We start from the raw sequence: 57234 nt of genomic DNA on the forward strand, positions 1-57234 counted from the left end.
CTGCGCGGCACGATCCTCGCTGCGGAATCGCTGGCGAAGGTCGGTGCGACCGGCGGCAAGAACGAGCGCAAGAAGGCCGAGGTCGCCGCCGTCCGCGCGACCGCCGAGGCGCTCGGCAACACCCCCGCCGTTGCACGGTCGAGCTACATCGACCCCCGCGTGTTCGCGCTGTACCGCAAGGGCCGCACGATGGAGCTCGGCGGATCGAAGGATGCCGCGATCAGGCGTCTGATCCTGGGGGAGTGACGGCGTCGACGACGTCGGGCAGCCGGGGGACGGGCACGATGACGATGTCCTGCACCTTCCAGTCCAGGGCCACGCACCCCTGACGTGCCCGCTCGATGTCGGCGAGTGCCACCTTCCGGCGACGCGGGACGACGAACGCCTCGATATGGAAGACGTGGCCCTCGTCGCGTACGCGGCTGCCGGCCCGGGCCACCCAGGGCAGTCCCGCGAGGTACTGGTCGACGCGGCCGGCGAGCGGGTGCGGACGGTTGTCGTCGAAGGTGGTGGCGCGGGCGTCCATCAGGTCGACGACGGCCGCCCGGAGGTTGCTGACGCCGTCGTGCAGGATGCTGCCCGAGATGAAGATGGCGGCCGCGGCATCCATCCACCACAGCCCCACGCCGATGCCGAGCACCCCGACGATGGTGCCGAGGGAGGTCTGCCAGTCGGCCTTGTTCATGTCGGCGTCGGCGTAGAGCACCTTGTTGTGCAGCTCGCGCGCGAGGCCGAGCTTGAGGCGGCCGAGGATCACCGGAGGGATGCCGGTGACCGCCATCACCGCGATCATCAGCCAGCCGAGCCAGATCGTGACGCCGAAGAGATCGACCGTGCCGATCGTGGGGTGCTCGCCGCGGAGGAGGTTGATGGAGGAGTCGACCAGGAGGAAGGTGCCCATACCGGTCAGGGCGACCGCGGCCACGAGGTGTCCGACAGCGACGGAGCGGTGGAAGCCGTACGGATGCCGTGTCGTCGGCGGACGCCGCGCGAGCCGCACGGCGATGAGGAACGCGATCGGCGGGATGAACGAGAGCAGGTCTTCCGACCAGGCCGCCTTCATCGCTTGCGAGCTGCCGAGCACGATGAACACGAGCGTTGCGGTGACGACGAGCACGCCGATCGTGACCCACTCCAGGCGCACGGCCCGGCGCAGGGCCTCGACCTGCTTCGGCGGCAGTTCGGTGCGGCCGAAGCGCACGGTCTCGCCGCTCATGGCGCGATCCCTTTCCGCTGCGCTTCCTCGGTGAGGAAGCTCTCGAGCCGCGACAGGAAGGCGTTCTCGCCCAGCGGCACCAGCATCACGAGCTTGACCTTCTCGCCGTCGTCGAGGGTTGTCTCGGCCCAGGGGCGCGTCGTCCCCGCCTTGGTCGTCCAGGGCGTCTTGTCGGTGAGGCCCCCGGCGACGACGTCGAGGTCGCCGTCTTCGAGGCCTCGCACGAGCGACTCCTCGGAGCCGATCGTCCACTCGACGTCGGCGCCGAGCGACTCCGCGAAGCCGGTGAGCGCCTCGGCCTCGGTGCCGGTGGGCTCGCCGTCGCCGAGCTCGATCCATCCGTCGTTCGGTGAGACCCCCGCGCGCAGCACCCCGCCCTCGACGTGCTCGAGCGTGCCGTCGGGGTCGGACGGAATGTGGATACCGCACCCGCTCAGCACCAGGATGCCGAGGGCGGCCGCGAGGGTCGCCGCGCGTCTCGATCTGGCCACGGCGCTCCTCCACATCGACTCGGACGTCGTCATTGTGGAGGGGACCGCCGCGGGCCGTCGCGGGGGTTGCGGAGGTGGTCGGCGGGTCGTATCGGTTTGCCGAGGAGGCGCCCAGAGGTTGACGCGGACGGCTCGCCCTCGCACGAACAGGTCTGGGATCGTGCCCATGATCGCGGTGACGACGGATGGGCTCTCTTCTGCCCCTTCGCCTTCGCTGAGACCGGACTCGACTTGACCTTCACGAAGCCCGGTGCGGGCCTTGATCGGAGCCGTCGACCACCACAAGCCTGCGCGTAGACCTTCCCGAGAGAGTCGCCGGTACCGACGCGTGGCACGACACATGCACCAACGGACGCGTGTGAACATCGTATTCGTCGTCGGCTCCCTTCTTCCATCGGAGGGACGCACCACCTCGGAGACGTCAGGCCTCGCTGGGCGGATCGCTTCCGACTGTCAGTCCCGAGGGAGTCGTCCCATCAGTGCTGCTCAAGGATCCATTCGAGAAGCTCTCGCGGCTTCATCGTCCCCATGCCTTCGCGGACGACGAGGTCAGCCTCTTCGAACCGCGTATCCCAGGGGTCCCGGGTGTAGGGGATTGCGATGCAACGCATCCCCGCTGATTTGGCGGCGAGGACTCCAGCGACGGCGTCCTCGATCACAACGCAGCTCTCGGGCGCATGCCCGATCCGTTGGGCAGCCTCGAGGAAGACGTCGGGAGCCGGTTTGCCCTGTGGGACATCAAAGGCCGAGACGCGGATCGCTAGAAGGTCGGCCACTCCTATGGCGGTCAGGGCGGTGAGGATCAAATCATTCGATGAACCGGAGGCGACAGCCATCGGGATTCCCTGCGCGGAGAGAAGTTCAACGAGCTGAACCGCCTGTGGGAACGGGCGTACGGTCGGAAGAAGTCTCACGATGTGTGCAAACTTCTGCAGCGTGAGTTCACGTGGGTCAGCGTTCACCCCGAACTGGTGCGCCATCAGTTCCATCACTTCGTGACCCCCCATTCCGATGAACGGCTTTTTGAGCTCGGGGGTGAGGTCGATGCCGTAGTCGGCGAAGGTGAGACGCTCGGCTTCGAAGAGCACGGGCTCTGAGTCGACGAGGACTCCATCCATGTCCCACAGGACCGCTATGTCAGATGTGGTTTCCATTGCGTGGCTCCTGGATTCGCGACTGATGTGGTGCAAGACCGCCGTCAGCTGGCTTTGGAAGAAGTGGCTCGGGGGAGGGCGAAGCTGAGGGCGAGCGCGATGAGCCCGGCGGCGGGAATCACGAGCAGCGCAGCTTGCAGGCCAGCGGTCTCGGAAAGGGCGCCAATGACGGGCGGCGAGGCGAGGAAACCCAACCTCATCAACCACGACACGATCGCGATACCGGTCCCGCGCCGCAAGCCCGGGAGTTCATCCGCCGCGGCCATCGCGGCTGGCACCAGCGTTGCGACTCCAAGCCCGGCAGCGGCGAAACCTGCGATGGTGCCAGGGACGGAGGGAAACAGCAATGCTGTGCCCATGCCAAGGGCGATGATGACACCGCCGACGCGAGCGACGGCCCGCTGGCCGAAGCGGTCTACAAGGGGGTCTCCGGCAAGGCGACCCACGAACTGCGCAGCAACCAGAGCCACAAGGCCGGTCGCGGCGATTGCCGGGGCGGCGCCCAGGTCGTCACCGAGATAGAGGGCAGCCCAGGAGAAGCCCGCATCCTCCACCAGCGTTCCAGCGATAGCCACGAAGACGAGAGCTACCAACATGAGCACGATCCGCGGGTTCGATCCCCGCCGGACCACACTGACCGCGCCGGAATCCGCCGGTGCGATGACGTCCGATTCCGGATCCCGACCGGGAAGCGTAAGACGGAGGGCGATCGCTGCGATGACCACAAAAACCAGCGCGGAGATGGACAGGTGAATCCCCAGCGGAATTCCCAGTGCGATGGCTGCGGCGGCCATGCCGCCACCGGTCACCGCCCCCACCGACCAGATGGCGTGAAACGAGTTCAAAATGGACTTGCCGTACTCACGCTGCACTCGCATCCCATGGGCATTCTGCGCAACGTCGGTGATGGAGTCCGCGGCGCCCCCCACAAGGAGCGCCACAACGAACAGCGGAACAGAGGGAGCCAGGCCGGCCGCCAGAAGTCCCAGGGCAGTGACGATCGTGCCCGCCACTGCCAGGCGCCCTGATCCGGCCCACCGTACGAGAGCCCCCGCAGCCAGGCCCGCCGCGATGGCCCCCGCGGGGAAGGCGATGATCGTCAACCCGTAGGTCCCATTGTCGAGACCGAGCACGTCTTTGATCTCGGGGTAGCGCGGAAGGATGTTGGCGAACAGGGCCCCGTTTGTGAAGAAGAGGGCGGACACCGCCAGGCGGGCGCGGCGGGCGACGCGTGTCGGAGCGGCGGTTGTGGTCGACGTCATGCGTACGATCGTACACATAGCGTATGGTCGCCTCATGACCACCGATTACTTCGCGGGCGATCCCCGCAGCAATCGCGAGCGCATGCTCGCCGGCGAGCTCTACATCGCAGACGATCCCGACAGTGCACGCATCGCGAAGCGAGCCCTCGAGCTCATGCACGCTTACGGGGTAGCGACCGCCACTGCGCCGGACACCGCGCGACCGCATTTGCAAGAACTGCTCGGTACGCTCGGCGAGGACGCCTACGTCAAGCCGCCTCTATTCGTCGATTACGGCGAGAACATTCACATCGGCGCCCGCACCTTCGTCAACTACAACCTGACAGCGCTCGACGTTGCCGAGATCCGCATCGGCGAAGACTGCCAGATCGGTCCCAACGTGCAACTACTCACGCCTACGCATCCGATCGAACCCGGGCCGCGGCATGACAAGCTCGAGGCGGCGAAGCCCATCTCAATTGGCGACAACGTGTGGCTTGGGGGCGGGGTCATCGTGTGTCCAGGTGTCTCCATCGGCGACGACTCCGTCATCGGCGCCGGCTCCGTCGTGACGCGTGACATCCCCGCCGGAGTTGTCGCTGTCGGAAGCCCCGCCCGCGTCGTGAAGGAGATCGGCGCGTGAGCGTCCCTCCGTCTCCTCGCTCGCGACGGCTCGACCCTCGGCGTCGCGAGCGGATCGTCGACGCTGCACTAGATGTCATCGCGTCAGAGGGGGTCGCGGGAATTTCGCACCGCAAAGTCGCCGCTGCCGCTGACGTCCCCCTCGGCTCGATGACCTACCACTTCACCGGGATCGATCAACTCATCCATGAAGCATTCACCCGCTTCGCGACCTCCGTTAGCGATCAGATCGGGCAGCGCATGCTCACCGCGCAGACGAGGGATGACGCAGTGGACGCTCTCGTCGCGCACATCGACGATGATCTCTTCGGCAGCCGACGTGATCTCGTTCTTACCCACGAGCTCTACACGCTTGCCGCTCACGACGACCGTTACCGCCTTCTCACGACCGACTGGATGAAACGCAGCCGCAGCGCCCTTGAAAGGCACTTCGACCCCACTGCGGCTCGCATCCTGGACGCGCTCGTCGAGGGTCTCACCGTCCATCGGGCCCTCGATCTGGAAGCGGTTCCCCCCGGACTCGCCCGCAGAGCAGTGTCGCTTGTGGTCGGAAACGAACGACGCTTCGACGAACCGACGCGCCAGTAGCGGTATCACCCACCGAACCGGTAATCGAGATCGGTGCAAGAACGATCGGCTCTGCACGCCCCGGGGGTCTGGAGACGGGCTCTCAGCCTGCGTATGGTCGACCCATGAGTCGGATCATCGTGGAGCAGCTCATCACCGCAGACGGGTTCGTGCAGGACTCGGACGGCGGCATGAAGTTCATGGACGTAGAGCCGATCGACGACGCGGACTCCGAACAGATGAAGATGTTGAGCCGGGTCGGCGGCATCGTCCTCGGTCGACGTACCTACGAGATGTTCTCCAGTTACTGGCCGGCCGTTGACCCCGCCGATGAGCCGGTCGCCGGATGGATCAACTCGCTCCCCAAACACATCATCAGCAACACCCTCGACTCTGCTCCGTGGGGGGACCTCGCCCCCGCCATCATTGAGAGGGGCGACCCCGCGGAGACAGTCGCGCGACTTCGCTCGAAGGTGGAAGGCGACCTCATCGTTTGGGGAAGCCTGCAGCTCACCGATGCCCTGTTCCGCGAAGGGCTGGTGGACGTGTTGCGCCTCCGCGTTGTTCCCAGCCTCATCGGTGAAGGTCGCGGACCGACGCCCGCCGACATCGGCCAAACAGTGATCAGCCAGGTCGCGAGCCACGCAGGTCCCGGCTGGGTGACGATCGAATACCAGGTCGCAAACCGCGATGACGGCGCAACCTCGGGCACATAAGGGCGTCGCCCCGCTGATGCGAAGACCGAATGCCCGAGGCGCGCTCTAAGCGGCATGGGTGGTAGTGCCCAACCGATGTGTTTCGCAGCGTCTTGCTACTCGCAGGGGTCAGTGTGTCCGTGCGGTTGGGCGGTAGGTCAACTCGACCGTGTGACCGTCGAACAAGCGACTCTCGAGGAGGTCGAGATCGTAATCGCCGAGACCGTCGAAGATGGGGCTGACTCCCGTGCGGCCGGAGATCACGGGAAATATCGTGACCTGGATCCGGTCGACTAAGCCCGCTGCCAGCAGCGACCAATTAAGGGAGAGGCTGGCCTGCGATCGCAGGGGAATGTCGGATTCCCGCTTCAAACGCCGAATGACGTCCTCGGCGGCATCACCGTCGATCGTCGCATCGGGCCACCCCAGGGTGTCGTTGAGCGTGGACGACAGGACGGTTGCCGGCATCCGGACAAGGCGCCTGTTCCACTCATCAAGGATGTTGGGGTCGAAGCCCTTATTGAAGATCTGGACCACCTTGCGGAAGGTCGTCGCGCCGTAGATCATCCTCTGCGGCGTACGGAACAGCTTCGCCCGGTGCGCGAGAAGCTCCGGCCCCTGCTTGCCCCAGTAACCGCCCCACTCGCTCTCGCCCGGCGACATCTCGTAGGAGCCGTAGCCGTCGAGAGTCGAGAAGACGTCCCACGTGTAATCCACGGCCATATCGCCCCCCAGAACGCACACCGCCGATGCGCTGAACCGACACCGGAGCCTCACGTGTCGTCGACCATACGCATCCCTGGTGCCGGTTGTCTATCGAACCAGAAGGTGCAAAACCGATCGGTTTTGCACCACGGGCTCTATGCCGGGGTCACTCTCAGCGTTGTCTGCTTGGAGAGCGCGTTGGTGATGGCGCGGGTGGGGGATCCGTTGCCGATTACGCGGGGAGGGTCTCGGCGCGCTCCCGATCCTGTTCGAGCGTGCTGTTGTCGATGACGTAGCGAAAGCGCACGGCATTCGCGACCATCTCGTCGAAGGCTTCGTTCACCTGCTGCACGGGGATAACTTTCACCTCCGGGCGGATGCCGTGTTCGGCGGCGAAGTCGAGCACTTGCTGCGTCTCGGCGATGCTGCCGATGAGTGAGCCCCCGATGGTGATGCGGCTCATCGATACGGCGCCGAAGTCGATGCCCGCTTCGTGGATGGGCTCGAGCATGCCGACCGTGACGAGTGCTCCGTCATGGCGTATCAGCGAGAGGTAGGGCCTCATGTCAAACGGCGTGGGGATGGTCGACAGGACGAAGTCGATGCTCGCGGCGTGCGCTTGTACGGCGTCGTCGTCGTTCATGTCGACGACGTCGTCGGCTCCGAGCTCGCGCAGATCGTCGGCTTTGTCGGGGGTGGTGGTGAGCGCGATGACGCGGTCGGCGCCGCGCGCCTTGGCCAGCTGCAGGGCAAGGTGGCCGAGTCCGCCGAGTCCGGCGATTGCGACGGTGCTGCCGGCGCCGACGTTCCAGTGTTCCAGCGGAGACCACGTCGTCACGCCCGCGCAGAGCAGCGGCGCTGCCTGTTCGAGGGGGATGGCATCCGGGATACGCAACACAAAGTGCTGGTTCACCACGATCTCGTCTGAGTAGCCGCCCAGGGTCACCTCGCCGGTGGCGGGGTCTTTGCCGTTGTAGGTGAAGATGGCCGGCGGGTTCTGGTACTGCTCCTCGCTCACGCCACGCTGCGACTCGTCGCCCCAATAGACAAGGCATCCCACCCCCACCCGGTCGCCAACCGCGAAGGCGGTGACGTCGGCGCCGACCTCGGCGACGGTGCCAGCGATCTCGTGCCCGGGCAGGCACGGCCATAGGGTCGCGAGCGCGCCGCCGAACTCGTCGCGGGCCTGATGCACGTCGGAGTGGCAGACGCCGCAGTACGCGATGTCGATCCGCACGTCCTCGGCCGCGACTTCGCGGCGATCAAAGGTGTACGGAGCGAGCGGAGTGTTCTTGTCGGGGGTGGCGTAGCCGATGTTGGAGGCCATGAGGGGTGTCCTTTCCGCCCGCGGGGAGGAGGGCGTGCGGGAACGGTACGGCTCACACCTGGACAGAAAGGACCTCTGGCACTTTCGCGTCAGCCCACTATTATTCGCAGCCCCGTGCGGCGAGGCGTCGCAAGCGCAGGGTTAGCTGGGCTGCCTATAGCCGAAACTGCCACCTTGGGTGAGTGCGCGGAAGCAGCCAGGCGCTTGAAGCTCAGTTGGTCACCGGTGCTCGTCTCCAGTGGTGCAAAACCGATCGGTTTCGCACCCGGCTCCGAGCTCTGGAGCAGGGTTCGGGCCCTCACTCCAGAGAGGCTGGCCAGATCATCCTCCCGTCCTTAAACGTCGCGTAGACCCGTGACAAATCCGCAGGTTGCACTGCCTCCGATGTGGTGTCGAGGACTGTCAGATCGCCGCGAAGGCCTATGTCAATCGCGCCGCGCTCGTCGTCGTCGAAGAAGTCCGCGGGTTCGGATGTCAGCGCTCGTAGGAGGTGATGGACGCCCATTCCGCTCTTCGCCATTGCCTCGAGTTCCGGGCGGGTGTCCCTCTCTGACATGTACCCCACATCGGTACCGAAGATAACTTTGCCCCCTTGCCTCATGAAGTCGCCCAGCGCTGTGTAAATCGGGTGCAGGTAGCCGGGATCTGCACTAACCGTGGAGGCGAACATGTGCAGTGTTGGCACCATCCGGACGCCGCGGTGAGCAGCCTGAGCGAGGAGGGGGGCGGTCCCCTCCGTGTCATCAGGAACGTGGGCGAGCGCATCGACTCCCGCGTCCAGTGCGACGGCTGTTCCCTCCCGGTTCGAGGGGTGCGCGAAGACCCGTGCACCCCGTCGGTGCGCTTCCTCAACGGCAGCGCGTGCAACAGAGGTTCGCATTGGTTTCACCCTCTCTGGGGTGACGTATGAGCCTGTGAATAGCTTGACGATTCTGGCGCCGCTTCGCAGTTGCGATGCAACGGCGCGCCCGGCCCCGAATCCGGTCACGGGCGCTGGCAGCATCCACCGGGTGAACCAGGGGACAAGTTCCCTCATGTAGAACGGGACGCCACGCCAGGGGCGTATTCCGGCGCCGGCCGTCATGATGTTGGGGCCGCGAAGCTCGCCCGCTTCGATTCTTCGGATGAGTGCGTTTGTCGTCCGCGGGTGCGATCCTAGGTCCAACACGGTCACGAAGCCCCGGGAGAGCATCATGTCATCGATCGCGGCTTGCACACGCGACACTCCAGCGCCCGACTGATCGGACCACACGGCCTCCGTGAGGTGCACGTGACAGTTCCAAAAGCCGGCTGTCACGACTCTGCCGGCCAGATCGACCTCTCGCGTGGAGGCATGCCGGTCAGCCTCGACCCCAATACCGGTTATACGACCCTCGCTGACAAGTAGGCTCTGCGGGCCGGATACTCGCTCTCCGGGCCTGCGCCAAACACGAGCATTGCGCATCAGCAGCGATCCAGGCTCGAGACCGTTACTCACGGTCACACCGTATGCGCGTGACACGTCAAAGTCGACGCCGCAGATGTCGTCATCGCACAGGTGGTGCGAAACCGATGGGGTTCGCACGACCTGAGGCCCGTCGACTCAATCCATCGACGGTCACGGCATCTATATAGGTTTCAGTTCCGCGCGCTATCCCTGACCGGGGTCATGTTGCGACAGGCCCTTGTTCGACTGGCAGCGAAGTTCGTGCAGGGATGTCGCCGCAATGCGGCACCCCCTGCATGACGGTCCGGTCACCGTAGAGCCCCGGAACCCATGGGGCCCCGCGCTATTCCGTGGTGGCGGCTTCGGGTTTGGAGCCCGGTTCACTTTCCGGTTCGTAATGGCCGAGGGATCGTTCCTGCATGTACGCACACAGCTCTGCCGCAATTTGCAGTTCGTGGGTAAGAGCGTTGAGCTCGAAGCTTGATAGGTCCAATGTCTCGTTGGACGGTTCGATGAGGATGTGCCAGGTGAGGTCGTCGCCGGTTTCGCGAGGTTCGATCCAGACGGTGTTGGGGGCGTTCTCGAGGGGCATCACGATGAGCCCGGTGTCTTGCCCGTCGTGACCGTCCTGTACGGCGACGCGTACCTCTTCCCCGGCTCCTCGGGCGTCAACAAATTCCGCCACCCAGTGCTCCAGGGTCTGCTTGCTGTGGAAGGGCATGGTCATCGTCCTCGGGTGATGCGGGTGGGAACGGAACGGCCCACCCCGGTTAGGGGGTGGGCCGTCTTGGGGGGAGTCTTAGGCCGCGGCGGCCAGGTGCGCGCGGTGCGCGTCTTCCTGCTGCTGCCAGGTCGCGGCGTTCAGCAGGAGGCCGGAGGACATCGCCGCCTGATCGGCGAGTTGGCGGAGGTAGCCGCCGGACAGGCGCTGCGGCTCGGCGCTGTCGTACTCGAAACGCATGGAGATCGCCGGCTGCACCCACAGGGTCGTGCGCGTGTGCTGAGCGTCGGTGTCCGTCCACGTGATCGTGAACGACTCGTTGCGGCGCAGCTTGGTCGACAGGACGACCTGCAGGTACTGCAGCAGGCGGTCATCGACGGCGATGGGCTGCGGGTCGGAGCTGTAGAAGAGCTTTCCCATGATGACTCCTAGCGGGTGAAGGTTTGGTCAGGTTCAGAAGATGAGAGAGGCGACGACGCTGACGGCGGCGGCCGAGACGACTGCGGCCGCGGCGGTCACGCCGATGTACCACCGCTGGGCAGCGGCAGCTGCGGGCGAGGGAACAAATGTTCGCCGACGCAGCCCAGAAGGCTGTGTCGCGCCGATCACGTTGCTGGTCATGGTGGCCTTCCCTCCCATCCGGATCTGGCTGTCAGCTCCGGTGAAGATCAAGCTAGCAGATATTCAGCAACGTTAGGTAACCTTGTTGAGTGTCACCGGCGTTGACCTCTATCAGACTTGATGGTCACGGCCGTAAGCTTAGGAGGTTAGGTAGAGTGCTCCGAGACATCACGAATGTGGGGAATGGGTCGATGACGGGTGAAGCAGGCAATACGTCGCCGCTGTTGGCGGCGTTGATGTTCTATAGCGAGAAACGTGATGCTGCGGCAGCGCGCGCACGTAAGCAGCTGGGCGTCAATGAGCTCGATGCCAAAGCCATGTCCTACATCGCGAAGAACCCTGGCGCCCGGCCGTCCGAGATGGCTGGTTTCCTCGGGGTCACCTCCGCTGGCGTGACCACGATGGTTGAGCGTCTCGTGCGTCGTGGCATTCTGCGCCGCGAATCCGATGAGACGGACCGCCGCGTCAACCACATCCATCTCGCGGTCGACCTCGAGAAGGAACCGTGGTCGCAACTGGCGTTGTTCGATGCCACCTGCCGGCAGATTATGGCCCAGCTGGACCCTCAGGTCGAAGCCGACTTCGCGGCCTTCCTGCGCCACACAGCGCTTGCAGCGAGCGAAGAATCGGCGCGCGTCGACCGTTCCGCCGCCTAACTGCTGACGCTACAGGTGCACGTCGGCCGCGAGTTGGGCCATGTGCGCAACGGATTTGCGTAGAAGGAACGCGCATAGGTCCGCCGCAGACGACAGCTCGCGGCACAGGTCGTAGACCGACTCGGGGGACAACTCCGTCACCTCGGGTTGTGCCTCGAACGTGACGCGCCAGTCCGGAACCCCCACCGCGATCGGCGCGAGGTAGACGGATGTCGTGGCGTTCGTGAGGGGGAAAATCACCAGACCGCTATCGATGCCGTCAACGGGTTCCTGGTCCGCAACGAACGCGACCCCGCCGCCGGCGGCTCCGCTCGCGGCAAACTCCTCGAGCCACGCCTCCAACAGGTCTTTACTGCGAAACGGCACCTGCTGATCCTCACATCTTTCTGGCGAACGGTTCTCGCCAGCTGAATCGTACGTCACCCTGGACTCAGGCCAGGAATGCTTTAACGCCGCCTGCGGCCGGCAGTTGCGTCCTACCGCGGTCTCGTTGGTACGGGCGAAACGCGCCCTTGTCATGTAGACGTCGCGACGCGGCTGATCGTCACGTGGTGGGACGATATTTCCGCGGTCTGTCGGCGTTCACCTCAGGTGCTGAGGCGCAGCGCGAACTGCACTGGACGGGGCCGGTTAGGTTGTGGAGCGGAGGGTGAGCCCGTCGGGTGAGCTGGCTTGGGTCATCAGTTCCTCCACCAGGTTGCGGTCGATGGACGGTTGCCGCCCGCCGAAGAACTGTATGACGAGGGGGCTGGCCGGATGCAGCCACACACTTCGCTGTCCTCTATCGCTCTGGGGGAGTTGAAGCATGAACGATTCGCCACGGCGGAACTTGTTCATGATGACCAGGCGCAGGTGCGATAACAGCCGGTCCTCGATGTCGAACGAGCTGGTCTCCGAGACAATTAACCGGCCCAAGAAGACTCCCGTCGGGCGCTGAGCTCACGCGTGAGCAGGGGGTGGATGCGGGGGAGGAGTCCGAATGGTCCCCCTCCCCACGCTGCATCGATGATGCGATGGGTGGATACCGGACCACAGCAGTCTTGACATCGCGTACTTGCACCCGGACAGGTCACGGAACCACAACACCTCGCGCTGCTGGTACCGCCTGAACTGCACCGTTATTGCGCTACAGGGGCACTCGGGCGGGAGCGTGGGGATCGTAGCTGCATAGCGGTGTCAAGGCGCGAAGCCGATCGAGTGTGCGTCGTTACGGTCACAGCAACCGGTGGGTGGTTGTAAGGGGCTACCCACCGGCCCCTCGCTCAATGAATCGAGTTGATTGTGGGGGTCGGATACTGATGCCCCCACCGCCAGAAAGGGGGGCTGTCAGGGCCTGACGGTGGGGGCTATCCGACGGTAGAGCACCCATTTCTGAAAAGGGTGACATCGGTAAACCCGTTGTGCAAGGAGCCGCCATGTGCAGTCACGCCCGCGGCTCTGGCAGCCCCAGACATGCGCCGACGCGGCTGCGGTTCATCACCATGGCCGCGTTCAACACGCCTGACCCCCTCTACAGGGACTACTCGAGTGATAGGGCCCCGGGCGTCGACCCTGAATGTTGCGTGCGCGGGTCGGGTTCCGGGCAGACGTAGAGGCCGCGGGAGGAGTTGGCGTTGTAGGTAAGAGCGTGTAGCCATGCAGGGTTGATTTGTGGCGTGCGTCCGCCGTGATACTTGAACACCAAGGAGGAGTGCGCGTGGATATACACGGTGGTGCGCCCGCCACCGGTGCTCAGGTCGTCTTTCCACGTGAAAGGGAAAGATTCGCCTCGTCGTGTCTTGGCGAGGATTACTGCTTGCAGGTGCGCGAGGAGTCGGTCCTCGAAGTCTGCTTTGATCTGTCCGTCATACGTGAATTTGCCCATGGGGGAACCGTCTTAAATGCCGACGGGACGAAGTGTCGCACTCTGTGAGCGAGAGCTGATGACGACGCCCCGCCCCTGCCGACGGATCGCTTTCACTATCCCGCGGCCTCCCCCCGGCATCACCTGCTTGCCATAAAGCGGTGTTCATGCAGGATGCGCTTCCCGGCCCACCCGCTGCGCGATGGGCTAATCCTCGGGGTGCCGTGTGTGTTGGGGCGCCGTGCCGACGTGCTTATGCGGTTGGCGCAGCTGCAGCATGAGGCGTGCTGGGCGGGTGGCTGTTGAGGAGCTTACCCCGGCAGCCACGGTTCGGTCCTTCGCTGCTTTCATCTTCACGATCGGTGACACCCGAGGCGTCGACGACACATGCATGCGAACAGCGCAACCCGGAGCCCGCTTCTGCGGAGCGGAAGCTACCTTCACCGGCATGTCTCACGCGATCCATCGGCTGTGTCTCTCGGTCGCCGATGCGACTTATCCGCTTGCCCCCACGGAACACGTCGACGAGCTGAAGGCCGCCATCAGGGGCGCCGTCCGCTCCGGAGGTGACTTTGTCGACGTCACTTTGGATTCCGGCTGCCACCTCAGCTTCTTCGCCACAATCACATCGGTCATCACGATCACGGTCGAGACGGTAGGTCTGGATACCGGCACCGCTGACGGCGAGGGAGCTGCCGATGACTGGGCGCCTGCTTCGTTCGGCACGTACGACAGCGACACACCCTGGGACGTGATCTGAACCTAGAAGATATGGGTTGGAAAGAGTGGGCCCGTCTTCCGGTGACGGTCCATCGATGAGTGAAGGTCGAGCGTTCCGAGTCGCTGGTGCGCACCCCGGCCGACGTCTCCCAGCGCCCGATCCAGCGGCGATGGGGCGAGCGGTTGTTGACGACCTCGACTGTTTCTGTGGTGGCGAGCCGTGAGCGCTTGGCTGGTCGCTTCAAGACAATCCATCGCGCTGACGTCTTCCTCTTCGGGAGCGATGTCGGTTCCGTGCAATGGGGTGGGGCACTTCTTTATCCGTGATTACCGTCGGTTCCATGGCTGACATGTACACCGCCCAGGACCCGACCACTCAGTACCCCCGGCCGCCGTTCCCGCCTCAGCAGCAGGACGGTCCGGGCGATATCCACAAGATGGACCCCGCACCCGATCACGGCGAGAAGACCTACATCGGCAAGGGGCGCCTTCCCGGTCGGAAAGCGTTGGTGACCGGCGGCGACTCCGGCATCGGACGTGCCGTGGCGATCGCGTACGCCCGCGAAGGTGCCGACGTCGCCATCAGTTATCTCGAGGAGGAGCAGGCGCAAGCTGAAGAGGTCGCCGAGCTCATTCGCGCGGAGGGACGTATGGCAGTTTTGCTGCCCGGGGATCTTCAGATCGAGCAGACCAACACGGCGGTGGTGGAAAAGGCCGTCGCCGAGCTCGGCGGACTGGACATCCTGGTCATCAACGCCGGCACGATGCCGACCGTCGACAGCATCGACGATTTCGAGACGAAGACCTTGGACCACGTGGTTCAGGCGAACATCTATCCGCTGTTCTGGTTGACCAAGGCGGCCTCCCCGCACCTTCAGCCGGGAGCGGCGATCATCACCACCTCCAGCGTGCAGGGTTTCCAGCCTTCGCCCTCTCTCGCGGAGTACGCCGTGTCGAAGGCGGGCATTGCGAACTGGACGCGCGCCCTGTCCCAGCAGCTCATCGAGAGGGGCATCCGCGTGAACGGTGTTGCGCCCGGCCCGATTTGGACTCCGTTGCAGCCCTCTTTCGTCCCTAACGAGAAGATCGAGGAGTTCGGCTCACAAACCCCGATGGGTCGCGCTGGGCAGCCGGTCGAACTGGCACCTGCTTATGTTTTCCTCGCCTCGCAGGAATCCAGCTACGTCGTCGGTGAGACCATCGCAGTCACCGGGGGGATGCCCGTCCACTAACGGATTCGTGACCGCACCACTTCTTTCGGGCTGACGCCGCAGGACGCGAGTCCGTCTGATTCACGCGGTCGATCAGAGCTACCGCGCTGTTGCCGCTGGGCGGCGACGGGCGACGCCGTTTGAGACGTCCCGCGTACTCGTGCACCTGTCCTGGGCCCGGTCGGGTCAGTGCGAGGCGTGGGCGTCTGGCGGGGCAGCGTTGGGTGATGTCCTGGGTACACGCGTGGCTGGCACGTACCCCCCGAACGCGTGAACAAGCCACGACTGAGCTTCGGGGCGCCATACCAAGGTGATCAGTGCCGCCACGCTCACCACATCATCCCCCCGGAGGCGGAATGCGCTCGAGAGGTCAGAGAGAATCTTCACGTACGCCACATCGCGGGTAGTTCCCTCCCCCACGGCCTGGGTCCCTAGCCCCCAGTTGCCTAGTTCTGCGAGCCTGCCGCGCACCGCGCCGAAGTCGCCCCATGCGGTGGCGGATTCAGGCGTGATCAGCCGCGATAAGTGATCTGCCGCCGCAGGTCCGCTCAGCACCAGGCTGAGAAACGTCGTCGCAACCGCGAGGGGATCAGTGGACGCTAAACCGTCTATCCCCCGCTCACCTCCGCCAGCCGCCGAAAATCCCACGTGGTCTTTCATAGGCCTCCATCCGTCATCAACGGCCTCCGTCAGCATCGACGTATCCATCAAACCTAACGATGCACAGATCCACGCCGACCCGCGAGCCGGCGATGACACAGCGGTCGTTGCGTCCAGCTGGGACGGAACCCGCAGGTGCACCGGTCGAATCGATGCCGCGGTTCCCGTGAAGGGCAACAACTGAGGCATCGGGCACAGTCGTCAGCGCAGTGCACCTTCGCGGTGGCAAGGGGGCGGCGGGGAGTGAAGCCTCGTCGTACCGTGGGCTCCCGCACCGCCGTCTAAGGAGATTCGACATGGTCACCGCTGTTGCCTTGAACTGCACCCTGAAAGCTGGCCCCGCGCCCTCCAGCACCGCCAAGATTCTCACCGAAGTGGCCGCCCAACTACAGAGCCACGGCGTCGCCACAGAGATCATTCGCGTAGTGGACTACGACGTTCGTCCCGGGGTGGAGAAAGACATGGGGGAGGGGGATCAGTGGCCCGTGTTGCGAGAGAAGCTGTTGGCGGCGGACATCCTCGTCTTCGGAACACCCACATGGATGGGGCACCTGTCGTCGGTTGCTGCGCGAGTGTTGGAACGCCTGGACGCTGAGCTCAGCGAAACAGACGACCAAAACCGCCCCATCCTGTTCGGCAAAGTGGCCGTCGCCGCGATCATCGGCAACGAAGATGGTGCCCACAAGATCAGCGCCGACCTCTTCCAAGCTCTGAACGATGTGGGCTACTCCATCCCCGCCCAAGGAGTGACCTACTGGAACGGAGAGGCCATGCACAGCACCGACTACAACGACCTCGACGACACTCCCGGACAGACAGCGGCGACGAACGCGACAGTCGCCGCGAACGCTGCGCACCTTGCGCGACTCCTGCAGGCGGACAACTTCCCGGCCTGACACGGCTGCGTTCCCACCCGCACAACCAGGAGAACACCGCAACACGTGCGCGATCCCTGCAACAGGAATCATCTCTGCCCGGGCGGCGCTCCAAGAAAAGGGCCCAGACGCGAGGCGTCAAAATCCGCGGCCAGGCGTTCGCCGACTTGTACGCGTCTTCCACGGTCGTCGATATCGCGGCCGCGGTCGCTCCGCGAAACGATGACGGCACTTCGGTGCCTACCGCCTTCCCTGCCTGTCCCATACCCGCGTGCGAAGCTGAACACATGATCGAGATGAGGCGGACCCCGCCTGCGCCCACTCTCGCGGAGTCGAAACAACGGACCCACACCGACCGATCTCGCGCCCAGCACGCGACCCTCTCCCATACACGCCGGCTCGCCGAAACGTGGACTGAGGCGGCCGCAGTAGTCCAACGCCCCGTTGGACTACTGCCCGATGGAGCGGCGATGGGGCGAGCAGTTGCTGACGACCTCGACTGTTCCTGTGGTGGCGAGCCGTGAGCCCTTCACGACGTCGCATCCGGTGGCGTGAGCGCAGTCGCATCGTGCGGCTGCTGAGGCTGTGGCGTACACGTCGTCCCACCACCTTCCGCGACAAGGTGCGCTACAAGATGCTGAGAGATCGTCGCGACCTCATTGTCACCTTCGCTGACAAAGCTGCCGTGCGCGAACATGTCGCCTCCGTCATTGGAGACCGCTACCTACCGCGCGCCTACGCGGTCGTCGACGACCCACAAGACCTCCGCCACCTCGAGTGGCCATCGGAGTATGTCGTCAAACCGACGCACGGCAGCGGAGCGGCAATCGTCGTATCGCCCCAGGCCCCAGCTGATGCGCAGCTCCCCGAATCACGCTGGGGATGGGTCTACCGACACGTCCGCCCAGAAGCCGCCGACCCCCACGACGTCATCGCCATCGCAGAGGGATGGGTGACCAAGCTCTACGGACAAGGACCCAACCGGGAATGGGTGTACGGCCAGGTGCCGCGGCGGGTCATCGTCGAAGAATTGCTCTCCGGCGCCGACGGCGCCATCCCCGACGACTACAAGTTCTTCGTCTTCCACGGCCGGTGCGCCTTCATACAGGTCGACAGCGGCAGATTCGGCCGACGCACCCAAGACTTCTACCGCCCCGACTGGGAACGCATCCCGATGAGCGGCGGCCCCCCGTGGGCCGACCCCGAACGGACCCGGCCCGCGCACCTCGACGAAATGATCCGCCTCGCAGAGAAACTCGGACAACCCACCGATTTCGTGCGCGTCGACCTCTACGACGTCGACGGGCGCATCGTGTTCGGAGAGCTCACAAGCTTCCCCGCCGGCGGCGACAGCCCTTTCGACCCCGAAGAGTTCAACGCCGAATTCGGTCGCTCCTGGAACGTGCCCCGCCGGTATCGCTAAACGCACCTTCGGAAGCAGTTGTCCGCGGACAAAGTGTCGCGCCAGGAAGGTAGCTGCATTCAATGCGAGCTTCGGTTCCGCACGGCGTAAATCCCTCGCGCCAAAAAGTTAGCGCACTGCGCTCGCTCGTTCTCGGCCTCACTGAACCGTCTCAGGTGGTCGCTCATATCGAGACGCTGAACCGCTGATTTTCGTAGCGGAGTGTCCCGGCAACCCCCGACCCCGGTGTCCCCACCAGATCGGTCGAGTGATGTGAGTCGGGCCCGAGGCGCACGTTGGGGGCACTGCCTCGGGCCTGCCCGGGCGTGAACGGTGTCACTACCCGGGGTGGGGGTGGGCGCAACTCGGATTCGCCGTCGTTGACATGCCCGCGGCCAACGTAGCGATGCCGGGTTCTGCCGCGGCCCTCTTGACAACGCAGCCCGCACCATGCGCGACATACGGCCCTGTCAATCAGAGGTGGTTCGCGCGAGCGCTATCGTGGCGGTGCGCAGCGCCGGGACGACGGGTCCGCATGTGGTCATCGAATGGTCCAACGACACGTTAGGACCATCCAAAGCTTCAGAGTGAGCGTCCGGCGGGCGCTTCAGAGTGGTGTTTGACTTGGCTTCGTTCCCGGTGACCAACACGAGCTTTTCTGCGAGTTTGCAGCATCGGATTCCTGGACGAGAAATACGACGTGCCATCCTCACTTCATGATTCATCCGAGGTCCTCGAAACACGGCTGGCGAGCATTCTCACGTCGCATATGTTGACGGAGGACCCGGAGCCGGTGCTCAGGGACCTCCGCGTAGCGGCTGGCGATAACACTGCGTTGCTCGCCCGACTGTGCGGACAGGTCGCTGGCTTCTTCATGAGCGCGAAGACCGCGGTGATGTGCTCCGCCATCGTCGAGCACATTGACGGAGCCGCGGAGTGGGCCGAGATCGGCCGGCAGCGACGTTTACTCGCGGTGGACCACGACGGGGAGTTCGAGTCGAGCCCGGAGGCGAACTTTTGAGCGCTTCCGCTGGCGAACCGGTGGAAGAATGCTTCAGCAGCACGGTGAGGGTTGCTTAGCAACCCTGTCGCCGAAGTCCGCTGACGGGTGTGTGGTCGAACTTTCCCAGTAGGAGAGGCCACTATGTCGACTCGCAACACCCTCGTCCGCAGCATGCACGATCTTGGCCTGGCTGCCTGGTTTGGCGGAACGCTGATGGGGACCGTTGGCTTGAATGGCGGAACTGCGGACGCATCTGGCCCGGCGGAACGACTTCGACTGTCGTCGGCCGGATGGGCGCGGTGGAGCCCCGTGCAGCTGACGGCGATGATCGTTCACGGGGGGGAATCGGGCTCATCCTGGGGAACAAGGCACGTCTCGCTGGGCAGTCGGAGGCGCGACACAACACTGTCTTGAAGCTGGTTGCCACTGGTGTGGCGGTTGCCGCGACTGTGCAGTCCGGACTGCTCGGTGCTCGCATTGCACGGCACGCCGAAGAGGGCGGGGACAGCGCCACGCAGCCGTCTCCCATGTCCTCTTCCGCGCTCGCCCACGCTCAGAAGCAGCAACGCATTCTGCAGTGGATTACCCCGGCCCTCACCGGGCTCTTGGTTGTGCTCGGCGCGCAGCAAGGGGAACAGCAGCGCCCCGCCGCTGGGCTCTTCCGGTCATTCCGTCGCTGAGGCGGTGCGCCGCGGGCTGTTCGTTCGCATGTCCGGCGCCGGAGGATGTTCCCGCTGCCAAGGCCACGGGTGGGGCGGTTCCCGCGATGGGTAAGAACCGGTTTGCCGCCCGATGTAAGGATTCCTGCTTGGGTGACACTGCATCAACAGGGGCCTGAGTGCTCCATGCTCCCGTTGAAGCTCGTTCCGCCGAAACCCGGCGGGCGTTCTAACCGACGGGGAGGAGAGTGCGCCGCATTGGGGGTGGCGCACTCTCCACTTGAAACTTTTCGAGGTCGCCACGAAGTGCGGTGGTGTCTATGCACACAGTCGCGCTCGACACAAGCGGCAGTCACGATGTCCGCCATTTGGGGGACAGTGGCTAACGTCGTGAAGTCCCCACCGTCAGCACTTCGCAAGCCCCCTTACTGGCGGTGGGGCAACACGCACCAGCTACCTCGAGCGGACTCCCGCCAATCCGGTCAAAGATCCCAGCTTGTTGCCGTCGGTCAGCCTCGCGGCTTGAACGAGTCATGGTGGCGATGTGCACGGTGGTGACGTTTCGGATGCCGACCGTTGGGGCGAACATGTTCGGTTACGCGGGGATCTCTTTGCGAGCGAGCATTGGGCACCAGAACGCCCCTCTTCATTCGGTGAAGACAGCGGTGGTGCTCGAGCGCCATACGTCGGTGCCATCGCCGACGGCCCACGCCACGGTCAGAGGTGTCGTAGGGGGTGAGAGCTCGACGCTGCTGAGGTCGGTGGGGGCCGTGTCGCGTGCCACTTCGGGGTCGGAAGCAGGGTTGACCACGCGTACCGGCTCTCACCCGTGGGCGGGATGCCGGCGTCGTCAATGCGCGCACCCTGCGGGGCGGAATGCACAATCCACGCATCTGCTGATCGATCATGCACCCCGTCACCCACACCGACCCCTCCACGGGAGCGGGCGCCGCAACAACCTGTTCACCCGTGCCGAGGTAATCGACCGCCTCATCGGCGCGAACGATGCTGAATACTCCTGTCTCGGCGAACTGCTGTTCTGAGCCGGCCAGCGCCTGCGCGCCCGGGGTGAGAAGCGCGAAAGCATCCGCGTACTTTTCCGATTGAATGGCCGTCAACTACTCCGTGATCACGGTGACGGCCTCATCCGTCTGGACGGTGAAGGGCGTCGTGGATGGCATCTCCGGCGATGTCGCGACAGCCGCCGGCGTCGACGAGCCCATGGGGGTGGCGGGTTCTGTGGGGGCGACCACGCTTGTACAGCCAACGAGGTTCGCAGCCACGGTGACCGTGGTCATCAATGCCGGGAACGTTCGACTGGTCCCGTGCGGGCTCATCCGCTCACGGTAGGCACGCGGCATCCCGCCGGTACCCCCAATTGCCAGCCTCCTGCGTTGTGTAGACACTGCACGACTACGGGAGCGGATTGTCGGGGTAATGGGGTGGGAGATCGCGGATACCACAGTTGATTCGCGGACGCACGCCTCGGGACAACATGTGAGACGGCTGGGAGGCTTACAGCGTTACGGCCGCCCGGGTCGTCCCCCCACAGGCGCGAAGCGTCGAAGAAAAGGAATGCTCATGAATTTCCCTGCTGTACTTCAGAACGGTCTGGCGGCAGTCGTCACGTTCGTTCCCCTCGCCTTGTTGTTCCTGCTCATCCTGGTCGTCGGCCTCATTGTCGCGAAGCTGATCTCGAAGGGCTTGGAGAAGCTGCTTGAGAAGGTCGGCTTTGACCGTCTCGTCGAGCGCGGCGGCATCAAGAAAGCCCTGGCCAAGTCGAAGCTCGACGCGTCCGACATCGTGGCGAAGATCGTCTACTACGCGCTGGTGCTGTTCGTGCTGCAGTTCGCCTTCGGCGTCTTCGGCCCTAACCCCGTGAGCGACCTGCTCGAGGGCATTATCGCGTTCCTGCCGAAGATCATCGTTGCCATCATCATCGTTGTCATTGCTTCGGCGATCGCTGCCGGCGCGAAGGGCCTCATCCAGAACACCCTCAGCGGACTGTCGTACGGCAAGATCCTGGGGAACATCGTTGCGATCTTCATCCTGTTCCTCGGCGTGACCGCGGCCCTCAACCAGATCGAGGTCGCCACCACCGTCACCACCCCGATCCTGATCGCAGTGTTGGCCATCATCGCGGGCGTCATCATCGTCGGTGCCGGCGGCGGCCTCATCAAGCCCATGCAGCAGCGCTGGGAGGCCCTGCTCAGCAAGGCGGAGGAAGAGGCCCCGAAGATCCAGCAAGAAGTGAGCGGTGCGCCCTCGGTCACCGAGCAGGCCGAGAAGGCCGTGCGTCGGGTTCAGGACGAGACCCGCACGCAGCCGCAGCGTCCCCCGCTGCCCCCGCAGGTCTAACCACCGCACCTCTCGCGGGCTGGTACCGGAAGTCACGCCGGGCCAGCCCGTGAGTTGTTTCACCGCCCTATCGCGAGCGGTGGCGGTACTACTTACTGCGACAGCGTCCGGTCAAGGCGTTCGAGAAGCGATTCGAGGGACACCTCGAACTCTTCCTCGGCACGGTCCTCGCTCAACAGCGGCTGAAGCTTGCAAACGGTGGGGGCGTCATCGAGCGTGGCGTTGCCATCGCCCGCGGGGATGTCGGCGTTGCCCTCATCAAGGGGCTCTTCGGCGGGTGCCGTCTCGGCGCCGCGGACGGCGGATTCGAGGAGGAGTTGTCCGAGGAGGAAGCTACTGAACGCACGGTAAGTGTTCACGGCCTGGGCCTCGGTAAACCCCTGGTCGACGAGAGATGCGAGGAAGATCTCGACCACCTCGACGCTGCGCAGCGGCGGCCGCAGCCACGGAGCAGCTGGGTGACGCGTGGCGACGAGCGGGAATGCCCGCGGATGCTCCACCGCGATGCGCCGCACCTCGTGCGCGGAGATCTGCAGAAAGCTTTGCCATTGCTCACCGGACGCGTCTTTGAGGCTTGCCACCAGGTCCTGCATGAGGAGGCTGACGACACCTTCCAGCAGATCTTCCTTGCCGTTGACGTACCGGTACAAGGACATGGCCTCGACGTCGAGTTCCTGCGCAAGCGTCCGCATGGACAGCCGGGAGGCCCCCACGCGATCGATCTGTGCGAGAGCGGTGGCAATGATGCCGTCGCGACTCAGCTTCCGCGTGCTCGTTCGCGATGTCTTCTGCATCTCCTGAGCCATCAGATCCACCCCCGAATGGTCCAGTCTCGCATCTGTCGGAGGCCTGTAGTTTGCGGCGGGCAGAGTGTACGCACGGCTTACGCCGTAAGCAACCCTGTCGGCGAGACGGCAACGACGCTCCTACCGTCGCCGCCATGGTCCCCCCAAACAGCAACGAAGAAGCCCCGCGAAACCGACACCAGCCGGGCGCAGCCCGCTTCGACAGCTCCTCCTCGAGCGCCGCCGTTCCTATCGACTCCGAGCACACCCTGCGTCATGATGTGGTCTCACGTGAGAAAGAGGAGTTTGGCGGGTTCAAATTCGGGTCCGCGTTCTTCGGCTGGCTGACCGCCACGGGACTTACCGTTCTCCTGACCGCTCTTGCGGCCGCCGTAGGGGCGGCGATCGGGTTGAGCCAGTCGGGCTCCGTCGAGAACGCCGCGGACGCAGCGGAACAGAACGCCGACAGCGTCGGCATCGTGGGCGTCATCGTCATCGCCATCGTGCTCCTAGTGTCGTACTACGCCGGCGGATACGTCGCCGGCCGCATGGCGCGCTTCAGCGGCGCCAAACAAGGCATCGCCGTCTGGATCTGGGCCATCGCCATCGCCGTCATCATCGGCATCGTCACCGCCATCGCGGGCAGCCAGTGGGACATCCTCGGCACCCTCAACAGCTTCCCCCGCATCCCCGTCACACCCGAAACCGCCACGACGACCGGCATCCTGACCGCGCTCGGCGCCGCCATCATCACCCTGCTCGGCGCCGTTCTCGGCGGGCTCGCCGGCATGCGCTACCACCGCCGCGTCGACCGCGCCGGTCTCGGCCGCTAACCCACCCCCCACCCCTGGAAGGAACATCATGATCAGCGAGAACAACATCGCCGCCCTCATCGGCACAGACGTCTACGGCACCGACGACTCCAAGATCGGCACCGTCGGCGAGATCTACGTCGACCCCGACACCGGCCGCCCCACCTGGGCCACCGTCAAGACCGGGTTCTTCGGAACCTCCGAGTCGTTCGTCCCGCTCAACAAGGCCGAGGACACCGGCGGGTCGCTCCGTGTGCCCTACTCAAAGGGAGAGGTCAAGGACGCACCCCGCATCGAGTCCGGCCGAGAACTGAGCGAGGCCGAAGAGGACGAGCTGTACCGCCACTACGACGGCGCATTCGACCTCGACCACAGCACCAACGACACCCGTACGGCCCCCGACGTCGATGAGACGGCGTCCAACACCGGCGGCGCCTTCGAATCGGAAGGACGCGATACGTCCGGCCCGACGACGGACGACGCGATGACCAGGTCGGAAGAGAAACTGCGTGTCGGCACCGAGCGGGTGCAAACGGGACGCGCGCGCCTGCGCAAGTACGTCGTGACCGAGCACGAGACGGTCACCGTCCCCGTCACCCGGGAAGAGGTCCGGCTCGAGCGCGAGCCCATCACCGACGGCAACGTCGACAGTGCGCTCGACGGACCCGACATCAGCGAAGAAGAGCATGAGGTGGTTCTCACCGAGGAACGCCCCGTCGTTGAAAAGGAGACGGTCCCGGTCGAGCGCGTGCGCCTCGGAACCGAGACCGTCGAGGACACTCGAACCGTCGACGCCGACATCCGCAAGGAGGAGATCGAGCTCGACGGCGACCCGGTCCGAGACACCGACCGCGCGTAGCAGGATCGAGGGCCGTCCCTGGCTGCGTGAGCATGCTCAGGGGCGGCCCTTCTTCGTGGCCCGAAAGTCGCGAGACAGCGACTACGGCAATGAGGCCTAACGCCTCGCCGTTCTCGGCGTCTGCGTTACCTGACAGCGCGCAAAGCCTTGCCGCGAAATTCGGGTCAACCCCCACGGCCAGGCTGCTAACGACTCCTACTTTCTGAAGAGTCTGGATGAACGGAGTCTTGAGATGCCGGAAGCACCCGTCGCAAGAAACGCGCAGGCCATGACCGACGAAGAGGGCGGCATGGCAGAGCAGCAGCAAGCTGCTCCTGGCCTGACCGATCGCATGAGACCTGTGCCTGACCACGGTGAATCGTCCTGGGTAGGGCGTGGGCGACTGGATGGTCTAAAGGCGCTGATTACCGGCGGAGATTCCGGAATTGGACGGGCAGTCGCCATCGCGTACGCCCGCGAGGGCGCCGATGTGGCCATCAACTACCTCGCCGAAGAGGAAGAGGACGCACAGCAAACCGTCGAGTGGATCAACACGGCCGGACGACGAGCCGTCGCACTGCCTGGAGATCTGCGAGATGAGCAGACCTGCCGGGACGTCGTGGCACGTGCCGCGGACCAGCTCGGCGGTTTGAATATCGTCGTCAACAACGCTGGCTACCACTGGGCGCGCGGTGAATCAGGACTCGGGGGCCTAACCACGGAGCACCTGGAACGCACGGTGCACACCAACCTCTACGCGACGCTATGGGTCAGCCAAGCCGCGCTCCAGTACCTCGGCCGCGGCGACAGCATCATCATCACCAGTTCCGTGCAGGCATACGACCCGTCGGTGTCGATGATCGACTACGCCGCAACGAAAGCCGCGCTGAACAACCTGACGGGCAGCCTCGCCCAAGACCTCGGCGCACGAGGTATCCGTGTCAACGCCGTCGCCCCGGGCCCAATCTGGACCCCCCTCGGCCCGGCCACCAAAGAGCCGCAAGCCGTTGCCAACATGGGACGAGACACCCCGCTCGGCAGAATCGGCCAGCCGGCCGAGCTGGCGGGCGCATACGTCTTTCTCGCGTCGCCCGCCGAGGCCAGCTACGTCAGCGGCACGATTCTCGGCGTCACAGGCGGCACACCGACCTTCTAGGCACCTCACGCTTCTGTGCGGTAACCGTGGGGTCCTCTGCCTCCGCCAAATGCCACTCGGCGCGGGCGACGAGTTCGTCGAAGGTCGTCACTTCACGCGGTCCGCGAGCGCCCTCCCGTAGCTACGGTCAATTCGGCCTGAGAGCTATGCCTCCCGTGTCGCTCGGGGATGGTGCAAAACCGATCGGTTTTGCACCAACTCCGCCCAACCCGGCGAACAGTCGGGGAGGCGCGGAAAGCAGCGGGTCGCCGCGGTGTAAAACCCCCGTGCGAAACAAAAGCTCGCGCGAAATGGGGCAGCACCCCTTTCGCATCACGTCCCTGTGCCGCTCCGATGATTGGCGGGAACGGCGCATGACGTGGAATGGCGCACGACGACCGCGATCGTCCTTACGTCCGCGGGGCCATCCCCGAAAGCCGTTCGGCGACGGACGCCGAGCTCGACGCGACAGCCCGACGTGAACCACCGGGCGTAGGGTGGCGCGGTGAGCATGTGGCGCGACGTCGTCTTCGTCGGCGTGGGTGGCGCCATCGGCACCGCGCTGCGTGCCGGCCTCACCCTCGCGGTCGGCGACGGGCTCGGTTCCGCCCTCGTACCGCTCATCAACATCGTCGGCGCGTTCCTCATCGGCATCCTGTTCGGGTGGAGATCCCGGATGCCGGCATCCTCGCGAGCCCAGCGTGCGCAACTGTTCCTCGGCACCGGCGTGCTCGGCGGCTTCACCACCTACAGCGCGCTCGCCGTCGAGGCGGCGGGTCCGGGGCTGTTGTGGTGGGGCATCGGCTCCGTGGTGCTCGGCACCGGGGCGGCGTGGGGCGGGCTGCTGCTCGGCCGCGGCGGAAGGACGCAGCGGTGACGCCTCTGGTGTTCGCGGCGGTGGCCGTCGCGGGCGGCGTCGGCGCAGCCCTGCGTTTCCTGCTCGATACGGCCGTCCGGCGGGCGACCGGTGAGCGGTTCCCGTGGGGCATCCTCGTGGTGAACCTCACGGGGGCGTTCGCGCTCGGCATCCTGAGCGGGCTTCCGGCCGACGAGGCGTGGCGATGGATCGTCGGCACGGGCCTGCTGGGCGGGTACACCACGTTCAGCGCGGTCGCGGTGACGACGGTGCTGCTGGCCGAGGAGGGGCGCAGTCGCGCGGCGACGGCCTACGCCCTCGTCTCGTTCGTCGGATCGGTGGTCGCGGCGGCGGCGGGGCTCGCGCTGGGGTCGCTGTTCTGAAGGCGTCGGACGGGGAGGGCTGAGCCTGTCGCAGCCTCTCGGGGCGTGTGGGTCCGGTCCCTTCGACGGGCTCAGGGACCTCGGGGCCGCTCAGGGACCTCGGGTGCGGCTCGGGGGTCTCGGGGGTGGTTCGAGGAACGCGGTGCGGGCGGAGGGGGCTGAGCCTGTCGAAGCCGCCGGTGCTCCCGGCCCGCTCCCCGACGCGCGTGGGATACTGGGCTCGATACATCTCTGTATCCAATCTCGACCCCCGAAGGGTGCTTCGTGTCGTACCTGGCCGTTCTGAGCCTGAAGAACCGTGCCCTCATCGCCCTGGTCACCATCGTGGCGGCGATCTTCGGCGGACTCGCGCTCACCAGCCTCAAGCAGGAGCTGATCCCGTCGATCGAGTTCCCGCAGCTCGCCGTCGTCACGAGCTACCCGGGCGCGTCGCCCGAGGTCGTCGAGGCCGACGTCTCCACGCCCATCGAGAGCGCCATCCGCGGCGTCGAAGGGCTCGAATCGACCACGGCCACCAGCACGACGAACTCCTCGATCGTCTCGGCGTCGTTCACATACGGCACCGACCTCGCCGCGGCGCAGCAGAAGATCCTCGCCGCGATCGCGCGCATCGACGACCAACTGCCCGAATCGGCCGACACCACCGTCGCCTCGGCGAGCATCGACGACTTCCCCGTCATCCAGCTCGCCGTCACCGGCTTCACCGACGCCCAGGCCACCCAGGCGGTGCTGCAGACCAGCGTCATCCCCGACCTCGAAGACGTCGACGGCGTCAACGGCGCCCAGATCGTCGGCGGCGCCGGGCAGCGCGTCACCATCACCCCCGACTCCACGAAGCTCGGCGAACGCGGCTTCGGTCAGCAGGCGATCACCGATGCCCTGGATGCCAACGGCATCCTGTTCCCGGGCGGCTCGCTGACCGAGGGCGATCAGACCCTCACCGTGCAGACGGGCGCGAAGCTCACCAGCGTCGACGAGATCGCGGCGCTGCCGCTCGTGCCCACCGACGCCGCGCAGTTCCAGGCCGGTCAGACGACGATCGGCGACGTGGCCGCCGTCGAGCTGCAGTCCGACCCGGTCACGACCCTCTCTCGCGTCGACGGGGAGCCGGCCCTGACGATCGCCGTCACCAAGCTGCCCGCCGCCAACACGGTCGACGTCTCACGCGGTGTTCTCGCGGTGCTCCCCGACCTCGAGACGGCGCTCGGACAGGGTGCCACCTTCACGGTCGTCTTCGATCAGGCGCCGTTCGTGCAGCAGTCGATCGACGCCCTCGCGCAGGAGGGACTGCTCGGTCTCGTCTTCGCCGTCGTCATCATCCTGGTGTTCCTGATGTCGGTGCGCTCGACGCTGGTGACGGCCATCTCGATCCCTACCAGCGTGCTCATCACCTTCGTCGGGCTCCAGGCCTTCGGCTACTCGCTCAACATCCTCACCCTCGGTGCACTCACGATCGCGATCGGACGCGTCGTCGACGACTCCATCGTCGTGATCGAGAACATCAAGCGGCACTACGTCGGCGATGCCGAGAAGATCCCCACGATCATCCGGGCCGTGCGCGAGGTGGCGGCCGCCATCACGGCATCCACGATCACCTCCGTGGCGGTGTTCCTGCCGATCGCGTTCGTGGGAGACGTGACCGGCGAGCTCTTCCGGCCGTTCTCGTTGACGGTGACGATCGCGATGGCGGCGTCGCTGCTGGTGTCGTTGACGATCGTGCCGGTGCTGGCGTCGTGGTTCCTCCGGCCCGGAAAGGTGATCCGGGATGCCGAGGGCGACCCCATCGACCCGGAAGCCGCCGACGCCCCGCCCACCCGCCTGCAGAAGGCCTACGTGCCGGTGCTGAGCTGGACGCTGCGGCACTCGTGGGTGACCCTGACCCTCGCCGTGCTCGTGCTCGGCGGCACGTTGGCGTCGGTGCCGCTGCTGAAGACCGACTTCCTCGGCGACTCCGGCCAGAACACGTTCACCGTCACCCAGAAGATCGGGGCGGCGCCGAGCCTGGATGCCGAAGACGCGGCGGCCCAGAAGGTCGAGGCCGTCCTGCTCGACACCCCCGGCGTGCAGACGGTGCAGACCTCGATCGGGTCGAGCGGCTCCGCGCTGCGCGACGCGTTCTCGGGCGGGGGCACGGGCATCACGTACTCGATCACCTCCGAGTCCGGCGCCGACCAGGTCGAGCTGCGCGAGCGCGTGCGCACCGAGCTCGAGGGGCTCACCGACGCCGGCGAGATCGAGGTGCGCGCCGCCGGCGGCGGCTTCGGTTCCACCGACATCACCGTCGACGTCACCGCCCCCGACTCGCAGGCCCTGCAGCAGGCGAACGACGCGGTCGTCGCCGGACTCCAGGGCCAGGACGGCATCGGCCAGGTCACCAGCAGCCTCTCGGCATCGCTCCCGTTCGTCTCCGTGCGCGTCGACCGTGACGCGGCCGCGGAGCGCGGGTTGTCGGAGCGGGCCGTGGGTGCTCTGGTCTCGGGGGCGCAGCAGCCGCGACAGGCCGGAACCGTCGAGATCGACGGACGCGGGGTGACGGTGTACCTCGCCACGGCGAACCCGCCGCAGACCATCGACGATCTGCGCGCACTCGAGATCCCGAGCGCGCGCGGCAACGTGCGTCTCGACGAGATCGCCACGGTCGAGCAGAGTCAGACGCCGCCCTCGATCACGACCGCGCGGGGCCTGCGCACGGCATCCATCACCGTCACCCCCACCTCCGACGACCTCGGCAGCTCCTCGGGGACCGTCGCCGACGCCCTCGCCGGAGTGCCGCTGCCCGATGGGGCGACCGCGAAGATCGGCGGCGTCGTGACCGACCAGCAGGACGCGTTCACCCAGCTCGGACTCGCGCTGCTGGCGGCCATCCTCATCGTCTACGTCGTGATGGTGGCGACCTTCAAGTCGCTGCGGCAGCCGCTCGAACTCCTCGTCTCGGTGCCGTTCGCCGCGACCGGGGCGATCGTGATGCTGCTCATCACGGGCGTGCCGCTCGGTGTCGCCGGCATGATCGGTGCGCTGATGCTCGTGGGCATCGTCGTGACGAACGCGATCGTGCTGATCGACCTCGTCAACCAGTACCGGGCACGTGGTCTCAGCGTGCACGACGCGACGATCGTGGGCGGTGCGAGACGTCTGCGGCCGATCCTCATGACCGCGCTCGCCGCGATCTTCGCGCTGGTGCCGATGGCTCTCGGCATCACCGGGCACGGGGGGTTCATCTCGCAGCCGCTCGCGGTCGTCGTGATCGGCGGGCTCGTGTCGTCGACGTTCCTGACCCTGCTCGTACTGCCGACGCTCTACAACCTCATCGAGGGAGCGAGCGAGCGGCGCCGGGCGCGTCGAGCCGCGCGCGACGCCGACGCGCACGACCAGTTCGCCGACGACGAGCACCCGGTGACCCGACGCGAGTATCGCGCGCAGCACTGATCGCCCCCGCCGGGGACGGTGCCGGCCGTGGCGTGGGCAGGCGGCGCCCATGCCCGCGCCGGGATGCCGCGGCGATCATCGTCATCCGCCGCGGCAGCGCGGGCGGCTGCAGGTCGGCGGCCATCCGTCGCGGCGGCGCGGGCGGCCGGATGCCGGCGCTTCCCGTGGCCGCGGACGACGTGCGGGAGCTGCCGCGTCTGCTCACCCGCGAGACGGAGGGGGCGGACAGGGCCCGGGCGGACGTGTTGGACCGGGCTCGGTACGCTGCGCGTGAAGCGAGTCCGTGCACAGCACCCGGGCGGGCGGTCGCGAGAGGTGCGATCGGCCGGACGGGCGCCGGGCGCGGGCGGCTCGCCGCACGCGCGACGGGGGGTCGGCGGCGTCCGATGACCAGCCGCCGACGGCCGAGGCATGCGCCGCGGTCGTCGGTGGCATCCGTTCGTCGACGGGCGGATGCGGCGGGCCGGCCGAGCGTGTGGGTCAGCATGCCGGTCCAGGCGAACATCGCCCCGCACGAGATGGTCTCGAAGAGGGCGAGGTTGATCGTGGCCGTGACGAAGAGGGTGATCGAGAGGGCGAGCCAGATCAGGGCGACCCCGGTGCTGACCGCCATGCGGCGACCGAGCCGATGCAGCATGACGGGCGCGCTGGCCAACAGCACGAGGAAACCGAGCACCATCAGCGCCGCGACCCGGTCGTGAAGGTCTTTGTCGGTGTTCAGGGGAACGAAGCCGACCAGGGCCAGGTCGATGCCGACGACGTGCAGGCAGACGCACGCGAGGGTGGCCGACCCGCGGCGGACAGCTCCCCGACCCAGGCGCAGAATGTCGCGTCGAACGAAATGCGCGAGCACGATGACCATCGCGCCGCTCACTTTGAGTGTCGTATTGAACAATGCGCTCGAAAAGTCGCCGAAGATGCCAAGCTGGCTGAAGTGGAGGTGCCACCAGAGCGGATCGCGCGTGGTGGAGATGGAGAGCAGCAGGCCGCCGAGAAGAACCGACAGCACGGCCGCACCGACGTGCAGGGAGGGGATCCCGGCCAGTCGGCGATTAAGGCCGCTGAGACGCGGCAGTGAGATGTTTCCGGGGTCGACGGAACGGAGCGCGGTGCTCATGATGGGGGAGTCTTTCCTCGGGACGGAACGGGACCCTCAGCGCGTGGGATCCTCGGCCCCCGTCGGCTTCATACGGACATTCGCCGAGAGAGCCGTGGTTCTCGGCCGCCCCGGCCACGACGGAATACCGTCTAAAGCAGATGGTAGCTTTCGTCCGCACGAAAGGGAGAGGCCTGTTCTTTCTTTCCCCCGGTCATATGCATAATTCCCTTGTCCCCCATTTGGGGGACAAGGGAACTGCATTCATGAAAAGCGGAGACCCCATTCACGGACGAGGACGTCGCCCGCCGGGAGAGTGTCGAGATCGGTCCCCGTGACGAAGGCGTTCGCCGGCGCCGTCATGGGCTCGATCGCGACGGCCAGCGGCTGACCCGGGTACCGGTCGGTGGTGAAGACCTGGACCCACCGGAAACCCTCGCCCTGCCAGAGATCGAGACGGCGACCGTCGGGCGCCGTGAGCGTGTGGTGCGCGCGGCCCTCGGCATCCCGCTCCAGGCCTCGATAGCCGTTGTCGAGCGTCGCATCGCCCAGCCGGCGACCGCCGCGCAGGTCGTTCGCGCCGGCGACCGGCACCTCGTCGATGGGGATGTTGCGCTCGTCGAGCACGAGTGTGGTCGTGCCGGTCGAATGCACGACGAGATCCTCGGTCGCCACCCCGCCGATCTGCAGATACGGGTGCACGCCGAGGGCGACCGGGGCGGGCTTCGCGCCCACGTTCTCGACATGGTGCTCGACGTGCAGCCCGTCGGGTCGAAGCGTGTAGGTCACGCGCGTGCGCAGGTGGAAGGGGTACCCCGTCTGCGGGACGACGTCGGCGCCGAGCACCAGCCGCTCGTCGCTGTGGTCGAGGGGCTGGTAGGTGCCGAAGCGCAGCAGGCCGTGGCTGGCGTTGCCGAACTTCGGCTCGCTGATCGCCAGCTGCAGGTCATCACCGTCGAAGGTGTACCGGCCGTCGCGGATGCGGTTCGGCCACGGCACCAGCACGACCCCGGATGCCGCCGGAGTGGGCACGTCATCGGGATACGGCGGCACGAGGTCGACGCCGTCGACGGTGAGTGCTCGCAGCGCCGCACCGACCTGGGTGATCTCGGCGGAGCTACGGGGTCCGCGCAAGTGGAAGCGCTGGCCGGTGGGATCGGCGGTCATGACGGGGCCTTTCTCGAACGGGGTGGGCGCTGCAGCCACGGCCGCAGCAGGCGGGTGACCCACGGGAGCACCGCATAGGTCATCACGGGGGTGAGCAGCAGGGTGGTCGCGAGGACGCGCAGCACCAGCGGCACCTCGGCGAAGCCCGGTACGAAACCGAGCAGCCAGGAGGCGAGCAGGTTGGTCGGGAAGAAGCCGACCCAGATCGTCACGGCCTGCTTCCACCGCGGGGGCGCGGCCGGCACCGGCTGTTGCACCGGCGATGTGGTGGCATCCGTCGCCTGCAGAACCGACCCGAACGACGCGTCGAACCAGCCCTCGATGCCGGTGCGTCGTTCGACCCTCTCCTCGCGCGCGAACGGGCGGCCGGAGTCGAGCCACCACCGTCGTTGCGACGACGTCTCCCACCCCTCCAACGTCGTCATGTCGCGGAAGCGGTACAGCATGTACCAGAGGTCGCTCTCCTCGCCCGCGCGCACCCACCCGGAGCCGAGGAAGCCCGGGAAAGCGGTCGCGAGGTCGGTGCCGGCCTGCATCCACGAGGTCGCTTCGGCGGTGCGCGTCGGGTCGATGCGCCGCTCGATCGCCACCGTGATGGGGTGGGCGTCGGTGTCTGCCATGCGTCCATCTTCGTGCGCCACCTCGTGCGAGTCGCCACGATTTGTCGCTTCCACGGCATCCAAGGCGACAAAATCTGGCGACTCGCACGGTTGGGGAACGGACATGGATGCCATTCCCAGGCGTCGCCTGTAACGTGGTGCGGTCGGCTCTGGACACCGCGTCGTGATACGCGGATGGGTTTGTGAGTCCAAGGGGCCGATGGACAGGACGCGATCGCGGCCTCGACCATCATCAGTGAATGGCCCCCGGCCGACGACAGTCCGGGTATCGCACCGCTTCGAACGGTGTCGCTGTTTCGCGCGAACAGAACCCAGGAAGTCCCCCATGCCCAAGAACAAGAAGCCCGCCGGCGGCCGCGCCGCCAAGAACTTCGAGCCCCGCTACGGCGCGAAGACCTCGTTCCAGGACCGCAAGCGTCGCCCCGGCGGCGAGGCGCCCGTGAAGCCCGGCAGCAAGAGCCCGAGCCACCGCGGCTACCGCCCCGAGGCCGAGGTCGCGCCCGAGAAGCGCCGCTGGAGCGCGTCGGACCGCGCCGGTCGCGACGAGGCGCGCAGCATCCGCACCTCGGCCCGCGACGATCGTTTCGGCCGTTCGGATCGGGATGCCACGACCGGCCGCCGCGACGAGCGTCCGGCTCGTTCGTTCGGCGACCGCCCCGCGCGTTCGTTCGGCCGCGACGACCGTCCGGCTCGTTCGTTCGACCGCGACGACCGTCCGGCCCGTTCGTTCGACGACCGTCCCCGTCGCGACGTCGGTGACCGTCCCGCCCGTTCGTTCGGCCGAGACGACCGCGCTCCGCGTGGCGAGCGCGTCGACCGCGACGACCGCCGCACCTTCGGCGACGCCCGGCCGTCGTTCCGCGACGAGCGCCCGCGCCGCTCGTTCGGCGAGCGTCCCGACCGCGGTGCAGAGCGTCCCGCCCGTTCGTTCGATCGTGACGAGCGCCCGCGCCGCGACGCCGGTGAGCGTCCCGCGCGTTCGTTCGACCGCACCGATCGCCCGGCCCGCTCGTTCGATCGGGACGAGCGTCCCCGCCGTTCATTCGAGGATCGCCCGGCCCGTTCGTTCGACCGTGACGAGCGCCCGCGCCGCGACGCCTCTGAGCGTCCCGCGCGCTCCTTCGACCGCACTGACCGCCCGGCCCGCTCGTTCGACCGCGCCGATCGCCCGGCGCGTTCGTTCGACCGCACTGACCGCACTGACCGCCCGGCCCGCTCGTTCGACCGCACCGATCGCCCGGCCCGCTCGTTCGACCGCACTGACCGCCCGCAGCGCTCGTTCGACGACCGCCCGCGCCGCACCGACGGCCCGAGCCGCAGCGACTGGTCGGCCACTCCGAAACGCTCCGCCGAGCACGAGCAGCGCGTCGACGTCGTCCACGAGCGTCTGCAGGCGCAGGCCGTTGACGCGGTGACCGAGACCGGCGTCGGCTTCGCCGAGCTCGGCCTCGGCGACAACATCGTCCGCGCCCTCGCGGGTCTGGGAGCGGCGAGCCCGTTCCCGATCCAGGCCGCCACGGTGAAGCCGATCCTCGAGGGTCGCGACGTGCTCGCACGCGGACGCACAGGCTCGGGCAAGACCATCGCCTTCGGTGCCCCGCTCGTCGAGAGCATCCTGCGCGCCCAGGCCGGTCAGCGCCGGGAGTTCGGTCGTGCTCCCAAGGCGCTCATCCTCGCGCCGACCCGCGAGCTCGCGCTGCAGATCGACCGCACCGTGCAGGTCATCGCCCGCAGCGTCGGCCTGTTCACCACCCAGATCTACGGCGGCGTGCCCCAGGCGCGCCAGGTCGGTGCGCTGAAGAAGGGCGTCGACATCGTCATCGGCACTCCCGGCCGCATCGAGGATCTGCTGAACCAGGGCAAGCTCGATCTGTCGCAGGTGCAGGTGGCGGTGCTCGACGAGGCCGATCACATGTGCGAGCTCGGATTCCTCGAGCCCGTGCAGCGGATCCTCCGCGCGACGGCCGAGGGCAGCCAGAAGCTGCTGTTCTCCGCCACGCTCGACCGTGAGGTCGCCGCCCTGGTCGACGAGTTCCTCGTCGAGCCCGCCGTCTACGAGGTCGCCGGCGAAGATCAGGACTCGGGCACGATCGAGCACCGCGTGCTCGTGATCGACCATCGCGACAAGGCCGAGATCCTCGGCTCGCTCGTCGACCGCGACGGCAAGACGCTCGTCTTCGCCCGCACCCGCGCCTACGCGGAGATGCTCGCCGAGCAGTTCGACGAGGCCGGCATCGCCGCGGTCGCCCTGCACGGCGACCTGAACCAGCAGAAGCGCACGCGCAACCTCGAGAAGCTCACCTCGGGCCGCGTCAACGTGCTCGTCGCCACCGACGTCGCCGCCCGCGGCATCCACGTCGACGACATCGATCTGGTCATCCAGGCCGATGCGCCCGACGAGTACAAGACGTACCTGCACCGTTCGGGCCGCACGGGCCGCGCCGGCCGCAGCGGCACCGTCGTCACGCTCATCACGCGTCAGCGTCAGCGTCGCATGACGGAGCTGCTCGACCGCGCCGAGATCGAGGCGCCGTTCGAGCCCGCGCAGCTGGGCGACGACCTGCTCGAGGAGCTGTCGGGTCGTCAGCTCGCCGACGTCACGTCGTAACCACTCCCTCGGAAGGCCCCCGTCGCTTCGTGCGGCGGGGGCCTTCTCGCGTTCGAAACAGCGCGAGGTCGCTTCGATGGTCTCGTGCCTTCAGAACAGCGTCGGCTCGCTCGCCGGCGCGACGCGGGGGCGAACGGATGCCAAAGTTCCCGTGTTGCGCACCGGCCCGAGGCCGCTCGTCGCCGGTGTCCGCGCCGCAAGGCCAGGCTGAGGTCGCCCGCGCGGGTGATCGTCTTCGTCCCAGCCGTCGAGGCGGTGCATGCGCAGCAGGGGGCGCATGCGCTTGCCCAGCCAGGTGCGGTACGCCTTGGGCGCCGACACGGAGACGCCGGGATAGAGCCCGCGGTACGACGACACGAGATGCGGGTGCTCGCGCTCGAGCCACTGCCAGAACCACTGCTTCGCGCCCGGGCGCAGGTGTAGAGCGCCGTAGACGACCCGCGCGGCTCCGGCAGCGCGAATGCGCGAGAGCGCGTCGTCGAGCACGGCGACGGAGTCGGTGAGGTGCGGCAGGATCGGCATCAGGAACACCGTCACGCGGAAGCCCGCCGCCGTCGCCGCGCGCACCGTTTCGAGTCGCGCCTCGGCGCTGGGGGTGCCGGGCTCGATCGAATGCTGCAGCGCGACGTCGAAGACGGCGATCGACATCGCGAGGGTGACCTTCACCTCGCGGGCGGCGTCGGTCAGGAGCGGGAGATCGCGCCGCAGCAGTGTGCCCTTGGTCAGGATCGAGAACGGGGTGCCGTTGTCGGTGAGCGCCCCGATGATGTCGGGCATGAGCCGGTACCGGCCCTCGGCGCGCTGATAGGGATCGGTGTTCGTGCCGAGCATGACCGGCTCACGCGCCCACGACCCGCGCTGGAGTTCCGTACGAAGCACGTCGGCCACATTGATCTTGACGACGATCTGCGAATCGAAATCGGCGCCCGAATCGAGGTCGAGGTATTCGTGGGTCTTGCGCGCGAAGCAGTACGAGCACGCATGACTGCAGCCCCGATACGGGTTCACGGTCCAGTCGAAAGGCATCGCCGAGGCTCCCGGCACACGGTTGAGGGCGCTCTTCGCCATCACCTCGTGGAACGTCATTCCCGCGAACTCGGGCGTCGTCACCGAGCGCACGAGGCCGTCCACGCGCTCCATGCCGGGGAGCGCCGCCGTATCGTCGACACCCAGCTGCTGCCCCTGCCACCTCATGGCGATAGTCGAACACATGTTCTAGATGGAAGCAAGTAGTGAGCTGCCAGATTCGTACACGTCCGGCGTCTCCCGGTCCCTTCGACCCGGATGGCGACGCGCCGGCGGCCCGGTCACCGAGCCGAAGCAGTGCCGGGCGGCGACCCCAGCAGGACACGGGTCAGCGCCGCACCCGAGTCGAGGAGCCCGTCGAGCGTCGCGGCGAGATCGTCGTCGTCGGGGGCCGGGGCGCCGCGGAGCGCCGCGCGCAGCACCGTGCCGCGAAGCAGTTCCTTCGCGAACGACCCGGTCGTTCCCGCGGCGCGGTCGGCGGCGGCATCCACGGCATCCGGTGAGAGCGGCAGCCCCTGCGCATACCGCCGGAACAGGCGTCGCCGGTCGGCATCGTCGGGCAGGGGGATCTCCACGCCGAGGTCGACGCGGCCCGGGCGGGCGGCGAGGGCCTCCTCGAGGATCTGCACGTGGTTCGTCGTCATGACGAAGGCGATGTCGGCATCCGGTTCCAACCCGTCGAGGGCGTCGAGCACGTCGAAGAGCACCGGCTCGGGCGAGAAGCCGCGGTCGGCGGCCACCAGATCGATGTCTTCGAGCACGACCAGCGCCGGGGCGAACGTGCGCGCGACCTCGGCGGCGGCCTTGACGAAGCGGATGCTCGAGCCCGTCAGCACGACCGCGGTCGTGCCGGGTGTGCGCGAGAGCAGGTGGCGGACGGTGAGCGTCTTGCCCGTGCCGGGCGGGCCGTACAGGAGCACGCCGCGCTTGAGATGCTGCCCGGCAGCGCGGAGCGCATCGCGGTGGTCGCCGATGCCGACGACGTGGTCGACGATGCGCTGGAGGACGCCCTCGCCGAGCACGATGTCGTCGGCGGCGACCTCGGGGCGCACGAGGAAGGTCGCCCCGGCTTCGTGCCCGTATTCGGTCGGCGCGAACGACAGCACCTGTCCGCGCAGCACGCTGCGTTCGATCATGAGGCGGCGGATCTCGGCGAGCGCGGCCGCCGTGGCATCCGCGTCGGCACCGATCAGCTCGAGCTGCGGCTGGGGCGGCATCGACCGCGGGTTCGACGCCCGCTGGACGATCGCCACGGGATGACCGTCGAAGACGAGCAGTCGCACACCGAACGCCACGACCCGGCGCTGCGAATCGGCGTCGACGTCGCGCAGCTCGTACGAGACCGGTCCCGGCGCGAAGTGCGCGTACCCGCCGGAGAGGAGATCGGATGCCGAGACGTGCAGCCTCTGCTCGCCTCCCGTCACACCGATCAGGCGTCCGCCGCACCGCTCCATGAGCTCGTCGAGGGCGATGTCCGCATCGACGTAGCGGTGCGCCGGCAGCGATTCGGTCGTGACCGGCAGGGTGACGGCGTCGACCCCGAGGTGGGCGCTCAGCTCGTCGCCCAGGGGCGAACGATGACCGGCGGAGTCGGACTGGACGATGCGATGCATGTCCTGCAGATACGCGTGGACGGCGTGCATGAGGCGTCGGTCATCGTCGTCGAGCATGGTCCCCCCGGTTCGGTCTCGGCGTTCTCAGACTGCCGAGAACCCGGCGGCTGGGCAAGCACCGTGCGATGGTGTGCGGGTGGCGCGCTCGACCCGTCGGGCCTCCCGCGAGAGAATGGGTCGAGTGATACCCCCCGATCCCGAGCTCTCGCCCCGCCGCGCCGCGCGCGCGGAGGCCGAGCGACTCGCGACGGCGGCGTTGGCGGTGCAATCCGCATCACCCGCCGAGGGCTCACCCGCCGAGGCCGCCGAACCCGCCGAGGCCGCCGGCCCGACCCGTCGCGAGCTGAGAGCGGGCGCCTCGACGTCCAGCGGCATCCGGGCGCTCGCCGCCACGCGCGGGCTGCCCCTCGCCGCCCGACGTCGTCGCGCGGGCCTGCTGGCGGTTGCCGTCGCGGTCGTGGTGGCGGGGGCCGTCGCCATCGGCGCCGCCGCGACCGCGGGCGGACGTGACGAGGGCGAGGCCGCCGAGGTCGCGGCGACGACGACCGTGGTGGAGGGCCCGCCCGCCGTCCCCGCCGAAGGTCTTCCCGTGCCGCAGCTCGCGGCCGTCGCCGCGACCGCCACCCCCTGCGACGATCCGGCGTTCACCGCGGCTCTGGCGTCGGGCGACGACGCCGCCGCCATCGCGGCCGCCGGTGGCGGAGGCGCCTTCCGCGCAGCGGTGGCATCCGGGATCGCGCCGTGCGTGTCGTTGTCGGACCCGAATCGCGAATGGGTGGTCGTCAACAAGCAGCGCCCCCTCGACCCGGTCGACTACCGCGCCGGCGACCTCGTCATGCCCGAGAACGTGCGCGCTCTCGAGGAGTCGGCACTGCGGGCACGGGCGGCGGGTGCGCTGACCGAGATGGTGCGCGCCGCCTCCGACGCCGGTGCGGGCGAGATCGGATACCTCAGCGCCTTCCGCTCGTACTCGACGCAGCAGTCGACGTATGCCGGGCGCGTCTCGGTGGGAGGCGTCGAAGAAGCGGACCGCGAGAGCGCGCGCGCCGGCTACAGCGAGCACCAGACGGGGCTGGCGGTCGACATCGTGCCGTGCAACGGCTCCTGCGCCACCCTCGACGACGTCGCCGCCTCGGCCCAGGGGGCGTGGGTGCGCGATCACGCCTGGGAGTTCGGATTCATCACGCGCTACGCCGAGGGGCGCGAGAGCGTCAGCGGCTACGAACCCGAGGCCTGGCACCTGCGCTACATCGGGCCCGAGCTCGCCCGCGCCTACCACGAGGGCGGGTACACGACGCTCGAGGAGTTCTTCGGGCTCCCCGCGGCGCCGACGTACTGATCGACGGATGCCGGGGTCTTCGGCATCCGTTTCGACCCGCGCTCTGCACGCTCTCGCCGAGTCGCCGAACCGTCTCGAGCATGCTGACTCGCGCCGTCTGCACGTGCAGAGCCCCGAGAAGCGGGCACGAGCCGCAACTCACCGCGGGGTCGAACGCGGGGCGGCCGCGGTCTCAGTTCACGACGCCGGCGCTGCAGGTCTGCTGCGCCGCGCTCGAACCGCTGATCGAGGGCGGCAGGGCGACGGCTCCCGTGGCGGGATCGACGGTACCCGGCTCGACCTCCTCGGCGGGTGGGGCCTCCTCCGTCGGTGACGCGTCGGGTGTGGGCGTCGCGTCCGCGACGACCGTGCCGCCGTTGACGGAGACGTCACCGGTGACCTCGATGGCCTGGTTCGCGGCGAGGGCGTCCCAGAGCACCTCTGCGGCCGAATAGTTCGGGGCCACGCGGTTGCGGTCCGACGGCGCCTCCACCGTCGGGTACTGCACGAACACGATGTCTTCGAACGGCACGTCCTTGACGGCTTCCGCCACCTGAACGAGCGTGAGGGGATTCGTCAGGCTCTGGGTGGGCGTGACGTTGCGCAGTCCCGTGGATGCCAGGCGGAGCACGGTCGCGGGGTTCGACAGCACCTCCTCGCTGACGAGCTTGCGGGCCAGGCGCGACATGTACTGCTGCTGATTGCTCACGCGGGCCAGGTCGCTGCCGCCCACGCCGTATCGGGTGCGCAGGAACTGCAGGGCCTCGATGCCCTGGATGGTGCGCGGGCCCGCCTCCCAGTCGATCCCGGTGTTCTCGTCGCGCATGTCGCTGGCCAGGCAGATCTCGACGCCGCCGATCGCGTTGGTGATCTCGATCACCCCGCCGAAGGTCACCATCGCCCCGAACTGGATCTGCTGTCCGCTCATGTCGGAGATCGCCGTGATCACGCACGACAGCCCGCCGTACGTGTACAGCTCGTTGATCTGCAGGTACCCGCCGTCGAAGCGGCCGCCCTCGGAGGTGTCGCACGCCGGTGCGTCGAACACGAGGTCGCGCGGGAACGACACCACGGTGACCTTGCGGGGCGCGTCGGAGATGTGCACGAGGATGTTGACGTCGTTGAGCCGCCCCTCGGAATCCGGCCCCTCGCAGCGCTCGCCGAAGAGGGCGATGAGGTTCTCTTCGCACGCGTCGATGCCGACGACCATCATGTTCACGCCGCCCTCGAGCTGGCCGAGATCGGGCGGCACGGGCGGCTGGTTCTGCACGACCACGGCTTCGTCGACGAAATCCGCCGTGAGGTCGTAGGCCGTGTACGACACGACCCCCAGCACCGACACCACGGCGACCACCGCGGCGACGGCGACGAGGGTGGCCAGCTGGCCGAGCGGATGCGGGGAACGCAGGCGCGCGTGCTGCGCGACGGTGCGACGGCGCCGGGGCATGGCGGCTCCTCCTCGGGTTTCGTCGCAGTCTAGGGGTCCCGTGAGCGGCGCCCCGCCGCCCGCCGCGAGACGCGCCGTGCACCGCGCCTGGGTCGATAAGCGCGAGAAAAGCGTGAGCGAATGAACTCGTGGTTCGTTTCGGGGCTGTGACGTTTGCCTCTGTACGTGACTTTTCTGTAGGTGATGAATCCACCCTGAGTTATGTTTGTGCAACGCGCGTCGCCGATGACGCGCAAATCGCTCATTCATCCCCCCGTTTGGAGCGCACTATGGGTCGAACCCTGCGTTCAGTCGCGGCCATTTCGCTGGCCGGACTGCTCACCGCCACTGGAGCCACGGCCGTCCAGGCCGCCGACGTGGGCGAGGCGGTGACGCCCCCCACACCCATCGAATCCGCCACGGGTCGCTACATCGTCGTGCTCGACGAGGCCCCTGTCGCCACCTACGGTGGCGGAGAGCCGGGCCTGGATGCCACGAAGTCCGACGACGCCAAGCTCGATCCCGATTCACCCGCCGCGCGCGAGTACTCGGCGTTCCTCGAGCAGCGCCAGCAAGACATCGCCGACGAGGCGGGCGTACGCCCCGAGACGACCTACACCGTCGCGGTCAACGGCTTCAGCGCCTCGATGGACCCGAACCAGGCGGCCAAGCTCGCCGCGACCGAGGGCGTGCAGAAGGTCGTCCCCGACGAGATCCGCCATCCGCACGCGGTCCCCTCGACCGAGTTCCTCGGTCTCGAGGGCGACAACGGCGTCTGGCAGCGGGTCGGCGGCACGGATGCCGCGGGTGAGGGCGTCGTCGTCGGTGTGATCGACACCGGTATCGCGCCCGAGAACCCGGCCTTCGCGGGAGAGCCGCTGGGGACCACCGCCGGCGACGAGCCGTACCTGGACGGCAACGACGTCGTCTTCCGCAAGGGCGACGGCTCCGACTTCCGCTCGCCCCGCGTGGCCGAGGGCAATGGCTGGTCGCTGTCGGACTACTCCACCAAGCTCGTCGGCGCCCGCTACTTCGACACCGGCGCCGCGGCATCCGGCTTCACCTTCGAGGCCGACTACGTCTCGCCCCGCGACGGCGACACGCACGGGTCGCACACGGCGAGCACCGCCGCGGGCAACCTCGGTGTCGAGGCCGACGTCGAGGGCCTCGACTTCGGCGCGATCTCGGGCGTCGCCCCGGCCGCCAAGGTGGCCGCGTACAAGGCGTGCTGGGCGGGCCCCGACCCGCTCGTGACGACCGACGACGTCTGCGCCCTGAGCGACCTGCTCAGCGCGATCAACGCGGCGGTCGACGACAACGTCGACGTCATCAACTACTCCATCGGCGGCGGGGCGGCCAGCTCCACCTTCGCCCTCGAGGACCAGGCGTTCTTCAACGCCGCGGCGGCCGGCGTCTTCGTCGCGGTCTCCGCGGGCAACTCGGGCCCCGACGCGTCGACGGCCGACCACGCCTCGCCCTGGTACACCACGGTCGCGGCATCCACGATCCCGACGTACGAGGGAACGGTGACGCTGCCGAACGGCTTCGAAGCCGCCGGCGCGTCCATCTCGGTGCCCGCCGACCAGAACGTCACGGCCCCCGTGGTCTACGCGGGTGACATCGCGGCATCCGGAACCGACGCCGCGAACGCGGCCCTCTGCCTGTTGGGCTCGCTCGACCCCGCCCAGGCCGCGGGCAAGATCGTCGTGTGCGACCGCGGGCAGAACGCCCGTGTCGAGAAGTCGCAGGCCGTGAAGGACGCCGGGGGCGTGGGCATGATCCTCGTCAACGTCACCCCCGCCTCGGTCGACAACGACTTCCACTCCGTGCCGACCGTGCACCTCGACGCGCAGTACCGCGAGGCGCTGCTGTCGTACGTGCGCGAGACCCCGGATGCCACGGCCACCCTCATCGGTGAGAACATCACCGACGACGTGACCCCGACGCCGCAGGTCGCGGGCTTCTCGAGCCGCGGACCGATGCTGGCCGACGGCAGCGACATCCTCAAGCCCGACGTCTCGGCGCCCGGTGTGGCCATCCTCGCCGCGGCGGCCAACGCACCCGGTGCCGACCCGGCGTTCGAGTTCCTCTCGGGCACGTCGATGTCGTCGCCGCACGTCGCCGGTCTCGCCGCCCTGTACCTCGGAGAGCGACCGCTGGCCACGCCCGCCGAGGTGAAGTCGGCGATGATGACCACCGCCTACGACACCGTGGATGCTGAGAACGCGCCCGCCCCGGACCCGTTCGCGCAGGGTGCCGGTCACGTCGACCCCACGAAGTACTTCGACCCGGGTCTGCTGTACCTGAACGGTTCCGCCGACTGGGCGGCCTTCCTGCAGGGCAAGGGGCTGTACGACTTCGGTGTCGAGCCGATCGACGGCAGCGACCTCAACCTCGCCTCGATCTCGATCGGTTCGCTGGCCAAGCCCCAGACGATCACCCGCACGGTGACCTCGACGCAGGCCGGCACGTTCTCGGCATCCATCGACGTTCCCGGGGTGGATGCCGTGGTGGAGCCGTCGACGCTGGAGTTCACCGACGCCGACCAGGAGAAGACCTTCACGGTCACCTTCACCCGCACGACGGCCGCGGCCGAGCAGTGGTCGACCGGCTTCCTCACGTGGACGAGTGGTGACACCCAGGTGCGTTCGCCGATCGCGATCCGTCCCGCGACGGCCGAGGCGCCGGCCGAGGTCTCGGGCACCGGTCTGTCGGGCGCGACGAGCGTGGAGATCCTCCCCGGGATCACCGGCGAGCTGCCGCTGAACCTGTCGGGCCTGACCGCCGAGACGCTGCTGACCGACCCCGACAACCCCGTCGAGGGGCACAGCGGGAATGAGGCCTCCGGCGACGAAGACGGCTACGTCCGGTGGATCGTCGACGTGCCCGAGGGAACCACCCTCTCGCGCTTCGATCTCGACTCGTCCGACGATGACGGCAGCGACCTCGACCTGTTCGTCTCGCGCGTCGTGAGCCCCGACGACCTGCGGTACTACGAGCGGTTCACCTCGGCGACGGCCTCGGCCGACGAGCAGGTGTCGCTGCCCAACCCCACCCCGGGTACGTATCTCGTCGAGGCGAACGTGTACTCGTTCACCGCGCCGTTCACGTGGGACATGACCTACGCCAACGTCGCGCCCGAGGGGGAGGGCCAGCTCACGGCCGCGCCCGACCCGCTGACGGTGGAGCAGGGCACGCCGGTGTCGTACGAGCTGTCGTGGCAGGGCCTCACGCCCGACACGCGCTACCTCGGCGTGGTGCAGTACGGCGACTCCGAGGTGCAGACCGTGCTCACGGTCGACGCCGGAGAGGCGGCCCCGGTGGCCGTGGAGGCGCCGACCGTGTCGGGCACCGTGGCCATCAACCGCACCCTGCGTGCCACCCCCGGCACGTGGGATCCCGCCGACGTGACCACGACGTATCAGTGGCTGCGCGACGGCGAACCCATCCAGGGCGCGACCTCGCAGAGCTACCGCGTGCAGCGTGCCGACCTCGGTCGGGTCATCAGCGTGCGGGTGACCGCGACGTCTGCGGCCACGGGTCTCTCGGGCACGGCCGACAGTGAGGGTGTGGCATCCGTCGTCACCTCGCGCACCGAGGTGACCGTGAGCCCGTGGGTCGGGCGCACCACCGACACGTACAAGGTCAACGTGAAGATCCGTCCCGCCGGCGGTCCCGCGGCGACCGGCGATGTGGTCGTCACGGTCGCGGGCAAGGCCTACTCCGCCACCCTGCAGGGCGGTGCCGCGACGATCACCCTCGACCCGCAGACCCGCGGCGCGAAGACCGTCAAGGTCGAGTACGGCGGCAGCGCCACCGTGCAGCCGTCGAGCGCGAGCAGCGCGTTCATCGTGCTGCGGTAGTCACCGCTCCCGCACTGCGGCGTCCGGGCTTCGGCTCGGGCGCCGCAGTGCGTCATGCCGGCGAGGCCGCGGGTGCGAAGGAGACGCGCGGGGGGAGAGGTCGCTGAGCCTGTCGAAGCGACCGGGGTGCGCGTCGACGGGCTCAGCCTTCTCGGGAGGTCAGACGCGGGGCCGGCCGTCTGAAGCGACCGTCGACACGGCGTCCTCGAACGTCGATGGCCGGAGCGCCGCGCGCACCAGACGGCGGCGGTCCGCGAGGTACCACCAGATCAGCCCGGCCACGAAGGCTGCGAGCAGTAGCTGCGACCACGGAATCGCGACCGACGTCGACCGCGCATCGCTCACCGTGGCGTTCTCCAGCGGGGTGCCGTCGACGACGGCGGCCGGGGCGAGCGTCATGTCGACCGAATACCAGCCGAGCGGCCACAAGCCGGGAACGTCGAGTGACGACGCCCGGGTCTCGCCCGGGGCCGTCTCGTCGAGGACGGCACCCTCGACGTCGCGGGCGAAAAGGCCGAACGGCCCCGCGATGCGGAACGTCGGCGTTGCTCCGAGGCGCGTGTTGCCGACATTCTCGATGCGATAGTCGATGCGCAGTCCGCCGGACTGGAACGGGTTCCACGAGGAATCGAAGGTCGAGGTCACTCCGGCGGACAGGGCGACGGACAACTCGCCGGTCACTCTCGTGAGCACCCGGAAGCCGACTCGGGACTCGAGGCCGACCTGCGAGTCACCCCTGCTGACGACACTGGCCGCAACACCCGCGAGGTGGTCGCCCGGGGTCGCATCCTCGGGCACCGATACGGTGAAGGGGACGACGGCCGTCTGCCCGCCCGCGACGTCGACCGACTCCGCGATATCGATCCACAACCCCGCGTCGGTCGATTCCCGATCGCTGGGAAGGATGTTGAAGCGACCGTTCGCGGTGAAGTAGCCGTCCGCCGCCGACAGGCGGAACGTGACGTCCTGCGTCCCATGATTCGTCACCGTGAGGCTTTCGGTCTCCTGCGTACCCGGGTCGAGATCCAGCTCCACCCAGGCTCTGCCATCCGGCCCGTCGGCATCGCCGGGACGCACGGACCACGTCGTCGACGCGTCGGCGGTGTCGGTCGTGGCCGCTGCGCCGACCGCCTGGACGGCGCCGGCCGGCACGAGGAACGCCGTGGCGACGGCGAATGCAGCGAGCGAACGGAGAAGATTCATCGTCAGATGCCTACTTTCCTCGTCGTGAGCGGGTCGAGTTCCGGACGGTCAGAACGGGCTCGATCGTGTCGTGTGTGGGGTCGATGTCACCCTCGATCGCATCGATGATCTGCTGAAGGGCCAATTTCCCCAGCGCCTCGAAGTCCTGCCGAACGGTGGTGAGAGGGGGCAGGAAATGGCGGGCATCCGACAGGTCGTCGAAGCCCACGATGCTGATCTGAGAGGGGACATCTATCCCGCGTTCCTGCAGCCCGTGAATGGCTCCGAGTGCGATCTGATCGTTCGCAGCGAAGATCGCCGTGGTGTCGCCCCAGTCGGTCGTCTTCGCGACGTCGTACCCGAAATCAGACGTCCAGTCCCCGGCGATCCTCAGTCCACGGGTGAGGCCGGCTTCGTCCTGCGCCTCCTGCCACCCTTGATCGCGTTCTCTTGCGTCGTACCAGTCCTGTGGGCCCGCGAGATGAGCGATCGAGCGATGGCCTCCGGCGATGAGATGCTCGACGGCGAGTCTTGCTCCTGCCCGCTGGTCCATGCCGACGGTGTGCCAGTCGGAGTCGGCCTCGGCTTTGATGACGATGGTGGGAAGGGCCGGGCTCCGTCTGCGCAGAGTGTCGAGAGATGAAGCACGAGGGGCGATGATGCACAACGCGTCGACTCCCTGAGCGACCAGTTCCCTGACACCGGAGTCCATCTGCGAGTCGGAGTCGTCGCCGATGGAGAAGGCGCTCACCGCGTAACCGAATCCGCGGGCCGCTTTCTCGAGGGCTCGAAGGGTGTTGTTCGGACCGTTCTGGACGGTTTCGTCGATGACGACGCCGATTCTTCTCGTGCGACGTGTGGCCAGAGCCCGGGCAATCGAACTCGGGGTGTACTGCATCTCTTCGATGGCCTGGAGGACACGGGATCGGGTCGCTTCCCGAATACTGGAATGCCCGTTGATCACCCTCGACACCGTCATGTGCGAGACGCCCGCACGGTAAGCCACGTCGTACATGCTCGGCTGTTGTCGCATGGGTGGGTGATTGCGGGACATCGGTGGTGTTTCCGGTTGGGGGGTGGGGTGCAGGAGTGCGCCCCACCCCCTTTCTCTGGTGTGCGGGCGTCAGCCGTCGAACAGTGACGGTGTCAGGGTCGACGTGTACGTGCCGGGGGTGACCTCGTTGCCCACCTGAGGGGAGAGCTCGGCGTCTGCCGACCATTCCCCGCAGGCGAGATCGGCGGCGGCAGCTTCGTTGCCCCGAACGCCACGTTCGAGCATCAGGCGGTCGGGAACGCGCCGTACGAGGCCGTCTTGGTGATGGTTCGCGTCGATCCATCAGACATGTTGGTCACCACCGCGGTCGCTTCTCCCCCGTCGATACGGGCGGCGCGGCTGTTGAAGGTGACGCTCGCCGTCTTGCCCGGCGCGACGGCCTTGAACGTCTTCTCACCGAACGCAGACGTCAGAACCACATCCACCGGCACCGAGTCGTTGTTCTTCGCCGCCATGGTCAGGTGCACTTTCCCGCCGATGGACCTCGCATCCGCCGAGACGTCCACCTTCAACGCGGGCGGTGCCGGCGGCAGGGAGGAGTTCTCGATGACGCGGTACTGGAAGTCGCGGAAGACCGCATTGCCCGAGCCGTACGCGTACAGCCCCAGACGCAGCCCCTCTGTCGGCGGACGGTCCCTCGCCACGTTGTGGTGGTAGCCGCTGATCTCCAGGTTGGAGTTGGTCTTCGTCCAGTTCTGGCCGTCCGTGCTGCTGTACATGACCAGGTCGTGGTGCAGGTTCATGACTTTCAACCAGATGGTTCCGGTCGAGACGGCGAGACCGTTGCCGGGGCCCGAGCCCTTGGCGTAGGTGGTCACGCGCTGACCGTTGTAGCCGATCCCGGCGAAGAGTGCCTGATCGACGAAGAGCATGATGCCGGCTTCGGTGGCGCCCGCCAGGCTGATCTGAATGGTCGCTTCATAGGCGCGATCGCCCGGGACGATCGTCAGAGGCGAACTCGTCGCGTAGGAGGTTCCCTTGGCCTGCAGAGTCAGCGCGTTGTCGGCGAAGCTCGCACGGTTCGATTCGCCACTCGCCGCATCCGCGAAGCGCCACTGGGTGCCGATGTTGTTCTTCGAGAAGTCATCCGACATGGGCTGACCGTCGGGATTGACGTTCGACCCGCCCTGCGGCATCGCGATGGGTTTGGTCAAGTCCTTCACCGTGGCTCGCAGCCAGCCGTCCTCGGTCCACTCGAGAGGCTCCAGGATGGCCTGTCGGCCGAGGGTGCGGTAGCCGTTCTCGTACGCGTGGTACATGATCCAGGGCTTCTTGTCGGGACCTTCGACGACTGTTCCGTGACCGCGCGACCACCAGGGGTCGTTCCGGCGGGAGGTGCGGATGAGAGGGGAGTTGGGGTCGTTCTCCCACGGGCCGTTGATCGACTTCGACCGTGCGACGACGACCATGTGGCTGGTGGGCGGCCCATAGGTTCCGCCCTGACCGACGATCATGTAGAAGTAGTCGCCGCGACGGTGGATCTTCGGGCCCTCGAGCGCGAAGCCTTCGTCGATCCAGACGGGCGGGTAGGCGGTGCGAGGGTACTGCCACCCCGCGTAGACGGTCTCCATCGGACCGGCGGACGTGAGGCCGTCGTCGGTCAGCTGCATCCGTCGGCCGCCACCGAAGAACAGGTAGCGCTTGCCGTCCTCGCCGACACCATGGCCGGGGTCGAGTGCGTTGCCGCCCTCGATCTTGACGGGTGCGCTCCAGGCTCCATCGATGTCGTCCGTGTAGACGACGTACGTGCCGAGACCCGTCGCTCCGAGCACCGCCGCGTAGATGTAGAAGCGGTCGCCGACCTTGACGATGGACGGTGCGAGCACGTTGCCGATGCGTTCGGTGAGAGCGGATCCGACCTTGCGCCAGTTGACGAGGTCGCGCGAGTGCCACACCAGGAGCCCGGGCAGCTCGTCGAATGTCGACATGGTCAGGTAGTAGTCGGAGCCGTCCTTGACGATGTCAGGGTCGGTGAGCTGGCCGGCGATGACGGGGTTCAGGTAGGTGCCATCGCCGAGATCCGCCTTCCTCTGACCGTCGTATCCTGTGCTCCAACGAAGGTTGTACCCCCACCCGTCGTAGTCGCTGGGGCTCGGGTCCGTGCCGGTGCGCGAACTCATCACGCGAGGAGGGGCCGCGATGACGGGTGCAGCCGCAAGCGCTGCCGGAGCCGCGGCTGATGCTGTCTGCGGAAGAAGGGTGGATCCGACCAGTCCGGCCGCACCCGCCATTCCAAACTTGATCACGCTACGCCGTGATGTCTCCATGTGATTTTGCCTTTCGGGTAATTGTGTGCGAGTCGCACCGTTGTGGCGAATGCCTTTCGGCAGTCGCTCTTGCGCTCGTGGTTTTTATTGGCTGAATGTCGCGGGGCGAATTACAATTTCGCCGGTTTCGCGGTCACGGATGGGTTCTCCACCGTCGCGGTCGCCGCATTCGCATAGCGCAAGCCGCTGTCCGCATTCCGCGCCGAAGAATAGTGACTGCCGTCCGAGGGGAGCCCCGCGGTCGGGTGGGGACGACGATCCGCCCCCACCCGACCGGTCTCACTCGAACAGCGAGAGGGTGAGCAGCGACGCGTACGATCCCGGGGCGACGGTCGTCGGTACGCGCAGGAAGAGCTGCGCGTCCGCGGACCAGACGCCGCCGGCCTCCGCAGCCTCGGCGGACTCGCCGAGGAACAGCAGCTCCTGGTCGACCAGCCCGGGCTGGTCCTCCATCGCCGTCCCGACGGTGTTGCCCACGCTGACGAAGGACTCGCCCTCGCCGGCCAGCAGCTCGGGCGTCCAGCCCAAGTGCTCGGCCGGAAGCGGCGTCGTCCCCTCATCGGAGGACGTGAAATCGCTCGCCGAGCCGACGACCGACCAGAACGCCCCGTCGGGGATCTGTGCGGCGTCGCGGGTGTCGGTGACGGTGACCGTCGGCAGCGTGCCCGTGAACTGGCGCACCAGGTCGGTCGATCCGTCCTCGGTCAACGTCGCGGAATCGCCGGCGACGCTGAGGGCGAGGACGCCGGGGACCTCGATGGGCTGGACGTCGACGGTGATGTCGACATCTGCCCCCTCCGCCGCCGCAGCCGACGCGACCGCCGAACCGGCAGCCGTGACGATCGCCACGCCGAGCGCGGCGGTGGCGACGCGCAGACCATATGACTTGTTCATCTGTTCTCTTTCGTTGGTGGTCGAAATGGGGCGGACTACGCAGACAGCGCGCCGTAGGCGACGGTCTTCGTCTCGGTGACGGTGGCGCCGTTCACGACGCCGGACAGCTTCGCCGTCGCATCGCCTGCCTCGATCGAGGAGGCACGCGAGTTGAAGGTCACGCTCGCCGACTTGCCCGGGGCGACGGACGTGAACGCCTTCTCTCCGTAGGGGGTGGAGAGAGTGATGTCGAGCGGCGACGCCTCGTTGTTCGTGGCGACCACCGTGACGTGGATCTTCGAGCCGATCTTGCGCGGCGTGGCCGTGAGTTCGACCTTGAGCGCGGGAGGCGGCGGGGGAAGGAACAGTCCCTTCTCCTTGGCGAAGGTGTAGTTCTCGCCGAAGACGTTCATGGCGGTGACACCGACCTTGACGTTCTCGGTCGTACCGAGGATCTTCAGACGCACGGCGTGGGTGAGCACCCGGTCGAACACGACATAGTCCGAGGTGTAGGCGACGTCGTTCGCGCTGCGGTCGGCGAGCGGCTTCCACGTGTCGGATTCGATGTCCTTGTACTCCAGCGTGTAGCGCACGGCGTTGCGCTTGGTGAAGGTCAGGCCGAGCTCCTTCCACTGGATCTGTGCCGAGGAGATGTAGAAGACGTTCGCGAATCCGACGATGTACGACGGATCGGCGTCGCCGTCGGCCGGCTCCCACCAGGTCTGCGTGCTGTGGTCCATCGCATAGATCGGCAGACGGCCGGGCGCGTAGCTGCTCGCCCAGTACGCCGAGGTGAGCTGGCTGATGTTGTAGAGCCCCACGTCATCCGTACCGTTCTGCGTGAGACCGGGCGCGAGGCGCGGGGTGTTGGAGAGGCGGGCGCTGATCGTGCCGTCCTCCGCGACCTCGCAGATGTCGAGACCCATGCGTCGCTGGGAGCCCTGTTCGTACGCGATCACGATCGTGTAGAAGAACACGAGGTTGTCGTTGAAGTCCACGATGAAGGCGCCGTGACCGGCGTTCGGGAATTGCGCCTGGCCCTCGAGTGCCTGACCGACCGGGTTCGCGTCCTGCGGTACGTACGGTCCGAGCGGCGACGAGCTCTTGGCGACACCGGTCGCGTACGTGGTGTGCTCGGTGCCGCCGCTTGCCACCGAGATGTAATAGGTGTCGCCCACCTTGAAGATCTGCGACGCCTCGACGTAGCCGTGCGTCGTGTGCTGCTTGTTCTCGCCGAAGTGCTGCCATTCGTCGTTCGGGTCGAAGTTCCACACCACGACGGGGTCGGTGAGGAATTTGCGCGGATCGTTCGCGTCGAGCTCGACGGCCATGTGCGGTGCGCCGATGTTGTAGCTCATGTACAGACGACCGTCGGTGTCGAGGAAGAATTGCACGTCGCTCGCGGTGAAGACGCTGCCGTCCTTCCGCGTGAACGGCCCCATCTCGGTCCAGGGACCGAAAGGTGCGTCCGCCGACCACACGCCGGTGCTGTTACCGGCGAGGTAGTACTTCGCTCCTACCTTCACGACGGTGGGGGCCGTCGCTCCGATGTTCATCTCGTGGAATTCCCAGTTGATGTAGTCCTTCGTGCTCCACGCGTTGATGTTGCCCGTGTCGCCCAGCATGCTGCCCGACGCGTAGAGGTAGATGGTGTCGTCGACGAGGATCGGGGAGAAGTCCGCCGCGGTCCTCGACGAGTTCTCCGTCGCGAGTGCGAAACCGGTCTTCGCCTGGCGCACCATGCTGCGGCCGTCGGCGGGCAGCCAGCGCTCCTTCGCGAGGGTCGCACGCATGGCGGGCGTGACCGCTGCGACTCCGGCGTCGCTCGCGGGCATCGTGCTGGGCCGGGCGCCCACGTCGAGGAAGGGCAGGTTGACGGGGTTCACGTAGGTCTTCGTCATGTCGACGTTCTCGAGCGGCACTTTCGCCGCAGAGTTCGCGCGCATCGCCGCTGCGGCGACCGCCGTCGCCGCCAGTGCGGAACCGGCGCCCGAAGCGGCGACGGCGGGCGTCGCCACTGCCGTTCCACCGGCTGCCGCGGCGCCGACGGCGGCGGCGCCGAACGCGGACATCTGGAGGAACCGGCGGCGATCGAGGCCGGAAGGGGCTCCGTCTTTGTTGGGGGTGTCATCCTTCATTGGATTTCCTTTCGTGGAGCTGCGTCGGTGCAGCGGGTGCCGCCGGAGCGGCAGATTGTCGGCGCTGCCGCGATTGCGCAGCGCGAAGGGACGAACGTGTCGGCGACCTCAGGCCGCGTCGGCCTCACCGGCATCGGTTCGATGGGCACGCGCCGCGCCGTCGAGCGCGGTGTCGTCGACCGCGAGGATGGGCCGGGGGGCACGCCGCGGCGTCTCGGTGGGTGCCGGCGGCGACGCCCCGGGGGAGTCGTCGGTCAGTGCCTCGCGAATGATGCGGCGGGGGTCGTACTGCCGCGGGTCGAGCTTGGTCCAGTCCACGTCGTCGAAGTCGTCTCCGAGTTCCGCGCGCACGCGTTCTCTCGCGCCGCTGGAGAGGACCTTCGCGCGGCGGACGAGATCGCGCAACGACTGCGCCGCCTGAGGCAGCCGCTCCGGACCGATGATGAGCACCGCCAGCAACCCGATGACGAGGACCTTCTCGATCGTCAAGCCGAAGATCATGCCGCCACCCCCTGCTCGAGATGCGCCTTCAGCCGCTTCGCCCGGCGCGCGTCCACGATGAACGCGACCCCTGCAGCGGCCAGGTAGAGGACGATGAGGATCCCCGCGAGCATCAGCATGGACACGACGTCTGCAGCCGGCGTGGCGAGGGCGGCGAACACCGCGGAGACGAGCACCGCGACGCGCCATCCGCGAAGGATCCCCCGCGCGGAGACGACCCCCACCAGGTTCAGCAGCACCAGCAGAAGCGGCAGGACGAAGGCGACCCCGACGACCAGGACGAGCTTGAGGATGAAGTCGTAATAGAACGAGTACTGCAGGATCTGCGCGCCACCCTCGGGCACGAAGCTCGCCATGAGCACGATCGCATGCGGCGAGATGAGCCACCCGACGAAGCAGCCGGAGAAGAACAGCGGAATCGCCGTCCCGACGAAGGCGACGGCGTAGCCGATCTCCTTGCGCGTGAGAGCCGGGACGAGGAACAACCAGATCTGGCTGAGCCACACCGGTGCGGCGATGACGACACCCACGGCGAGCGCGATGCGAACCCGCAGGTCGAATGCGGCCGTGACGGTGTCGAAGTTCAGCGCCGCGAGCGCACGACCCTGCTCCTCGTTGAGGATGCGGATCGGAGCGGTGAGCGCCTCGATGATCCCGTCGGTGGCGATGAAGGCGATCACCATCGCGACCACCACCGCCACGGCGCAGATCAGGAGGCGCTTGCGCAGTTCGGCGATGTGGCGGTGCAACGGCATCTGGCCTCCGGCTCGCGCGGGCCGGACCCGCGCGAACCGAGCGATGCTCGTCATGGCTCAGTCCTGGCGGTGCGAAAGGGACTGAGATGCGCCGTCGACCACCGGGGCGGGCGCCGCGGTCCCCGTGGGACGCGCCGACTCCGCCGCGGTCGCGGCCGACTCCTTGCGCGTCTCGCGGATCTCCCCCTTGAGGATGCGCGCGGACTCGCCGACGCTCTTCGCGAGCGCGGGGAGCTTCGCGGCACCGAAGAGCAGGAGGATCACGACGAGAAGGATGATCAGATGCCATCCGTTCAGATTTGCGAACATGCGGCGGACCTTTCGTTCGCTGCGGCTTTGCAGCGGTCGGGTGGAGTGGTGGTGCTTGTGCGCGTCGTTAGCGCTAACAGCATTGTGTGGGCCGCGATGAACGGTGTCAACTTTTTTTTTGACTCGGCCGTATCAGTCGCTGAAGACGAAGCGACTGCCGACATACGGGCCCAGCAGTTCCGAGATCAGGAACGAGGCGGACGCCGCCGTCACGGCATCCCTGGCGCTGAAGCGAGCGTTCGGCGACTCGGAGGAGAGGTCGATCATGTCCTTCGGCTCGGGCATGCGTTCGTACGCGACGTCGAGGCCGGGAAAGGCGGTCTTCGCGAACGCCGCGGATCGGATGACGCGCACCGGCTGATGGAGACGGTGCGCGTAGTCGACGGGGTCGAACTCCCCCGACAGGTCGAGCGACGCCAGCGTGATGGCGGGGGCCGCGGCGTCGTCGGGGCGGCGGATCATGGCGGGGGGACGCCCCCGCATCTGTCGGGCGCGATCCTCCGCGATGCGCGCCTCTCGCCGCGCCGCGCGGGTGGGGTGGTGCTCGTCGTCGGCGTCCCCGCGCAGGATGCTCGGGTCGCACAGGACCAGCGCGCCCACGCGCGGGTCGAGTGCGGTCGTGAACATCGCCACGGCGGCATCCATGCCGAAGCTCAGCAGGCCGACGGAGCTCGCGCCGCCGTCCACGAGCAGCGAGGTGATGACGTGACGGAGGTCGCGGGACTGCTGCCACGGGTCGTGTTGCCGGCGTGGGGAGCCGTCGCTGCGCCCGTATCCCCGGTGGTCGTATGCCACGACCTGCAGGCCGTGCGCCAGAAAGGCCGGGGCCACCGCCTCCAGCTCGAAGTCCTTCGACCCGGTGTCGCCCAGCACGACCACCGTCGGGATCGCACCCGCGGTGCCCGCGGGGCGTGCGATCCTGCCGCGGATCGTCACATCCGAGAGTGCGAGTTCCCACGCGTCGCTGTGACCTTGGCTCACGATCCGTCCTTCATCTCGTCCGGCGCCGTCGCCGTCACCCGCAGGTTCTCGCAGGTTATGAAGCGGCTATGAACCGGTCAAACGCCGTCGTCCGCCCGATGCCCGGAAACATCCGCCGGGCATGGCGGAAGCGGCGGAACCTACCTCGTCTGGGGTACATTCCCCGTACCTCGGGCGAGGTACCCGTACGGGCACTGCGCCCCGGAGGTACGCTTCGCCGGTGGCCGATCACAACGACGTCGAAGCCCCGCGATGGCGGAGGCTCGCTGCGTGGTGGGCGGTGACGCTTCTCATCCAGGCCACCTACCTCTTCCTGACCTTCGTCACTCTCGTCGATTGGGCTCTCACGTTCGCGTGGCGGCCGGTCTCGCCGGTGATGACGGTCATCCTGATCCTCGTCACGCTCTCGGTCTTCGCGCGCACGCGGTTCCCTCGGGTGTTCTTCGCCGCTCCTCTGACCTTCGCCTTGGCTTTCGCGTACGGCTTCGAACCGCGGGTGCCCACCCTGACCGGGCTGCTGTTCCTGATCATCGTGAGTGGCTCGGTCGCGTTCTCGACGGTGTCGTTCCCGATCGCCGCCGCCGCCGCCATCTCGATCAGCACGGCGTTCACGCTGGGTCTGGTCGTCGTCCGGGGCGTCTCCCCGTTCCATCTGATCCCGCTCTTCATGACCGCGGGAATGGCGATCGCCCTGTTCTCGGGCCAACTCAGCTCGGCCCGCCGGCGCCTCATCGATGCGGCGCGGCGGCGCGCACTCGAAGCGGAGGAGACGCGCGAGGCGGTCGCGGCGACTCGGGTGGCGGAGCAGCGGCTCGCCACCGCGCGAGACCTGCACGACGTCGTGGGTCACCGGATCGCGGCCATCAACCTCCACGCCGGTCTCGCGAACGCCACGCTGGAGACCGAGCCGCAGCAGGCGCGGGCGTCCCTGTCGGTCGTGGAAGAGAGCGCGGGTCGCATCCTCGACGAGATCGGAGCGCTTCTGCGAGCGCTGCGACGCGATGATGCCGGGGCTCTGCCCACCCCGATGACGGCCAGGGAGCTGCCGCGCCTGGTGAACACGCTGTCGGCCGGGGGCCTGCCCATCGAGCTCAGCGTCGACGATGCGCTTCCGCAGCTCGACCCGGAGGTGGACGAAGCGCTGTACCGCATCCTCGAGGAGACTCTGGTCAACGCGTACAAGCACGGCGCTCCCGGTGCGCAGGCGAGCGCGCGCATCGGTTGGGACGGCCGGGCGATCACCGTCGACGTGACGAACACGATCGAGGATGCCGGCTCCCCGTCCCGCTCGACGGGTCTCGGCCTCGTAGGGATCTCGGAACGGGCACGCGCGTTGGGCGGAACCCTCACGGTGACGCGCGAGATGGGCCACTTCATGGTCGGGGTGAACATCCCCGTGGGTACGGCGTGAGATCGAGCCCTGTCTCGGTCCTGATCGTCGACGACCAGGACCTGATCCGTGACGCCCTCGCGGCCCTCCTCGCGCTCGACGCCGATTTCCGGGTGGCGGGGCATGCGCGCAACGGCGTCGAGGCGGTCGCTCTCGCGGCGGAGCTTCGACCCGACGTCATCCTGATGGATGTGCGGATGCCGGGTCTGTCCGGCCCGGAGGCGACGAGCCGGATCAAACGGAACCCGGCACTGCGAGGCACGAAGGTGCTCGTGCTCACGACGTTCGAAGAGGCCGACGTCGCCCGGGCGTGCGTCGCGGCCGGTGCCGACGGATTCCTCGGCAAAGGCGTGTCCACGGCGTCGCTGCGCGATGCGATCCACGCGGTGATGCGGGGGGAGGCCCCCTTCTCTCCGCGGGCCGCCCGAGCTGTGCTCGCTCCGCGGCTCGCGCCACGAGCCGGCGTCGGCGACGTTCGCGACGCCCCCACCGCGGGCCTGACCGACCGCGAGGTCGACATCGCCAAGCTCGTCGCGTTGGGCTTGACGAACGAGGAGATCGGACGGCGTCTGAGCATCTCGGCCGCGACCGTGAAGACGCATCTGCGTAACGCGATGAG

General features: G+C 67.4%; 54 protein-coding genes and 1 pseudogene (2 of these 55 running past the window's edge). 24 read left to right on the plus strand and 31 right to left on the minus strand.

What is annotated here, in order from left to right; genetic code table 11:
• Nucleotides 1-246, plus strand: the 3' portion of a protein-coding gene (locus AS029_RS00775; RefSeq protein ID WP_058230719.1) for a DNA topoisomerase IB. Its footprint begins 720 nt before the window's first position; the window shows 246 of its 966 coding nt (coding positions 721-966); its start codon lies beyond the left edge, outside the window; the stop codon is at nucleotides 244-246.
• Here AS029_RS00775 and AS029_RS00780 read toward each other — a convergent pair.
• The 4 genes from AS029_RS00780 to AS029_RS00795 form a co-directional block, all read right to left on the minus strand.
• Entirely contained in the window at nucleotides 221-1216 is a 996-nt protein-coding gene (locus tag AS029_RS00780; RefSeq protein ID WP_058230720.1) for a cation diffusion facilitator family transporter, read from the minus strand. The two genes, AS029_RS00775 and AS029_RS00780, sit on opposite strands and share 26 nt — an antisense overlap.
• On the minus strand, nucleotides 1213-1707 hold the full coding sequence (locus tag AS029_RS00785; protein ID WP_228375843.1) for a transporter substrate-binding domain-containing protein: 495 nt from the start codon (nucleotides 1705-1707) through the stop codon (nucleotides 1213-1215). The genes AS029_RS00780 and AS029_RS00785 overlap by 4 nt, the downstream gene beginning before the upstream one ends.
• 476 nt (nucleotides 1708-2183) lie before the next feature.
• Nucleotides 2184-2861, minus strand: coding sequence for an HAD family hydrolase (locus tag AS029_RS00790; protein ID WP_058230721.1), 678 nt, complete (start codon nucleotides 2859-2861; stop codon nucleotides 2184-2186).
• 44 nt (nucleotides 2862-2905) lie between these two features.
• Nucleotides 2906-4123: an MFS transporter gene (locus tag AS029_RS00795; RefSeq protein WP_058230722.1), complete on the minus strand. Its 1218-nt coding sequence runs from the start codon at nucleotides 4121-4123 to the stop codon at nucleotides 2906-2908.
• 34 nt (nucleotides 4124-4157) lie between these two features.
• Between AS029_RS00795 and AS029_RS00800 the strand changes: the two genes are divergently transcribed.
• From AS029_RS00800 to AS029_RS00810, 3 genes are all read left to right on the plus strand, one after another.
• Complete coding sequence (locus AS029_RS00800; RefSeq protein WP_058231161.1) at nucleotides 4158-4745, plus strand: sugar O-acetyltransferase; 588 nt, start codon at nucleotides 4158-4160, stop codon at nucleotides 4743-4745.
• The gene (locus AS029_RS00805) at nucleotides 4742-5332 is read left to right on the plus strand and encodes a TetR/AcrR family transcriptional regulator (protein ID WP_058230723.1); all 591 of its coding nucleotides are present in this window, start codon (nucleotides 4742-4744) and stop codon (nucleotides 5330-5332) included. Before AS029_RS00800 ends, AS029_RS00805 begins: the two co-directional genes overlap by 4 nt.
• 104 nt (nucleotides 5333-5436) lie before the next feature.
• A complete protein-coding gene (locus AS029_RS00810; protein WP_058230724.1) occupies nucleotides 5437-6027 on the plus strand; it encodes a dihydrofolate reductase family protein in 591 nt (196 codons plus the stop codon).
• 108 nt (nucleotides 6028-6135) lie between these two features.
• On the opposite strand, the gene AS029_RS00815 is transcribed toward AS029_RS00810, so the two are convergent.
• The 6 genes from AS029_RS00815 to AS029_RS17470 form a co-directional block, all read right to left on the minus strand.
• Nucleotides 6136-6729: a dihydrofolate reductase family protein gene (locus AS029_RS00815; protein ID WP_058231162.1), complete on the minus strand. Its 594-nt coding sequence runs from the start codon at nucleotides 6727-6729 to the stop codon at nucleotides 6136-6138.
• Between the two features lie 214 nt (nucleotides 6730-6943).
• On the minus strand, nucleotides 6944-8038 hold the full coding sequence (locus AS029_RS00820; protein WP_058230725.1) for an NAD(P)-dependent alcohol dehydrogenase: 1095 nt from the start codon (nucleotides 8036-8038) through the stop codon (nucleotides 6944-6946).
• Between the two features lie 298 nt (nucleotides 8039-8336).
• Nucleotides 8337-9515 (minus strand): amidohydrolase family protein, encoded by a 1179-nt coding sequence (locus tag AS029_RS00825; protein WP_139167978.1) that lies wholly within the window; start codon nucleotides 9513-9515, stop codon nucleotides 8337-8339.
• Nucleotides 9516-9807: 292 nt separating this feature from the next.
• Complete coding sequence (locus AS029_RS00830; protein ID WP_228375844.1) at nucleotides 9808-10191, minus strand: hypothetical protein; 384 nt, start codon at nucleotides 10189-10191, stop codon at nucleotides 9808-9810.
• Nucleotides 10192-10263: 72 nt separating this feature from the next.
• Nucleotides 10264-10605 (minus strand): DUF7882 family protein, encoded by a 342-nt coding sequence (locus AS029_RS00835; protein ID WP_058230727.1) that lies wholly within the window; start codon nucleotides 10603-10605, stop codon nucleotides 10264-10266.
• 33 nt (nucleotides 10606-10638) lie between these two features.
• A complete protein-coding gene (locus AS029_RS17470; RefSeq protein ID WP_167345214.1) occupies nucleotides 10639-10806 on the minus strand; it encodes a hypothetical protein in 168 nt (55 codons plus the stop codon).
• Between the two features lie 155 nt (nucleotides 10807-10961).
• On the opposite strand from AS029_RS17470, the gene AS029_RS00840 reads away from it, so the two are divergent.
• Nucleotides 10962-11462 carry a MarR family winged helix-turn-helix transcriptional regulator gene (locus tag AS029_RS00840; RefSeq protein ID WP_082642081.1) on the plus strand — a complete coding sequence of 167 codons (501 nt, stop codon included), beginning with the start codon at nucleotides 10962-10964 and terminating at the stop codon, nucleotides 11460-11462.
• Nucleotides 11463-11471: 9 nt separating this feature from the next.
• Here the strand turns inward: AS029_RS00840 and AS029_RS00845 are convergent, their stop codons facing one another.
• The 3 genes from AS029_RS00845 to AS029_RS18100 all read right to left on the minus strand — a co-directional run bounded on the left by AS029_RS00845 (nucleotide 11472) and on the right by AS029_RS18100 (nucleotide 13326).
• A complete protein-coding gene (locus AS029_RS00845) occupies nucleotides 11472-11828 on the minus strand; it encodes a hypothetical protein (protein WP_058230729.1) in 357 nt (118 codons plus the stop codon).
• Nucleotides 11829-12092: 264 nt separating this feature from the next.
• Nucleotides 12093-12377, minus strand: a complete 285-nt coding sequence (locus AS029_RS18095) for a DUF7882 family protein (protein ID WP_058230730.1) — start codon at nucleotides 12375-12377, stop codon at nucleotides 12093-12095.
• A 604-nt stretch (nucleotides 12378-12981) separates the two neighbouring features.
• A complete protein-coding gene (locus AS029_RS18100; protein WP_074615790.1) occupies nucleotides 12982-13326 on the minus strand; it encodes a DUF7882 family protein in 345 nt (114 codons plus the stop codon).
• 427 nt (nucleotides 13327-13753) lie between these two features.
• On the opposite strand from AS029_RS18100, the gene AS029_RS00855 reads away from it, so the two are divergent.
• The 6 genes from AS029_RS00855 to AS029_RS00875 all read left to right on the plus strand — a co-directional run bounded on the left by AS029_RS00855 (nucleotide 13754) and on the right by AS029_RS00875 (nucleotide 19194).
• Complete coding sequence (locus tag AS029_RS00855; protein ID WP_058230731.1) at nucleotides 13754-14065, plus strand: hypothetical protein; 312 nt, start codon at nucleotides 13754-13756, stop codon at nucleotides 14063-14065.
• A 59-nt stretch (nucleotides 14066-14124) separates the two neighbouring features.
• Nucleotides 14125-14352, plus strand: coding sequence for a hypothetical protein (locus AS029_RS17135; RefSeq protein WP_139167979.1), 228 nt, complete (start codon nucleotides 14125-14127; stop codon nucleotides 14350-14352).
• Nucleotides 14353-14366: 14 nt separating this feature from the next.
• Nucleotides 14367-15257: an SDR family oxidoreductase gene (locus AS029_RS00860; RefSeq protein ID WP_082642122.1), complete on the plus strand. Its 891-nt coding sequence runs from the start codon at nucleotides 14367-14369 to the stop codon at nucleotides 15255-15257.
• 935 nt (nucleotides 15258-16192) lie between these two features.
• Nucleotides 16193-16792: a flavodoxin family protein gene (locus AS029_RS00865; protein ID WP_058230733.1), complete on the plus strand. Its 600-nt coding sequence runs from the start codon at nucleotides 16193-16195 to the stop codon at nucleotides 16790-16792.
• Nucleotides 16793-17291: 499 nt separating this feature from the next.
• Nucleotides 17292-18194, plus strand: coding sequence for an ATP-grasp fold amidoligase family protein (locus AS029_RS00870; RefSeq protein WP_228375845.1), 903 nt, complete (start codon nucleotides 17292-17294; stop codon nucleotides 18192-18194).
• A 679-nt stretch (nucleotides 18195-18873) separates the two neighbouring features.
• Complete coding sequence (locus AS029_RS00875; protein WP_139167980.1) at nucleotides 18874-19194, plus strand: hypothetical protein; 321 nt, start codon at nucleotides 18874-18876, stop codon at nucleotides 19192-19194.
• A gap of 1287 nt (nucleotides 19195-20481) precedes the next feature.
• Here the strand turns inward: AS029_RS00875 and AS029_RS17475 are convergent.
• Nucleotides 20482-20646 (minus strand): hypothetical protein, encoded by a 165-nt coding sequence (locus tag AS029_RS17475; RefSeq protein ID WP_167345215.1) that lies wholly within the window; start codon nucleotides 20644-20646, stop codon nucleotides 20482-20484.
• A 296-nt stretch (nucleotides 20647-20942) separates the two neighbouring features.
• On the opposite strand from AS029_RS17475, the gene AS029_RS00885 reads away from it, so the two are divergent.
• The gene (locus AS029_RS00885; RefSeq protein ID WP_058230735.1) at nucleotides 20943-21185 is read left to right on the plus strand and encodes a hypothetical protein; all 243 of its coding nucleotides are present in this window, start codon (nucleotides 20943-20945) and stop codon (nucleotides 21183-21185) included.
• Nucleotides 21186-21416: 231 nt separating this feature from the next.
• Nucleotides 21417-22193 (plus strand): mechanosensitive ion channel family protein, encoded by a 777-nt coding sequence (locus AS029_RS00890; protein WP_082642123.1) that lies wholly within the window; start codon nucleotides 21417-21419, stop codon nucleotides 22191-22193.
• Nucleotides 22194-22285: 92 nt separating this feature from the next.
• Here the strand turns inward: AS029_RS00890 and AS029_RS00895 are convergent, their stop codons facing one another.
• Complete coding sequence (locus AS029_RS00895) at nucleotides 22286-22999, minus strand: TetR/AcrR family transcriptional regulator C-terminal domain-containing protein (RefSeq protein WP_082642082.1); 714 nt, start codon at nucleotides 22997-22999, stop codon at nucleotides 22286-22288.
• Between the two features lie 134 nt (nucleotides 23000-23133).
• On the opposite strand from AS029_RS00895, the gene AS029_RS00900 reads away from it, so the two are divergent.
• The 6 genes from AS029_RS00900 (at nucleotide 23134) to AS029_RS00925 (ending at nucleotide 30428) form a co-directional block, all read left to right on the plus strand.
• Nucleotides 23134-23811, plus strand: coding sequence for a hypothetical protein (locus tag AS029_RS00900; RefSeq protein WP_058230736.1), 678 nt, complete (start codon nucleotides 23134-23136; stop codon nucleotides 23809-23811).
• A gap of 28 nt (nucleotides 23812-23839) precedes the next feature.
• A complete protein-coding gene (locus AS029_RS00905; RefSeq protein WP_058230737.1) occupies nucleotides 23840-24649 on the plus strand; it encodes a DUF2382 domain-containing protein in 810 nt (269 codons plus the stop codon).
• 268 nt (nucleotides 24650-24917) lie between these two features.
• Nucleotides 24918-25784: an SDR family oxidoreductase gene (locus tag AS029_RS00910; protein ID WP_228375846.1), complete on the plus strand. Its 867-nt coding sequence runs from the start codon at nucleotides 24918-24920 to the stop codon at nucleotides 25782-25784.
• A 490-nt stretch (nucleotides 25785-26274) separates the two neighbouring features.
• Complete coding sequence (locus AS029_RS00915; protein WP_058231166.1) at nucleotides 26275-26640, plus strand: fluoride efflux transporter FluC; 366 nt, start codon at nucleotides 26275-26277, stop codon at nucleotides 26638-26640.
• Nucleotides 26637-27002, plus strand: a complete 366-nt coding sequence (locus AS029_RS00920) for a fluoride efflux transporter FluC (protein ID WP_058230739.1) — start codon at nucleotides 26637-26639, stop codon at nucleotides 27000-27002. Before AS029_RS00915 ends, AS029_RS00920 begins: the two co-directional genes overlap by 4 nt.
• Before the next feature lie 264 nt (nucleotides 27003-27266).
• Nucleotides 27267-30428, plus strand: coding sequence for an efflux RND transporter permease subunit (locus AS029_RS00925; RefSeq protein ID WP_058230740.1), 3162 nt, complete (start codon nucleotides 27267-27269; stop codon nucleotides 30426-30428).
• A gap of 490 nt (nucleotides 30429-30918) precedes the next feature.
• On the opposite strand, the pseudogene AS029_RS17840 reads toward AS029_RS00925, so the two are convergent.
• The 3 genes and pseudogenes from AS029_RS17840 to AS029_RS00935 form a co-directional block, all read right to left on the minus strand.
• Nucleotides 30919-31545: pseudogene (locus AS029_RS17840) on the minus strand (DUF998 domain-containing protein); the annotation flags it as partial.
• Between the two features lie 243 nt (nucleotides 31546-31788).
• Nucleotides 31789-32691: an aldose 1-epimerase family protein gene (locus tag AS029_RS00930; protein ID WP_058230741.1), complete on the minus strand. Its 903-nt coding sequence runs from the start codon at nucleotides 32689-32691 to the stop codon at nucleotides 31789-31791.
• A complete protein-coding gene (locus AS029_RS00935) occupies nucleotides 32688-33311 on the minus strand; it encodes an antibiotic biosynthesis monooxygenase (protein ID WP_058230742.1) in 624 nt (207 codons plus the stop codon). The genes AS029_RS00930 and AS029_RS00935 overlap by 4 nt, the downstream gene beginning before the upstream one ends.
• Nucleotides 33312-33636: 325 nt before the next feature.
• Between AS029_RS00935 and AS029_RS00940 the strand changes: the two genes are divergently transcribed.
• Entirely contained in the window at nucleotides 33637-35919 is a 2283-nt protein-coding gene (locus AS029_RS00940; RefSeq protein ID WP_058230743.1) for a DEAD/DEAH box helicase, read from the plus strand.
• Between the two features lie 90 nt (nucleotides 35920-36009).
• Here AS029_RS00940 and AS029_RS00945 read toward each other — a convergent pair whose 3' ends face one another.
• Together AS029_RS00945 and AS029_RS00950 are read right to left on the minus strand one after the other, a co-directional pair.
• The gene (locus AS029_RS00945) at nucleotides 36010-37113 is read right to left on the minus strand and encodes an Rv2578c family radical SAM protein (protein WP_058230744.1); all 1104 of its coding nucleotides are present in this window, start codon (nucleotides 37111-37113) and stop codon (nucleotides 36010-36012) included.
• 113 nt (nucleotides 37114-37226) lie between these two features.
• Nucleotides 37227-38615: an AAA family ATPase gene (locus AS029_RS00950; protein ID WP_082642083.1), complete on the minus strand. Its 1389-nt coding sequence runs from the start codon at nucleotides 38613-38615 to the stop codon at nucleotides 37227-37229.
• Nucleotides 38616-38739: 124 nt separating this feature from the next.
• Here AS029_RS00950 and AS029_RS00955 point away from each other — a divergent pair, with 124 nt between their 5' ends.
• Nucleotides 38740-39897 carry a M15 family metallopeptidase gene (locus AS029_RS00955; protein ID WP_058230745.1) on the plus strand — a complete coding sequence of 386 codons (1158 nt, stop codon included), beginning with the start codon at nucleotides 38740-38742 and terminating at the stop codon, nucleotides 39895-39897.
• Between the two features lie 172 nt (nucleotides 39898-40069).
• Here AS029_RS00955 and AS029_RS00960 read toward each other — a convergent pair whose 3' ends face one another.
• Nucleotides 40070-41323, minus strand: coding sequence for an LCP family protein (locus AS029_RS00960; RefSeq protein WP_058230746.1), 1254 nt, complete (start codon nucleotides 41321-41323; stop codon nucleotides 40070-40072).
• Between the two features lie 269 nt (nucleotides 41324-41592).
• Between AS029_RS00960 and AS029_RS00965 the strand changes: the two genes are divergently transcribed.
• Nucleotides 41593-45165, plus strand: a complete 3573-nt coding sequence (locus AS029_RS00965) for a S8 family serine peptidase (protein WP_058230747.1) — start codon at nucleotides 41593-41595, stop codon at nucleotides 45163-45165.
• A gap of 159 nt (nucleotides 45166-45324) precedes the next feature.
• Here the strand turns inward: AS029_RS00965 and AS029_RS00970 are convergent, their stop codons facing one another.
• The 10 genes from AS029_RS00970 to AS029_RS01010 all read right to left on the minus strand — a co-directional run bounded on the left by AS029_RS00970 (nucleotide 45325) and on the right by AS029_RS01010 (nucleotide 55225).
• Entirely contained in the window at nucleotides 45325-46368 is a 1044-nt protein-coding gene (locus tag AS029_RS00970; RefSeq protein ID WP_058230748.1) for a WxL protein peptidoglycan domain-containing protein, read from the minus strand.
• A 10-nt stretch (nucleotides 46369-46378) separates the two neighbouring features.
• A complete protein-coding gene (locus tag AS029_RS00975) occupies nucleotides 46379-47362 on the minus strand; it encodes a LacI family DNA-binding transcriptional regulator (protein ID WP_244886974.1) in 984 nt (327 codons plus the stop codon).
• 108 nt (nucleotides 47363-47470) lie between these two features.
• Nucleotides 47471-47626, minus strand: a complete 156-nt coding sequence (locus tag AS029_RS17480) for a hypothetical protein (RefSeq protein ID WP_167345216.1) — start codon at nucleotides 47624-47626, stop codon at nucleotides 47471-47473.
• A complete protein-coding gene (locus AS029_RS00980) occupies nucleotides 47626-49521 on the minus strand; it encodes a family 43 glycosylhydrolase (RefSeq protein WP_058230750.1) in 1896 nt (631 codons plus the stop codon). The genes AS029_RS17480 and AS029_RS00980 overlap by 1 nt, the downstream gene beginning before the upstream one ends.
• Nucleotides 49522-49947: 426 nt before the next feature.
• Nucleotides 49948-50562, minus strand: coding sequence for a hypothetical protein (locus tag AS029_RS00985; RefSeq protein WP_058230751.1), 615 nt, complete (start codon nucleotides 50560-50562; stop codon nucleotides 49948-49950).
• 35 nt (nucleotides 50563-50597) lie between these two features.
• On the minus strand, nucleotides 50598-52679 hold the full coding sequence (locus AS029_RS00990) for a family 43 glycosylhydrolase (RefSeq protein ID WP_058230752.1): 2082 nt from the start codon (nucleotides 52677-52679) through the stop codon (nucleotides 50598-50600).
• Between the two features lie 108 nt (nucleotides 52680-52787).
• Entirely contained in the window at nucleotides 52788-53180 is a 393-nt protein-coding gene (locus tag AS029_RS17755) for a twin-arginine translocase TatA/TatE family subunit (protein ID WP_175456613.1), read from the minus strand.
• Nucleotides 53177-53989 (minus strand): twin-arginine translocase subunit TatC, encoded by an 813-nt coding sequence (gene tatC / locus AS029_RS01000; RefSeq protein ID WP_228375848.1) that lies wholly within the window; start codon nucleotides 53987-53989, stop codon nucleotides 53177-53179. Before tatC ends, AS029_RS17755 begins: the two co-directional genes overlap by 4 nt.
• 3 nt (nucleotides 53990-53992) lie before the next feature.
• Nucleotides 53993-54244, minus strand: a complete 252-nt coding sequence (gene tatA, locus AS029_RS01005) for a Sec-independent protein translocase subunit TatA (protein WP_058230754.1) — start codon at nucleotides 54242-54244, stop codon at nucleotides 53993-53995.
• 132 nt (nucleotides 54245-54376) lie between these two features.
• Complete coding sequence (locus tag AS029_RS01010) at nucleotides 54377-55225, minus strand: alpha/beta hydrolase (protein WP_058230755.1); 849 nt, start codon at nucleotides 55223-55225, stop codon at nucleotides 54377-54379.
• Nucleotides 55226-55445: 220 nt separating this feature from the next.
• Between AS029_RS01010 and AS029_RS01015 the strand changes: the two genes are divergently transcribed.
• Together AS029_RS01015 and AS029_RS01020 are read left to right on the plus strand one after the other, a co-directional pair.
• Nucleotides 55446-56636, plus strand: a complete 1191-nt coding sequence (locus tag AS029_RS01015) for a sensor histidine kinase (protein WP_058230756.1) — start codon at nucleotides 55446-55448, stop codon at nucleotides 56634-56636.
• A protein-coding gene (locus tag AS029_RS01020; RefSeq protein ID WP_058230757.1) for a response regulator crosses the window boundary here: on the plus strand, nucleotides 56633-57234 show its 5' portion. Its footprint extends 67 nt past the window's final position; the window shows 602 of its 669 coding nt (coding positions 1-602); its start codon is at nucleotides 56633-56635; the stop codon falls past the right edge of the window. Before AS029_RS01015 ends, AS029_RS01020 begins: the two co-directional genes overlap by 4 nt.

It is taken from the genome of Microbacterium enclense (assembly GCF_001456955.1).
Classification (GTDB): domain Bacteria; phylum Actinomycetota; class Actinomycetes; order Actinomycetales; family Microbacteriaceae; genus Microbacterium; species Microbacterium enclense.

Coding starts and splice junctions, on each gene's coding strand:
- AS029_RS00965 (WP_058230747.1), top strand. CDS start 41,593: ATGGGTCGAACCCTGCGTTCAGTCGCGGCCATTTCGCTGGCCGGACTG.
- AS029_RS00895 (WP_082642082.1), bottom strand. CDS start 22,999: ATGGCTCAGGAGATGCAGAAGACATCGCGAACGAGCACGCGGAAGCTG.
- AS029_RS00910 (WP_228375846.1), top strand. CDS start 24,918: ATGACCGACGAAGAGGGCGGCATGGCAGAGCAGCAGCAAGCTGCTCCT.
- AS029_RS17755 (WP_175456613.1), bottom strand. CDS start 53,180: ATGATCTTCGGCTTGACGATCGAGAAGGTCCTCGTCATCGGGTTGCTG.
- AS029_RS00820 (WP_058230725.1), bottom strand. CDS start 8,038: ATGGCCTCCAACATCGGCTACGCCACCCCCGACAAGAACACTCCGCTC.
- AS029_RS00835 (WP_058230727.1), bottom strand. CDS start 10,605: ATGGGAAAGCTCTTCTACAGCTCCGACCCGCAGCCCATCGCCGTCGAT.
- AS029_RS00865 (WP_058230733.1), top strand. CDS start 16,193: ATGGTCACCGCTGTTGCCTTGAACTGCACCCTGAAAGCTGGCCCCGCG.
- AS029_RS00890 (WP_082642123.1), top strand. CDS start 21,417: ATGAATTTCCCTGCTGTACTTCAGAACGGTCTGGCGGCAGTCGTCACG.
- AS029_RS00780 (WP_058230720.1), bottom strand. CDS start 1,216: ATGAGCGGCGAGACCGTGCGCTTCGGCCGCACCGAACTGCCGCCGAAG.
- AS029_RS00950 (WP_082642083.1), bottom strand. CDS start 38,615: ATGCTCGACGACGATGACCGACGCCTCATGCACGCCGTCCACGCGTAT.
- AS029_RS00980 (WP_058230750.1), bottom strand. CDS start 49,521: ATGAGTTCGCGCACCGGCACGGACCCGAGCCCCAGCGACTACGACGGG.
- AS029_RS00800 (WP_058231161.1), top strand. CDS start 4,158: ATGACCACCGATTACTTCGCGGGCGATCCCCGCAGCAATCGCGAGCGC.
- AS029_RS00855 (WP_058230731.1), top strand. CDS start 13,754: ATGTCTCACGCGATCCATCGGCTGTGTCTCTCGGTCGCCGATGCGACT.
- AS029_RS00810 (WP_058230724.1), top strand. CDS start 5,437: ATGAGTCGGATCATCGTGGAGCAGCTCATCACCGCAGACGGGTTCGTG.
- AS029_RS00790 (WP_058230721.1), bottom strand. CDS start 2,861: ATGGAAACCACATCTGACATAGCGGTCCTGTGGGACATGGATGGAGTC.
- AS029_RS00940 (WP_058230743.1), top strand. CDS start 33,637: ATGCCCAAGAACAAGAAGCCCGCCGGCGGCCGCGCCGCCAAGAACTTC.
- AS029_RS00975 (WP_244886974.1), bottom strand. CDS start 47,362: ATGTACGACGTGGCTTACCGTGCGGGCGTCTCGCACATGACGGTGTCG.
- AS029_RS00900 (WP_058230736.1), top strand. CDS start 23,134: ATGGTCCCCCCAAACAGCAACGAAGAAGCCCCGCGAAACCGACACCAG.
- AS029_RS17480 (WP_167345216.1), bottom strand. CDS start 47,626: ATGCTCGAACGTGGCGTTCGGGGCAACGAAGCTGCCGCCGCCGATCTC.
- AS029_RS00815 (WP_058231162.1), bottom strand. CDS start 6,729: ATGGCCGTGGATTACACGTGGGACGTCTTCTCGACTCTCGACGGCTAC.
- AS029_RS00905 (WP_058230737.1), top strand. CDS start 23,840: ATGATCAGCGAGAACAACATCGCCGCCCTCATCGGCACAGACGTCTAC.
- AS029_RS00860 (WP_082642122.1), top strand. CDS start 14,367: ATGGCTGACATGTACACCGCCCAGGACCCGACCACTCAGTACCCCCGG.
- AS029_RS00795 (WP_058230722.1), bottom strand. CDS start 4,123: ATGACGTCGACCACAACCGCCGCTCCGACACGCGTCGCCCGCCGCGCC.
- AS029_RS00945 (WP_058230744.1), bottom strand. CDS start 37,113: ATGAGGTGGCAGGGGCAGCAGCTGGGTGTCGACGATACGGCGGCGCTC.
- AS029_RS17470 (WP_167345214.1), bottom strand. CDS start 10,806: ATGACCAGCAACGTGATCGGCGCGACACAGCCTTCTGGGCTGCGTCGG.
- AS029_RS00915 (WP_058231166.1), top strand. CDS start 26,275: ATGTGGCGCGACGTCGTCTTCGTCGGCGTGGGTGGCGCCATCGGCACC.
- AS029_RS00930 (WP_058230741.1), bottom strand. CDS start 32,691: ATGACCGCCGATCCCACCGGCCAGCGCTTCCACTTGCGCGGACCCCGT.
- AS029_RS00960 (WP_058230746.1), bottom strand. CDS start 41,323: ATGCCCCGGCGCCGTCGCACCGTCGCGCAGCACGCGCGCCTGCGTTCC.
- AS029_RS18100 (WP_074615790.1), bottom strand. CDS start 13,326: ATGGGCAAATTCACGTATGACGGACAGATCAAAGCAGACTTCGAGGAC.
- AS029_RS00990 (WP_058230752.1), bottom strand. CDS start 52,679: ATGAAGGATGACACCCCCAACAAAGACGGAGCCCCTTCCGGCCTCGAT.
- AS029_RS00885 (WP_058230735.1), top strand. CDS start 20,943: ATGGCCGTCAACTACTCCGTGATCACGGTGACGGCCTCATCCGTCTGG.
- AS029_RS00970 (WP_058230748.1), bottom strand. CDS start 46,368: ATGAATCTTCTCCGTTCGCTCGCTGCATTCGCCGTCGCCACGGCGTTC.
- tatA (WP_058230754.1), bottom strand. CDS start 54,244: ATGTTCGCAAATCTGAACGGATGGCATCTGATCATCCTTCTCGTCGTG.
- tatC (WP_228375848.1), bottom strand. CDS start 53,989: ATGACGAGCATCGCTCGGTTCGCGCGGGTCCGGCCCGCGCGAGCCGGA.
- AS029_RS00985 (WP_058230751.1), bottom strand. CDS start 50,562: ATGAACAAGTCATATGGTCTGCGCGTCGCCACCGCCGCGCTCGGCGTG.
- AS029_RS00935 (WP_058230742.1), bottom strand. CDS start 33,311: ATGGCAGACACCGACGCCCACCCCATCACGGTGGCGATCGAGCGGCGC.
- AS029_RS00830 (WP_228375844.1), bottom strand. CDS start 10,191: ATGACCATGCCCTTCCACAGCAAGCAGACCCTGGAGCACTGGGTGGCG.